Raw genomic sequence first — 56,916 nt, 5'->3', positions numbered from 1 at the left:
GCTGGCATGGACCCGCGTTGGTCACGTACGATGGCTACCGCACCCCACAGCGGGTGTGGAGCGGTTTTGAGCTGTTTTTAAATTAAACACAGCAACATGGGGATGATCGGTTTCGACAGCGGCTGTCGAAGCAGGGGAAGCGTGTCGAGGAAGCGGCAATGATCTCGTAAACCATATGTCGCAAAAAATAATCGCCAACACCAAGCGCGATTCCTCCTCGTTCGCCCTCGCTGCCTAATTAGCAGCTAGCGAACTCTCATAGGAGTGTCAGCCCGGGGCTGTTCCCGACCCGGATCCTGGCATCAGCTAGGGGACTAAACCTTGATCCCGGTCACGGGGTGAAGAGGGAAATCTAACAGTGACTGGGCCCGTCGGCGACTTGTTCGCGTGATCGCCGGGGCCGAGAAAATCACAGCGAACTGCACACGGAGAAGCCCTGATTCCGCACCGTTGGACGCGGGTTCGATTCCCGCCATCTCCACTCATCCCATGTGGCCGAGGCCCTGTCGCTCGCGAGCGGCGGGGCCTTTGTCGTGCACCGATCTTCGGAGGCGTCCAGACCTTGCGGCAGCAGCTCGGCCCCTACTACGAGAAGTACGACGCCGATTTCGGGCTCAGCGGCCTGACCGAGTCGTTCGCCCTCTCGACGCCGCCCGGGACGGAGGAGGCGGCACTCGCACTCGTCATGGAGAAGCTCGCCGAGTACGAGGGCGACACGCCCGTCGACATGTCGGGCTTCGAGCGGCTCAGCGAGGACGAACGCCACATCCTCGGGTACGACGTGTTCCACGACGACTTCGGGTACGCCGAGGAACTCCGCGCGGACCTGGGCAAGCTCCTGGACTCCCCGCTGTCCGACGAGGTGCTCGGCGCCGTGTGGCTCGCCGCCACGGGGGGCGTGTGGGATCCGGGGGCGCACGGAACCGGCGTGCGGGACTGGCTCGCGCGGATGGACGCGACCTGCGCGGCCCGTCCGCCCCGGAAGATGGTGGGCCGCGAGCCGGCCCCCACGTGGTCGTTCTGGCGCCTGCCGCCCGTCGCCACTGTCCGGGACGCGATCCTGGCGGAGATCCGGGCGTCCGCCGGCGAACTCCCCGGCCTGGCGCCGGCACTCGAGGAGGTCGCCACCCGCGCTGACCTCGATCTCGGGTTCCGGCTCTACCTGCGCGCGCTCAAGACGGCGGCCGTGCCGGTCCCGGAGGAGCGCTGCGAGAGGTTCGGCGACCTCAGTGCCCCGTTCGGGTATCACTTCCAGGTCGTCTACGAGGGGCTCACCGTCGTATGGCGGCCCCTGGAGGTCGCGCGGCGTCACTTCGACGGAGACTTCGGGTTCTCGGAACTCGCCCGGCGATGCGACCCGGGGTGGGAGGTGTGCGTCCCGGCGCCCGAACTCCTCCACCAGTCCGTCACCGCCGACGGCTATCACATCCCCGGCGTCCAGGCGCTCGTACTGTGGGAGGACACCGTCCGGCTGCTCCGTTCCCCGCTGTCCGACGACACCCTCACCACCCTCTGGGCCGCCGCGTCGAACACCGACCCCGACCGCTTCGGAACCGCCGGACGGGACTGGCCGCGCCGGATCGCCGAGGCTTGCCGGGCGCGGCTGACCGAGGTCGCCCCCGCACACATCCCCACCCTGCCCCCGGTCCGAGCCGATCTGGCGGACGCGGTCCTGCACGAACTCCGGGAAGCCGCACCGCTGCTGGAGCCCGAGCATGTGACCGCCCTGGAGCAGGTCGTCGTCCAGGTCGACCCCGACCTCGGCTTCCGGCTGCTGCTGAGGGTCCTGCACGTGGCGTTCAAGTCACTCACCAAGCGGCAGTACGCCCGCTGCCGGACCCTCGGCGAACGCTTCGGCTACGGCGAGGACCACGTGCCCTACGGGATCGAGCACCTCGCCCAGGATGACTGACCGAACGTAGCGGAATGAACGCTGACGGTAACGAAAGCGGCGCATGATCCGCTAACCTTGCCTTGTGACGCGCCCGATGGGTGCGTCCTCCCTTCACTCCGGGCCCCGTCCCCTCGGGGCCCGGCCCGACGAGAGCGGTCCCGGGACCGTGTGAGGCCGCCTCACGTCGAAGGGAGGGCGCCTCCAGATGAGGCGTCACCGTGAGCAAGAGCCGACTCTCGTCATGCGGCTGATCCGGCGCCTGCCGGAGCGGGCTGCGAAGCACGTGAGGAGGTGGCTGCTCTGGTGGCTCAGCAAGTAGCCGGATGTCCCCTTCCACGGTGGGGGCATCCGGCGAGCTCTTGCTGAGCTTGGGCCTCCGCGCGGATATCCGGTCCGATGCGGGGGCCCTCCTCACGTCCAAGTACAGCACACAGAGCGCCTCGACGGCATCAAGGACCGACGACTGTTCACCCGAGCGCCCGCGGCGCCGTGCTCGCCCGGTCGGTCATCCGGGGCGGTAGCAGTGTCGCCTCGGGTACGACGGTTCCGTCCAGCTTCTGCATCAGCAGCCGTACCGCCCGCTCGCCCACCTCGGCGGAGGGCAGGGCGACGGAGGTGACGGGGACGCGGACGGACTCGGCGAGTTCGTCGGGGCAGATGGCGGTGATGGAGAGGTCGCCGGGGACCCGGAGGCCGAGTTGCTCGAAGGCGTCGATCAGCGGCTCCAGGATCGGCTCGTTGTGGACGACGACTCCCGTCAACGCGGGCTGTTCGCGCAGCAGTTGCTCGGCGACCAGACGGGCCGCCGCAGGCGAGGCCTCGCAGGGGTGGACGGTGCTGGACAGCCCGCCGCGGTCGGCGGCGGCCGTGAAGCCCTGGACGACCCGCTGGGCGAACGCCGTCCCCCGCACGTACACCTCCGGCGGCGACCCCACCAACGCCACCACCCGGTGCCCGAGCCGCGCCAGATGCTCCACGCACGCCTCACCGGCCGCCTTGAAGTCGAGGTCGATGCAGGTCAGCCCGTCCGGCTCGGCGGGGAACCCGATCAGCACGGACGGCCGGTCCAGCGAGCGCAGCAACGGCAGCCGGGGGTCGTGAAGTTGAACGTCCATCACGATCAGCGCGTCGACCAGCGCCGTGTCCGCGACCCTGCGCAGCCCGTCCTCACCCTCCTCCTGGGTGAGGAGCAGGACGTCATGGTCGTGCCGGCGTGCCGTCGTCACCACGGACACCGCGAACTGCATGACCACCGGGACGTGGATGCCGGCCCGTAAGGGGATCACCAGCGCCAGGACGTTCGACCGGCTGCTGGCCAGGGCCCGGGCGCCCGCGTGCGGCCGGTAGCCCAGCTCGTCGATGGCCGCCTCGATCCGCTGCCGGGTCTCCTCGGAGATGGGGCGCTTGCCGCTGAGCGCGTAGGAGACGGTGCTGGGGGAGACCCCGGCACGCCGCGCCACATCGGTGATCTTCACCATCAGCCCAGCTCCAGCGTGAGAAACCCGGTACCGGCCCGCGCCCGGGCCGTGCGCTCCCCGGCCGCCAGCGCCCACGGTGTCACCGGGTCCCCGGACGAGGCTCGCAGCGTGTCCCCTTCGCGTACGACGGTGAAGGTCACGTCCCCGACCGGCACCGTCACCTGCGCGCCCCGCTCCAGCCCGTACACCCGCAGGGTCACCCCGTCCGCGTACGGATAGTCGGGCCGGTCCACCACCGCCCCCACCGGGATCACCGCCCCCGGCCGGACCAGCAGCGGCACGCTCGCGAACCCGTGCTGCTCGCGCACCCAGCGCGGCCCGGTCACCGTCCGCCCGCTCAGGAAGTGGGTCCAGGTGCCCTCGGGCACGTAGTAGCTCACGTCCCCCTCGTCGCTGAACACCGGCGCCACCAGCAGGTCCGGGCCGAGCATGTACTGCCGCTCCAGGTGCGCGCACCCCGGATCGTCCGGGAACTCCAGCACCATCGCCCGCATCACCGGCACCCCCTCGGCATGGGCGGTGCGGGCGGCCTCGTACAGGTAGGGCATCAGGCTCAGCTTCAGCCGGGTGAACAGCCGCAGCACGTCCACGGCTTCCTCGTCGAACAGCCACGGCACCCGGTAGGAGGAGGAGCCGTGCAGCCGGCTGTGCGAGGACAGCAGCCCGAAGGCCAGCCACCGCTTGAACAGCGCGGCCGTCGGCGTGCCCTCGAAGCCGCCGATGTCATGGCTCCAGTAGCCGAAGCCGGACAGCCCGAGCGACAGCCCGCCGCGCAGCGACTCGGCCATCGACGCGTACGTGGCCTCGCAGTCGCCGCCCCAGTGCACGGGGAACTGCTGACTGCCCACGGTCGCCGAGCGGGCGAAGACCACCGCCTCGCCCTCGCCGCGGTGCTTGCGCAGCACCTCGAAGACCGTGCGGTTGTAGAGGTAGGTGTAGTAGTTGTGCATCCGCTCCGGGTCGGAGCCGTCCGCCCAGGCCACGTCGACCGGGACGCGCTCCCCGAAGTCCGTCTTGAAGCAGTCGACGCCCTGTGCGAGAACCGCCTCCAGCTTCGCCGCGTACCAGTCGCGGGCGGCCGGGCTGGTGAAGTCGACCAGCGCCATGCCCGGCTGCCACAGGTCCCACTGCCACACGCTGCCGTCCGGCCGCCGCAGCAGATGCCCGAGCGCCTTGCCCTCGGCGAACAGCGGGGAGCGCTGGGCGATGTACGGGTTGATCCACACCGAGACGTGCAGTCCCTTGTCCTTCAGGCGGGCCAGCATGCCCTCCGGGTCCGGGAAGACCCGGGGATCCCACCGGAAGTCGCACCAGTTGAACTCGCGCATCCAGAAGCAGTCGAAGTGGAAGACGGAGAGCGGGAGTTCACGCGCCCGCATGCCGTCGATGAACGACGTCACCGTCTCCTCGTCGTACGACGTGGTGAACGACGTCGACAGCCACAGCCCGAAGGACCACGCGGGCGGCAGGGCCGGGCGCCCGGTGAGGGCGGTGTACTTGCGCAGGATGTCCTTCGGGGTCGGCCCGTGGATCACGTAGTACGTCAACTGCTGCGACTCGACGCTGAACTGGACCCGGGACACCGCCTCCGAGCCGACCTCGAAGGACACCTTGCCCGGGTGGTCGACGAAGACGCCGTAGCCCGCGTCCGTGAGGTAGAAGGGGACGTTCTTGTACGCCTGCTCGGTGGCCGTGCCGCCGTCGGCGTTCCAGATGTCGACGACCTGCCCGTTCTTCACCAGCGGCCCGAACCGCTCCCCGAGGCCGTACACGCTGGTGCCCACCCCGAGCCCCAGCTGCTCCCGCAGATAGTGGGCGCCGGTCCCGTCCCGCATGATGCCCATGCCCTTGGCGCCGCTGGAGGTGAGGACGCGGCCGTGGGCGAGGAAGTCGACGTGCCAGGGGCCGGTGCGGGCCACCCGGACCGACAGCGCGCCGGAGGTGAGGGTCGCGTGCTCCTCGTCGTACTCGGTGTGGGCGGCCACCTCCGTTCCGGTGAGCTCGAACTCGGGCCCGCGCGGCTGCTCCCCGTCGAAGTGGGTGAGGGTCACGCCGATGACGTCGGGCATCGGAGTGTGCGCGGTGATCGTCACGACCGGTCCCTTCAGCAGGTCGCCGCGGTGGCGGATGGGCTGGGTCGGCGCGTGGATCTCCAGTACGCCGTCCGGGGCGGTGACGTCGAGGACCTCGACCGGATGGGCCGCGGTGACACCCTCGCGCAGCAGCCAGTAGCCGTCGGTGAACTTCACGCGCACCCCTTTGCTTGATGGTTCACTTGACCGCGCCCACGGCGATGCCGCGGGTGAGCGTCCGCTGGAAGACGAGGAAGAAGACGACCGCGGGCAGCACGCCCAGCAGAGCGGCGGCATTGGTCATCGTGGCGTCCATCAGGCGCTGGCCCTGGAGCACGCCGAGCGCCACCGACACGGTCTGGTTGTCGTTGGAGATCAGCATCACCAGGGGGAGCAGGAACTCGTTCCAGGTCCAGATGAAGAAGAACACCAGCAGGACCCCGAGGGTGGGACGGCTGACCGGGACCACGATCCGCCACAGCACCTGCCACTTGTTCGCGCCGTCGATCCGGGCGGCTTCGATGATCTCGCGCGGGAACTGCCCGAGGACCGAGGAGAGCAGATACGTGCCGAAGGCCGCCTGGATCACCGTGAACACGATGATCACGCTGAGCCGGGTGTCGTACAGGCCCAGTTGCTTGCTCAGGTAGTACACCGGGTAGACCAGCGCCTCCTGCGGCAGCATGTTCGCCAGGACGAAGAAGGCCAGCACCCAAGTGCGGCCCCGGATCCGGCCGATGCCGATCGCGTAGGCGTTGAGCACCGACAGGACCGCGGCGAGTACGGCCACCGAACCACTGATCAGCACGGAGTTGACCAGCTTCTGGCCGTAGTCGACCCGCTGCCAGAAGTCCTTCAGGCCGTCCAGATACAGGCCCTTGGGCAGGCTGAGCGGGCCGTGCGCGGAGTACTCGGCCGGCGACTTGACCGCGTTCACGGCCACGATCACGAACGGCACCACCATGAACAGGGCGGCCAGGCTCAGGGCCACCAGCACCGGGTAGCGGCGTAGGGCGGCGGTCATGCGCGGGCCCCCTCCTCGGCGTCCTCGGCACGGGTCTGGAGTCTCAGGCCGATCAGGGAGAGCGCCAGGATGATCACGGTGAGGACGGTGGAGATCGCGGCGCCGTAGCCGACCTGGGTCTTCTCGAAGAAGGTGGAGAAGGAGAAGTAGGAGGGGACGTCGGTCGCCCCGCCCGGCCCGCCCTTGGTCAGCACGTACACCGCGCCGAACACCTTGAGCGCGGCGATCGTGCACCAGGTCAGCACGACATAGGTCTCCGGGCGGATCTGCGGCAGCGTGATGTGCCGGAAGCGGCGCCACCAGCCGGCCCCGTCCAGCTCGGCCGCCTCGTACAACTGCGGGTCCACGCGCTGGAGTCCGGCCATGAAGACGACCAGCGGGAAGCCGAGCTGGACCCACACCATCACGCCCATGACGCTGTAGAGCGCGATGTCGGGATCGCCGAGCCAGTCCTGCTGCCAGCCGCCCAGCCCCACCGCCTTCAGCAGCTCGTTGAGGGAGCCGTTGTCGGGGGCGAGGATCCAGCTCCAGACGATCCCGGCGACCGCGATGGGCAGCACCTGCGGGAGGTAGAAGCAGGCACGCAGGATCGCGGCGACCCTGCTGCCGAAGTGCTTGCCGACGTAGTCGAACAGGGCGGCGGCCAGGACGAGACCGAGCGCCGTCGGTACGGCCGCCATGGCGACGACCATGAACAGGCTGTGCCGGAAGGACGCCCAGAACTCCGAATCGTCCATCAGCTCCCGGTAGTTGGCGAGCCCGGCCCACTTCGGGCTGCCGACGCCCTGCCATTCGGTGAAGCTGACGCCCGTGTTCATCAGGAACGGCACGACGATGACCGCCAGGAACGCGAGGATCCCGGGGAGCAGGAAGAGGGCGTACGAGTCGCGGGTACGGGGGCGGCGCGGGCCGGTGTGGGTGTGCTTGCTCTTGCGCTTGCCCTTGCTCTTGCCGGCGGCGCGCGTGCCCCGTTCGACGGTGAACGTCATTGCTTCGGGGCACCCTTGTCGTACGCCTGCTGCAAGGCGTCGAGATAGCCGTCCGGCTTCTCGTTGCCCGTCATCAGCTTCTGCGTCTCGGAGACCAGGACGTCGTAGAAGCCGTTCACCGGCCAGTCCGGATAGAAGGCCAGCCCGTCCTTCTGGCTCAGCGTGTTGAAGTCGGTGATGAGCTCCTTGGACTTCGGGTCGGTGATGGCGGACGTGTCGGCCGCGACCGGGACACCGCCCTTGTTGCCGAGCAGGTTCTGGATCTTCTTCGACATGGTGATGTCGATGAAGTCGTAGGCGAGTTCCTTGTTCTTGGCGTTCTTGGGGACCACCCAGAGGTTGCCGCCGGAACCCAGGGTCAGGTTCGAACCGGGCCACAGGGTGCTGTCCCAGCCGAACTTGGCCTCCGTCTGGAAGCGGCCGTACCACCAGCTGCCGGAGAACAGGATCGGCGCCTTGCCCTGGATGAAGGAGACGCCCGCGTCCTCGGCCTTGGTGCTGGTGGACTTCTCGCTGATGTAGCCATTCTTCACCCAGCCGGCGAAGGTCTGCGCCGCGTACGTCCAGGCCGCGTCGTGGAAGTCCGTCTTGCCCTTGTACAGCTCGTACTTGTCGACCCACGAGCGGTCGGCCTTCGAGAGGGCGAGCTGGTAGAGGTACTGCTGCGCCATGTACTCGGCACCCGCGTTGGCGAGCGGGGTGACCCCCGTCTTGACGAAGGCGTCCATGGCGGCCGTGAGTTCGTCGAAGGTCTTCGGCTCGGCGATCCTGTATTTCTTGAAGAGATCCTTGTTGTAGTAGACCATCGTGTACTCGGCGTAGTTGGGCACGCCGTACCACTTGCCGGAGCCCATGACCCCGTCGGTGTCGTACATGCTGGTCGTGCGCACACCGGCGCTGAGCTTCTTGTCCCAGCCGCGCTTGGTGGCCTCGGCGGTCAGATCGGTCAGCAGGCCCTGCTTCGACAGCTGGCCGGCGGTCGCGTTGCCCTTGTTGTACTCCATGATGTCGGGCGCGTCCGAGGAGTTCAGGACCATCGGCGCCGTCTTCTGGATCTGCTCGAAGCCCTTCTCCTCGAACTTCACCTTCACGCCGGGGTGTGTGGCCTCGAACTCCTTGATGGCCTCGTTCCAGGCCGCGCCCATCGCGCTGTCGGGGCCCTCGTAGTGCCAGAGCCGTAGCGTCTTGCCGTCGGACGCACCGCTGTCCGAGTCGCCGCAGGAGGCCAGGAGCAGTGATCCGGAGAGGATCACGGCCGTGGCCGCCCATCGCCTTCGTGCCGTCAACATCCAGCGCCTCCAGGGGGGTCGGAGTCGGATGGTTCTCGGGGCGCCACGCAGCGTTCCGTTCGGCGAATCGTCGAATCGATTCGATGCGTGGCGTCGAAGCGCTTCGACGGAGGAAGGTATGTGCGTGCCGTGATCGCGTCAATGGGGCGGGCGGGAATTGCCGCAAGCGGTTCGACGGAGTGAGCGGGGTGAACGTGGTGAACGTGGTGAACGGAGCGAACAGAGTGAACGGAAGGCGTTCCCCGCCGTGTTGATCAGCAGCGCGGTGGCCGCCGCCGCGACCGGTGCCGCGAAGGCCGCCGCGGGCGCGGTGTGCTCGGCCGCCCAGCCCCCGGTCGCCGAGCCGCAGGCTATGCCGGTGAGCAGGGCGGTGACGACCAGGCTCATGCCCTCGTTGAGCCGGTCCCCCGGGGTACGGTCCTGGACCAGTGTCATCGCGGTCACCATCGTCGGGGCGGTCGCCATACCGGCCATCAGCAGGGCCACCGCCAGCGCCGGGAGCGTCCCGGCCGTGCGGGCGGCGAGCAGCGGCAGGGACATCAGCGCGGCCATCGCCAGCAGACACCACGGCAGCCGGCGCTCCGCGGGCCCGTCCGGCTTCCGCGCCCCGTACAGCAGGCCCGCCGCGCAGGAGCCCGCCGCCTGGAGCGCGAGCACGACCCCGGCCGCCGAGCGGTGGCCCTGGGCGTCGGCGTACGCGATCGTCACGACCTCCATCGAGCCGAACACCGCGCCGGTGGCGACGAAGCACGCCAGCAGCAGCGGTATGCCGGGGGTGCGCAGCGGCGACGGCGCCTTCGTACGCCCCCGCGGCGGCGGCTCGGTCGACCGCTGCGCCGTGAACACCAGCACCCCGGTCAGCAGCAGCCCCCCGCCCACGAGCGTGCCCGCCTCCGGGAAGAACGTGCCGGTCAGGAAGGACGCCAGGACCGGCCCCAGCATGAAGCACAACTCGTCGGCGGCCTGCTCGAAGGAGTTCGCGGTGTGCAGGGCCTCGGGGTCGTCCCGCAGCAGGTGGGCCCAGCGCGCCCGGGACATGCCGCCGATGTTGGGGACGGTGGCGGTCGCGGCGTACGCGGCGAACAGGGTCCAGTCCGGTGCGCCCAGCCGCACGCACAGCAGCAGGGCGAGGGCGCCGAGCACGGCGGTGACCGTGGCCGGCACGGCGACCCGGGCCTGCCCGTACCGGTCGACGAGCCGGGCGATCCAGGGCCCGGCCACCCCCGTCGCCGCGAGACCGGTCGCGGTGACGGCGCCGGCGAGCGCGTACGAGCCCCGCGACCCGGCGATCATGACGACCGCGCTCACACCGAACATGCCCATCGGCAGGCGGGCGATGAGGTTGCCGGTGGTGAAGGCGCGGGTGCCGGGGTGGATGAACAGGCGGCGGTAGGGGCCGGGGGATAGGGGAGGCATGACCTCACCATCACCTGGAGTGGATCAAGGGGTCCAACACCTTCTCCGTACCGATTCACACACCCCTGTTGTAAGTTCGCCCGGTGCCCGCTCCCGCCCACCTCGACCCCCGCCTCCTGCGTGCCTTCGTCACCGTCGCCGAGGAACTGCACTTCACCCGCGCCGCGTCCCGGCTGTACGTCGCCCAGCAGGCCCTCAGCCGTGATGTGCGGCGCCTCGAACGGGAGCTGGGCGCCGAGCTGTTCGTCCGCACCACCCGGCAGGTCGCACTGACCGGCGACGGCGAGCGCCTGCTGCCGCTCGCCCGCCGGGTCCTCGCCGCCCAGGACGACCTGCTCGCCGCCTTCGGACAGGCCCGCCCCCTCCTGGTCGACCTCAACTCCCCGAACCTGGACACCGGCCGCCGCGTACTGCACCGGGCGCGGGAACTCGCCCCCGACCACGAGCTCATGGCCCGCTACGAGAGCGGGCTCACGGGAGCGGTGGCCGAACTGCTCGCCGGGCGCCTGGACGTCTCGTTCGGCAGGTTCGCGGGCCTGGACCCGGCGCTGCGGGCCGGGCTGGACCACCAGCTCGTACGGTACGAGCCGATGGCGGTCGTGCTGCCCGAGGCGCACCGGCTGGCGCCGCTGACGGCCGTACCGCTGCACGCGCTGGCGGGCGAGACCGTGTACGCCGGGGCGGGCAACGCGCGCACGCCGGAGTGGACCGACCTGGCCCACCGCCTCTTCGCCGGACGCGGCATAGCCGTCGCGCCACCGGCGCCGCTGGCCGTGGGGGAGGAGGAGTTCGAGCGGCTCATGGCGAAGACCGGGAACCCGGTGCTCGCGGTGACCGGCTTCTCCGCCCTGCCGCGCACGGTGGTGCGGCCGCTCGTCGATCCCGTCCCGCTGTCACCCGTGTCGCTGGTGTGGCGCAGAGGGCTCGCGCATCCCGCGTTCGACGCGGTTCGACGGGCAGCGGCCGAACTCGCCGTGAAATGGGGATGGTTGGGGCGACCCGAAAGCGCATGGATTCCAGCCATCGATGAATCGATCAGTGAATCGGTCACTTCCGCTCACCATTGAAACTTCCGAAGTCTCCGTCCCATGCCGGCGCTACGTTCGGGACAGCCGAGCACCGTGAGACAAGGGGGGCGCTCGGACCGGTGGGGGCCGGGTCCGGCGGCGCGAGCTCGGAGTCGTATGCGCACCCGGAAACATTCCCGGAGACATTCCCGTGGGGGGATCGCAGGTGCGCGCGAAGAAGTGGCCGGAAAATGCCCGGCCGGAATGGCCCGATGCCGAACTCGGGGCCCAGGACCTGCCGGTGGCCGGGGACGACATCCAGAGCTTCCCGGAGACCGGAACGACGGACGTCCTTCCGGACGGGGAGGTGCCCGACGCGGGGCCGACCGAGGTGCTGGCCGCGGTACGAGCCCCCGGGCCGACGGCCCATGAACCGCACGCGCATGACCCGCTCGGGGTGACCGTCCAGCTCGACGCCGACCGGATCGCGGACGAACGTACACACCTCACCGAGCCCGGACGGGCGCCGCGCGGCGGGGGCCAGGACCCCTCCGGCAGGCCCGTCTTCGTGGACGCGTCGGGCCGCCGCAGGCGCACCTTCCGCCGCCTCGGCATGTTCGCCGGCATCGCCTGCGCGGTGTACGCCGTCGTCATCGTCGCCACACTCCTGTCCGGCAGCTCGAACGCGCCCTGGCTGCCCGTGCCCGGCCAGACCGAGGACAAGCCGGCCGGTCAGGTGGACATCTCCCCGGCGCCCGCCGACTCCGCCCGGCCCCCCGCCCGCACCGGCACCGCGCCCGGTACGGGCCCGAGGGTGCCCGCCGCAGCCCCGTCGCCGGGCGGCAGCGCGGCCGCATCCGGCGCCACGGGCACCGCCAGGCAGCCGGGCGCCTCCACCGCCCCGCAGCCGACGGCGACGAACCCCGCCTCCGGGGCGGGCAGTGCGGGCGGCTCCTCCCCGGACCCCGAGCCCACGGCGCCGACGCCCTCGACCGCCCCACCCACCCCCACCGGCCCCACCGGTGGCTCCGGCAGCCCCTCACCGTCCGCGGGCGGCGACGGCGGCACGGGGACCGGTGGACCGGGCGGCGGAACCGGCACCGGAAACGGACCGGGCACGGTGGCCGGCGGCCTGGTGCGACCCGCCCGAGCCGCCGCCCCGACCTCCGTGTGATCGGGGCGGCACCTCTGATGTCACATCGCGGCGAGACGGGCCCCTAGGTTGTGGCCGAACGGTGTGCATCGTGCGGGGGCTCGGCGAAGCCCCTGAAGCGGAGCGGAAGTTGGCCGGGGCGCCGTGGGAACCGGCTTGCGCCGGGCGGACGGGGTGGCGAAAGTTGGTGCGCCTGGGGCGGGGGATTCGGCTGGTCGCTGATGCCCGTGATCCGGTGCCCGCCCGCCGACCCGATCCGAGGAGTGACACCTCCAGATGACGCAGCCTCCCGGCTGGCCGCCGCCGCAGCAGCAGCAGCCGCCGCAGCAGCCGTACCCGGGGCCGTACTCGCCACAGCCCCCCGCCCAGGCCCCCGGCCAGGTCCCCAACCCGTACGCGACGCAGCCCGCGTACGGCGGACCATACGGAGCGGGCCAGTACGGCGGACCCGGCCAGTACGGCGCCTATCCGCCCCCACCGCCACCACCTCCCGGAGGCGGCGGCCGCGAAAAGAAGAAGCTGGCCCTCATAGTGTCCGGCGCCGCGGCGGCCGTACTCCTGATCGCCGGCGGCGTCTACTTCGCCACCAACGGCGACGACAAGCCCAACAAGCCCTTGGCCCAGGTGAGCGAGTCCGCCGAAGCGACCCCGACCCCGAGTGCGAGCGAGACGCCACCGGAGACGGACGCCCCCTCGGACCCCTCGGACGAGGACACCGCCACGGCCCCCGCCACCGGCTTCCAGGGTCAGTGGCAGGACGACGCCAACAAAACCCTCACCATCGGCGACAAGTACAACTCCGGCACCTACAAGGGCAAATACGCCCTCTCCTACATCGACCCCGGCGGCAAGGGCATCCTCACCGGCCTCGGCATGGACCGCAGCGACGGCACCTTCCGCATGGTCCTCAAGCCCATGAGCACCCAGAGCACCAAGGGCGACGACTACCTCGCGGCAACGCTGACCCGTTCGGGCGACAGCGTGAACATCAAGTGGGACGACGGCGGCAGCGACACGCTGGCATACGTGGGCGACTGAGAACTCCCAGCTGTTGCAATGTCACGAAAGGGCACCGGCCCCGGCCCACACCAACCCGCCCTGGTGCCCCAACTGACAGCCTCGATACCGTACCGACTGCTTCCCCCACCCCAACCGCCCCACCAGGAGCCCACCGTGACCCGCCGCCCCCACCTCATCCCGACAGCAGCCGCCGGCGCGCTCGCCGCGCTTCTCCTTGCCGGTTGCGGCGGGGGCGGGGACGGGGGCTCGAAGGGGAACGACAAGATCGCGGGGGCGGATACGGGGGGCAAGTCGTCGGCTTCGCCGAGTGCTTCGGCGTCCACGTCGGCCGATCATCCAAAGATCGAATTGCCGTCGGACGTGAAGTTGACCTTCACGCCGGAGCAGGCGGGTGACGCCGTCAAGGATGCGATTTTGAATGACAACGCGGAGTTCGTCCGTGCTCTCGACGCGGCCATTGTCGCGCAAAATCCTCGTCTCCCCGCTCTGGAGTACTACACGGAGGGCGAGGGAGCCGTAGCGGCTCAGCAGTGGGTCAAGTCCTTCAAAGACGCTGGCTGGACGGTTACCGGTACCGTGCGCTTCTTTGACCGACAAGTCAGTGTGGAGTCCAAGACCAAGGCGTCACTCACCTACTGCGGCGATGAGAGCAAGGGCTACAGCAAGGTCATCAAGACCAACGAGATCAAACGAACGAAGGTCTCCAAGGACAGCTACGTTGCCTACGGTGTGCAGGTACAGAAGAACGAGAAGGGGGTCTGGGAGCTTGTGAAGATCGCTTCCACTCGAGGGGCTGCCAAGTGCCAGCCATGACCCGACTCCTTCGTACCATCGCTGTGCTGTTCGTTGGCTCGACCTGCTTGGTCTTGGCTCCTTCGGCCTACGCCGACCAAGGACCCCCCGGCGGTGGAACCGTCGGCAGCGGTTCAGACCCGAACACCTCTGGCGACGCCTCCGGTGACGGCACTCTTTCCTCGACCGCCGGCGTCATCGTCTATGACCGCTCGAAGAACGGCTCCGGCGACTCGGTGGGGCCGGTCACCTCCACTACATCCTGGACCCCGCCGGCCTGCTGGTACGCGCCGAAGTACACCCCGGCGCAGCTCAAGGCCTACCTGGAGCCGATTTGGGAGGCAGATTCCACGGGGTACGAGTGGGACGCAACGCAGCGTGCCCGGTATGTCGACGGCCATCCGTACAAGGACTTCAACCAGGACAAGGCCGGCAAGGGCTACTGGTGGGACTCGTACGTCAACAAGGACTTCCCGCCGGGCTGGGACAAATGCAAGGAGCCCATCTTCTGGGTCGACAAGGGTGACCCCCCGCCGGCGAACGTCGAGAACGCCGTCACCCCGGAGATCCTCGCCGAGCTGGCCTACAACGAAATCCGCGTCCCCAGCACGAAGGTGACCCTGGCCCCCGCGAACACGACCAAGGTCAACCTCCCCACCTGGGCCTGGCTGGACGGCGCCAAGTTCAAGCCGGTCTCCGTCACCGCTTCGATCCCGGTGCTGGGTATCTCCGCGACGACGACAGCCGAACCGGTCTCCCTGAGGATCGACCCAGGGACGTCCGACGCGACGACCTACCCGGCATCCGGCGTCTGCCAGATCAAGGACGGCACCATCGGCGAGCCCTACGCCAAGGGCAAGTCCGACGAGACGCCACCCTGTGGAGTGAAATACCTGCGCTCCTCCGGCACTGGCTCCTACCCCCTCAAAGCCACCATCACCTGGAAGATCCACTGGACCGGCACGGGCAACACGGGTGACGACCTGCCTGACGGCACCTTCGGGGCGACCCAGGATGTGGTGGTGCAGGAGATCCAAGCCGTCAACCGGTGAACCACGCGCAAGAGGCTGGGAGAGGGAAGCATTGTGGGCGAGAAGACCAAGGTTGACGACCTCAATGTGATCAAAAGCGTCTCGACAGGGATCACGAAGATCGTCGACGAACTGGAACGACTCGATCACGACGACAAGTATGGGTGGAACCAAGAGGCCATCGGCCATGAGGAACTCACCGACAGGCTCAACGACTTCGCCACCAACTGGGACTACAAGCGTTCAAAACTCGAAGAGGAATTGAAGAAGCTTGCCAGCATCACCAAGGCTGCGGCTGATGCTTATGAGCAGATAGATACCGCTCTCGCCGATGCAGTCCGTAAGAGGGAAAAGAAGTCGAAGAGCTAGGGGAGACGATGTCCCGTCCGAAGGACTGGTCGCCTGTCGACCTCGACTCGGATCCAGTGGCTGGGGATCCCGCTGCGGTAGCGAAGTTGGGCAGGCGATTTCGCGCTGTTGCCGATGCGATCAGGAAACAGTCGGGCAACATCGAAGCTCTCTGCAGTGTCGACGGGTGGCAGAGCGACGCGGCGAGCGAGTTTCGTAAGACAGCGGAAGGAACCGTTGGTCGCCTGCAAAAAGTGCTGGATCGTTTCGAGACCGCTGCCGACCTCCTGGGTGAACAGACCGAGCAAGTAGATGAGAAGTACGCGTCCGTTCTAGCCTCTTCTCAGCGCGCGGCAGATAAGGCACGCAGCGATGCTGAACGGGATTGCGGGGAGCGGGGTCGGCTCGACAAGGGTATTGACGCGTTGGACAAGTCGGCGGATGACTATGATGAGAAGAAGCGGGACCTGACGCGGCAGCGAGATGAAGTCGACGATCGCATCACGGATGCGATAAAACGGGTCCATGCGGCGAAGAACGCCAGGAATCGGGCTGGCGAGAAGGCGGCTCGCGCTCTAGAGGAATTGATCGATCACGACAAGCTGAAGGACTCCACCTGGGAGAATATCAAGGGTGCTCTGAAGAGCATTGCTGATATCGCTGGCTGGGTAGCAACCTTCTGTGCCATCGCTTCGCTGCTGGTGGGTTGGATCCCCGTGATCGGCTGGGCATTGGCTGGAGTCTTGGACGCGATCGCCTTGCTTGCGACCGTGGTGTCCTTGGGCTGTCACTTGGTTCTTGTCTTCTCCGGAGATGCGAGTATTGCCGACCTTGTTCTGGACGGCGTGGCACTCCTCACCCTTGGCCTCGGGCGGGCGGCGCTGAGCGCGGGCAGGTCTGCCGCAGCGGGTGTGCGAGGGGTTCAGGCGGCCAGTCGGACGGCTCGGGCCGACTTTCTCGCCGCGAACTCCCTTGCCGGCAGGTCCGTGAAGGCGGCGAACACACTCAAAGGCAAGGCCACGAAACTCGCGAACCAAGCGGCCGAAGAAACTACTCAGCGATTGGCCAGAGACCTCCCCGGGTCTTTTGGGAAGTTGAACGAATTTCAGCACGTTTTGAATCCCAAGGTTATCTGGCAGGACTCGGTGGACGCCGTCAAGGGGCTAAAGGATTTCAAAGATGTAGGGAAACTCTTCGGTAGGGATGCCTGGAGAGGGGCTCGCCCCTTCGGTAACCCAGAATGGGTGGAGTCCAGTAAAGCGCTCACAGAAGTGCCCATTCTGGGTAAGTTCGAAGCCATGGGCGGCATGAAGTTCACGGACTACGTGCGATCGTCAGGGCGGCGTTGGCTTGGCTACACTGTCGCTGCGACGGTCGTCGACGGAAACGATAAGCTGCACGGCCTCACTGAATGGAACACCCCATACAACAAGTGGAAAGAAACTTGGACAGTGGGCCAATGATGCCGAGTGGGGTTGCGCGTGGGTGATGGAACGGTGTGGCAGTGCTTGATCTCTGAACCGCAAGGCTGTATCAGGCTGCCAGTGGAGGAAGGGGTGGACTTCAAGGAGTGGTCGAAGCAGGCTGCTCAGGCATACCTGGGCGCATCAGCACATCGGGCAGAAGTACGCGAGTTGTCATCCGCCCTGGCGCGTGTGGCGGCGACATCGGGGCTAGGTGACCCCACTTTCGCCTATGCCTACGTGGTGGACGCCGCCAAAGCGGTAATGGCGGTGTACGAAGTCCATGACTACGACGGAGAGGGTTACCAATCAGTCGACCGACTCCCCGACCTGCTGCAGGATGTTCTGCCATCGTCACCTGACCGCAGGAGCGTGGATCAGACGCACCTGCCAGTCGGTCCTGGCGTACGTGTCCAGGAGTTGCAGTCAGTGGAGACGTGGTCGCTCTTCAGGAAGAAGACGCTGATGGAGACCGTCACTTACGCGGTGCTTCCGCCGCAGGTCGACAATGTGTTGGTGCTCCGGATGTCCTGGACGAACCTGGTCTTCAGCGAGACGCTGCTGGAACTGGCCCAGACGCTGGCGGAATCGTTGGAGCTTGCCGAAGTCAAGGAAGGTGCTGACGGATGACGGGCTCGATTACCGCTGGCCTTTCGGAAGAAGAATCCGCTCCACCTCCCAGCGACTACGGTTTGATCGTCCCGGACGGTTGGTTCAGGGTCACACTCGAGCCCGACGAGTGGAAACGTTCCATCCGGGCCTTGGTCGAGAAGACATTCGAGGGTCAGGACGATGCTGTCACTCTCAAGCGGGAGCTGAAAAGGGCTCTTCGTGCACGCGCTGAAGAGGCGTACGGAAATGGCGGAGTAGAGTTCTATGTCTCAACAACCTCAATCGGCCCCCTGCCTCTTTCTTCTTCCCTTCTGGTGACCATAGTCCCAGCGGGACAGGATCTCGGATTGGCAGTCAGCGCACAAGTCCGGACCCAACAGGTCGATGAAATCATGCTGCCCTTCGTAGGCCCTGCCACAAGGCGACGCAGGCGCATGGTACCGCAATCCGATGACTCGTCAGGTAACCAACTTCCCGTAACGCTAGTCGACTACGCGGTCAGAGTGCCGCAGACCAATGCCTTTCTGCTGCTTACGTTTTCCACATCTCTCGATCCGTTTGCCGAAGCCATGGTCGAGCTTTTCGAAGCGGTGGCCAAGTCGCTGCACTGGAAGTGATCGATTCAAGACGCCACCCAGGAACACTTGGCGGTGCGCCTCGGTGAGCTGGTGCCGCCCAGCCCCAACTTCTCCCACGGCACCATGGCCAGCGGCATCCAGCTGAAGCCGACAGCGAATACGGCGACAAGGGTGGTGGCCCCTTTGGGCAGGATCCAGCCCAACTGGGACACAAGGATCGCTACGAGCAACAGATAGACATCGAATGCCAGCACAGCGAGCACCTTTCGCACCGCTGCGCCAGGACCGATCCTGGGTTTGTCCCCGCTTCCCCGCACCATGCCCAGCAGGATCACCGGCAGCATCAGGCCGGTGATGCCGCCGAGAGCGATGGCTCCCACCATCAGGGCGGTGTGCCCGTCGTCTGGCACAACGGTCGACAAGAGGGAAGCCTTCGCCAGGTCGCTGGTGAGCATGACGCCCGCGAAGGCTCCGAGCGTCATCGTCGCCAGAACCACGACCAATCCGGCCCCGAAAGCGACATTGCCCACGAAGGAGCGCCGAGAAGGCTGCGCCTTGGGCCCCTCGTGTGTCGAATCGGCGGACATGGGCATCTCTCATTCCTGTGTGGGCCTGCTAGGGGATGACGGGGCGTGTTTGGGTTGGTCTTCAAGCCATTTGGACGCTGAGGTGAGCTCAGGGCCGTAGCAGCTCAGGGTGGGTCTTCAATGTGCGTATGAGGGTGCCGAGGCGGGACTTCGTCGTGGTGAGGGTGATCATCGGTTCGTCGCTTTCATGTAGGTGAAGTGTGCCGGTGGGGGCAGCGGCGACGTAGAGGCAGTTTGCGGCCTCGGCGCTGTAGGTGGATTTCTGCCAGACGAGTTCGGGCATGGTGTGGGGCTCCTCAGAGGTCCTGGGCGATGCGGTGGATGAGATCTCGGGAGAGCGATTCGGGCAGTGCCCGTGCTTCCATGCGGTCGAGTACAGAGTGGTACCGATCCAATTGAGCCTCCGCGTCGAGGAACTCGCAGCCGTGGTCGGTGTCCAGGACGACGGTGTCGAGGCGGGGTACCGGGCCTGTGGCGTACGTGATGGGCTGGCCCGAGGCGGGGAAGCCGGCCTGGCCGAAGGGAAGCACCAGGACGGTGATCGGCGTCTCCTCGCTCATCTCCAAGAGGTGTGTCAGTTGGGCTCGGGCGGTCTCCTGGCCGCCGAAGCCCATGCGGAGGGCCGCTTCGTGGACGATCGCCGTGTAGGGAGTGGGCGTGTTCTCGAAGAGGACGGCCTGGCGCTTCACCCGGTACGAGACGCGGTGCTCGATCTCGTGCGGGCGCAGGGGTGGCACGGCCTCGCGCATAGTGGCCCGGGCGTGTTCCGGAGTTTGCAGCAGCCCCGGCATGTGGATCGTCACCGCCACGCGCAACGCCGTGGCGTGATGCTCGAGTTCAGCCAGATCGAGCAAGCCGGAAGGAAGGGTGTCCCGGTACTCCTCCCACCAGCCTCTCTTGCGGCCACCCGTCATCGCGGCCAGGGCGTCGACATACTCCTCGTCGGCGCAGCTGTAGTTGCACGCCAATGTGCGTACGCGGTCGGCGCTCACTGCGTATCGGCCGGCCTCGATGTTGCTGATCCGTGCCTGTGGCCCGCCGAGGAGCGCGGCTGCCGCGGTGGACGTGAGCCCGGCACGCTCACGGAGCCTCCGCAGTTCGGTGCCCAGGCGCTGTTGACGCAGGGTCGCGGTGGTGGCGGGTGGCATGGCGAGTCGCTCCTGTGCTTGGCGGGGACGTGCACGTCACCCACACGAGTGGCCATTGGTAGTTCTTCGCGGTTTCAATGGAAGACCTTCCAATTTTATCGCTACGTTGAGTTCCGCGAGCGGCCCAACGCGCTGCGCCCACATCTCTCCCGGAGGTCTTCGTGGTCACCGTAACTCTGCCCGATACCTGGGTGTACGCCCTCCGTCTGCCTCATGACCCTCGCGCTGCACGGGTCGCACGTATGACCGTGCGGGCCGCCCTTGGCGGTCACGGCATGGGTGATGTCGCCGATGTCGTTGAGCTGTTGACGTCCGAGCTCGTCACCAACACCTACCTGCACACCAAAGGACCTGCCTCGCTGCGGTTGACCGCTTTGGGTGGTGGTCGGTTGCGGGTCGGGGTTTGGGACAACCACTCGCACGTGCCTGCGCCCTTTGCCCAGGCTCCCAGGGACCGCGTTCCGATCGCCTCGGCGGACGCCGACGGCGGGCGCGGGCTGTGCCTCGTACAGCAGTACGCCGATTCGTGGGGTGGCTGGCCGCTCGGGGGTGATCCCCTCGGGCCGGGTGCGGGGAAACTGCTGTGGTTCGAAGTCGGTGGGAGCGGACGCCCAGGGTGACGGATCTCGACCCCACCAAGCCTCGGCCAAGTTCCCGTCAACCGCTCCGCTCGCGGTGCCTCACGCGCGGAGCCGCGTGGAAAACTGGCGGGGTTGCCTAAGTGAAGAGGGTGACGTGACCGTCGGGTGGGGGCAGACGCGGTGAGTAAGCGGCAGGTGCGGAAGATGCTGCGGTTGATGGCGAGCGGGGAGTCCGTCGAGCTCACCAGTGCGATGTCGTCCGTGAAGAGGCTGGCCCGGGTGGCGTTCTTCGCTCAGCAGTTCGGGTACGAGTACGCCGACGCGCGGTATGGCGGGTCGCGTAACAACGTGCTCAAGCTGGTCGTCGTCCCCGATCACAGCCCGCAGGCCCGTGCCCGTGCCGCGCAGAACTGGGCGCAGTATCCGAACGCCGCGGACGGGGTCTCGCTCCCGCCGGTCGTGCCTGATGCGCTCGAGCTGCTCAAGGCGCGGATCCAGTTCGACATCACCGGCAAGAACGCCGAGAAGCGCATGGCTTACGGGGGTCTGGGCATCACCGTCGGGCTTGTGCTCTATACGGTGCGGAAGGGCGGCGGCGCCTTCAGCTTTGCTGTCGCGGGTGGGGCTTGGGTCGTCTTCATGGGGATCATGGGCATCGGGTTCCTCGTCAATCGACGGCGCAACGCGAAGTTCGCCCGCCGGCTTGAGGCCGCCGGATTCATGCGGGTGACGGAGGACGGCGGGCGGGTGCGGTATCTGCCGCCTGGCGCGCAGCTTTCGCCCGGGGGATACCCGCCTCAGATGCCTCAGATGCCTCAGATGGGGCCGTACGGTGGTGGGCCTTACGGGGGTGGTCCGTACGGCGGTCCCGGGCCGGTTTCCGGGCCGTACGGCTATGGCCCGCAGCCGCAGCCGCAGCAGCCCTACAGCCAGCCCTCGTCCTACCCCGGCTGGCAGCCCCCGCAGCGTTGATCCCGCCGGCGAGGCGACGTCATCGAAGGCGCTCGCCGCGCGACCTCTCATCCCGGTCCCGGCCAGGGTGAGAGCAAAGTTCCTTTCCGGTCACCCACAGGCACAGACCGGAAACGCGTCCTTCCTACCTTCGGGTTGAGTCAGTCGAGTCGATGGCAGACCGAGCCCCGGAGCACCGTGGAGGCGTGATGACAGCCCCAGCCCCATCCCCCAGTACGGCCCCCGCCTCGCGCGGCAGGGGAGGCCGCTGGATCGAGCAGTGGGATCCGGAGGACGAGGTCTTCTGGAACGAGGGCGGGGAGAAGACCGCCCGGCGGAATCTCCTCTTCTCCGTTCTCTCCGAGCACATCGGGTTCTCGGTCTGGACCATGTGGTCCGTGCTGGTGCTGTTCATGGGGCCCGAGTACGGGCTGACCCCGGCCGACAAGTTCCTGCTCACGTCGGTGGTGACGCTGGTCGGTGCCGTCGTACGGGTGCCGTACACCTTCGCGGTCGCCGTCTTCGGCGGGCGGAACTGGACGATCATCTCGGCGAGCCTGCTGCTCATCCCGACGATCGCCGCGTTCGCCGTGATGAAGTCGGGGACGTCGTTCGGCACCTTCCTGCTGGTGGGGCTGCTCGCGGGTATCGGCGGCGGCAACTTCGCCTCGTCCATGACCAACATCAACGCCTTCTTCCCGTTGAAGAAGAAGGGATGGGCGCTGGGGCTGAACGCCGGCGGCGGGAACATCGGCGTGCCGGTCATCCAGCTGGTCGCCCTCGCGATCATCGGGGCGAGCGGCGGGCCGCGGGTACTGCTGGGGATCTACATCCCGCTGATCGTCGTCGCCGCCGTCCTCGCCGCGCTGTTCATGGACAACCTCGCCACCGTGAAGAACGACACGGGCGCGGCGAAGGACGCCGCCAAGGACGCGCACACCTGGATCATGTCGTTCCTCTACATCGGGACGTTCGGATCGTTCATCGGCTACAGCTTCGCCTTCGGGCAGGTGCTGACCAACCAGTTCGGGCGGACGCCGCTCCAGGCCGCGTACCTGACCTTCATCGGGCCGCTGCTGGGCTCGCTGATCCGGCCCGTCGGCGGCTGGCTGGCCGACCGGTACGGCGGGGCGAAGATCACGCTGTGGAACTACGTCGGCATGGCCGCCGCCACCGCCGTCCTGGTCGGGGCCAGCATCGAGAAGTCGCTGCCGTTGTTCGTGGCCGTGTTCGTGGTGCTGTTCGTGCTCAGCGGGCTCGGCAACGGGTCCACGTTCAAGATGATCCCCGGCATCTTCCAGGCGAAAGCCCTGGCCAAGGGGCTCGAGGGCGAGGCGGCGGCGGCCCACGGGCGGCGGTTGTCCGGGGCCTCCATGGGGCTCATCGGGGCGGTCGGCGCGCTCGGTGGAGTGGGGATCAACCTCGCCTTCCGGCAGTCCTTCCTCTCCTACGGTTCCGGCACCGGCGCGTTCGTCGTCTTCCTGGCCTACTACGGTGTCTGCTTCGCGGTGACCTGGGCCGTATACCTTCGCCGCCCGGCCGGCCAGGCCCGCGCCGCGGCCGCCACCGAGGCGAAACCGCAGCTCAGCTACGCCGAGGTGTGACGTAACACTGGCGACATCAACCCGAACCGAGCCTGTCACGCGCCGTTGACAGGCTCGTTCGGCATGCTGGTCAGCTAGGAGAGCCATGTACGACGAAACGCAGCGACCGGACCACGGCCGGTACGGGCCCCTCGCCGGGTTCACCGTGGGCGTGACCGCCGCGCGCCGGGCCGACGAGCTCGGGGCGCTGCTCCAGCGGCGCGGGGCGGTCGTGCTGCACGCGCCTGCCCTGCGCATCGTGCCGCTCGCCGACGACGGTGAACTGCTCGCCGCCACCAAGGAGATCATCGACCAGGTGCCGGACGTGGTGGTCGCCACCACCGCGATCGGTTTCCGGGGATGGGTCGAGGCCGCCGACGGGTGGGGGCTCGGCGAGCAGCTGCTCGGGCGGCTGCGCGGCGTGGAGCTGCTGGCGCGCGGGCCCAAGGTCAAGGGCGCGATACGGGCCGCCGGGCTCACCGAGGAGTGGTCGCCGTCGAGCGAGTCCATGGCCGAGGTGCTGGACCGGCTGCTGGAGGAGGGTGTCGACGGGCGCCGGATCGCCGTACAGCTGCATGGTGAGCCGCTGCCCGGCTTCGTGGAGGCGCTGCGGGAGGGGGGAGCCGAGGTGGTGCTCGTGCCGGTGTACCGGTGGATGCCGCCGGAGGACCTCTCTCCGCTCGACCGGCTGCTGGACGCCGCCGTCTCGCGCGGGCTGGACGCGCTGACCTTCACCAGCGCGCCCGCCGCCGCGTCGCTGCTGAACCGGGCCGAGGAGCGGGGGCTGCTGGACGAGCTGCTCGCCGCCCTCGGCGGCGATGTGCTGCCGGCCTGCGTCGGGCCGGTCACCGCGCTGCCGCTCCAGGCGCGCGGCGTCGAAACGGTCCAGCCGGAGCGGTTCCGGCTCGGGCCGCTCGTCCAGCTGCTCTGCCAGGAACTTCCGGGACGGGCGCGCGCGTTGCCGATCGCCGGGCACCGGGTGGAGATCCGGGGGCACGCGGTGCTGGTGGACGGCGACCTGAAGCCCGTACCGCCGGCCGGGATGTCCCTGCTGCGGGCGCTGTCGCGGCGGCCGGGCTGGGTGGTGGCCCGGGCGGAGCTGCTGCGGGCCCTGCCGGGGGCCGGGCGGGACGAGCACGCCGTGGAGACGGCGATGGCCCGGCTGCGTACGGCACTCGGGGCGCCGAAGCTGATCCAGACCGTGGTGAAGCGGGGCTACCGGCTCGCCCTCGATCCGGCGGCCGACGCGAAGTACGCCGACGCCTGACGGGCACCCGTGGGGGGACGGTAAAACGGGACGGCCGGCGTGTCCTCCGCCGGTACGAGGGGTTCCGGCACCGAGCGCGGGCAGGCACTGTGGGAGAGGGAACGGTTCCCCAGCCCAAGGCGGTGACAGGCACATGGCACTGGGTACGGCCACGGACCGGTACGAGCTGCGGTTCGACGCGGGGCGGATCTGCCTGGATCTCCTCTCCACCACCCACCCCGGCGAACGGCTCTGCTCCGTCGAGCCGTTGCGCGCCTGGATCACCGGCTCGGGACTCGTACCCCCCGGCACCCCGCTGGCGCACGCCGACGGCTCCTGGCTCGCGGACTTCCGTGAACTGCGGGGGTGCGTGGAGCTATTGATGCGGGCCGGCGCCAACTCCCGAACGCCCGGGCCCGGCACCAACTCCTCGACACCCGGCCCCGGACCCAACCGCGGCCCCGGCAGCCGGCCCTACGACCTCGCCCTCGCCCGCCTCAACGAGTTCGCCCGGCCCGCGCCCCCGGCCCCGCGCGCGATGCTCGCCGAGAGCGGCGCACTCGTACGGGAGTTGGACGGCCCGCCGTGCTGCGCGGCGCTGCTCGCGGCCGTCGCCCGGGACGCCGTGGAGCTGCTGACCGATCCGGTCGCATGGGCGGCCGTGCGGGAGTGCGAGGGGGACAACTGCCCCATCATGTACGTGGACACGTCCCGCGGGCGGCGCCGGCGGTGGTGTTCGAGCGAGGTCTGCGGGAACCGGGAACGGGTCGCGAGACACCGTCGGCGGGCGGCACTCGCGCGAGCCTGAGTGTCCGCTAGGTCTTTTCTGTACGTTAAGCACCGGTCTGGCGTCGAAGTGATTTCGACAACACCGCGTTTGCCTCCGGCGTGGCGCGGGCACCTCCCGCTGTCCCCCGTTCCCCTCGGCGATGTGCCGGAAATGTAAAGATCATGCGGTGGGAATGTGCCCGCATGTCCCCCTCGTCACGTCATCCCCGAGAAATTTCTCACTCGGGTTTGAACACGCCGCGGATCACTTCCGTACCTGTGGGCGAGCGACCGACTGGGGGAACCCCCGGACACCGGAGGTGGGCGTGCGCAAGGATGCGGCCGTGGCCAATGAACGTGGATCGAGGGCCCGACATCGCATGTCCCAGCCCTCGGAGCCAGATGAGGAGCTGATGCGTGCTCTGTACCGTGAGCACGCCGGACCACTCCTTGCGTATGTCCTTCGGCTGGTCGCCGGTGATCGGCAACGCGCCGAGGACGTCGTGCAAGAGACGCTCATCCGTGCCTGGAAGAACGCCGGTCAGCTCAATCGAGCGACCGGATCGGTACGCCCCTGGCTGGTGACGGTCGCACGTCGCATCGTCATCGACGGCCACCGCAGCCGGCAGGCCCGGCCGCAGGAGGTTGATCCGTCGCCGCTGGAGGTCATCCCCGCGGAGGACGAGATCGACAAGGCGCTGTGGCTGATGACGCTTTCGGACGCGCTCGACGACCTGACCCCTGCCCACCGGGAGGTCCTCGTCGAGACGTACTTCAAGGGGCGTACCGTCAACGAGGCGGCCGAGACGCTGGGTATACCCAGCGGAACCGTCCGCTCTCGGGTGTTCTATGCCCTGCGGTCGATGAAGCTCGCACTTGAGGAGCGGGGGGTGACGGCGTGATGAGTGTCTACGGGGGATTCGGAGCGGGAGGTCCGGGTATGTCTGGACCCATGAGCCCCAGGCAGGGTCCGGTGCCCAACGAGCACGAAACCGTCGGCGCCTATGCCCTCGGCATCCTCGACGACGCGGAAGCAACCGCTTTCGAAGCACATCTCGCGACCTGCGAGTGGTGCGCCCAGCAGCTCGACGAGCTCGCCGGGATGGAGCCGATGCTGGCCGCCCTCGCGGACCTGCCGGGCACCGGCGCCGGGACACCGGCGATCGGCGAAGCCCTGGCCGCCAAGCCCACCGTGCGGATGATGGACAAGCTCGTCGACGAGGTCGCCGAGCGCCATGCCCAGAAGCGCCGCAAGAGCTTCTTCATGCTGGCCGCGGCTGCCGCGCTGATCATCACCGGCCCGGTGGCCGTGATGGCGGTGAACGGCGGCGGCGACTCGGGCCAGAAGGCCACGACGCTGTCGGCCACCGCCAAGGACACGTTCAACACGATGTCCGACAGGGTCACGGCGACGGACGCGAGCACCAAGGTGACCGCGACCGTGGCGATGAAGGAGAAGCCCTGGGGCACCGCGGGCGTCGTCCAGATCAGCAACGTCAAGGGCCCGCTGAAGTGCTCGCTCATCGCCGTCGGCAAGAACGGTGAGCGCGAGACGATGACCTCCTGGTCGGTCCCGAACGAGGGCTACGGCATCCCGAACGCCAAGACGGAGATGGCCAAGCAGCCGCTCTACGCCCAGGGCGGCGCCGCCTTCAAGGTGAACGAGATCGATCACTTCGAGATCATGACCTTCGACGGCAAGAAGCTGGTGCAGGTCGACGCGTAGGCCTGTCCGGACGGCTTGCGTCCGGCGCGGGTGATCGGGGCCCGGTGTGCGGATCCGCGGGGTTGTCGCGGGTGTGCGTGCCGGGCCCGGGTGTTTCCGGGGCGGCCGGCCGGGCGGGCCCCTCGCGTCGAGGGGTCCTCTTCGCGTACGGTTGACGGCTGCGCAGCACGTCAGAAGGGGGCCCGGTGGCCGCTCAGGCTCAGCAGGAAACCGCGGTCGGCTCGGTTCAGGACCCGTCGCAGGACACCCTGCGCGACCGAGAGATCAGCGTGGAACAGGAACACCTGGACCGGGTGTACCGGCGCCTCGAGGAGAAGATCCACGAGGCCGAGTTCCTCATGAACGACGCGGCCAAGCGCGGCCAGGTCGGCACCCCCGGCGCGCTCGCCGAGCGCGACGCGCAGGTCTTCCGGGCGGGCGTCCACCTGAACCGGCTGAACAACGAGTTCGAGGACTTCCTGTTCGGCCGGATCGACCTGCTGCTCGGCAAGGACGGCAAGAAGGGCCCCGACGGCGCGTACACCGCGGTCGAGCCCGCCGAGGGAGCCGTCCGGGACGACGGTACGGCCGACATCGCCGAGACCCTGCACATCGGCCGCATCGGCGTCCTCGACCAGGACTACGCCCCCCTGGTGATCGACTGGCGGGCGCCCGCCGCGGCCCCCTTCTACCGCTCCACCCCTGTCGACCCCGGCCGGGTCGTCCGCCGGCGCGTCATCCGCTCCAAGGGACGCCGGGTCCTCGGCGTCGAGGACGACCTGATGCGCCCCGAGCTGAAGGCCCGCCTGGACGGCGGCGAGCTGCCGGTGATCGGCGACGGCGCCCTGATGGCCGCCCTCGGCCAGGCCCGTACGCACACCATGCGGGACATCGTCGCCTCCATCCAGGCCGAGCAGGACCTGGTGATCCGCGCCCCCGCCGCCTCCGTGACGTACGTCGAGGGCGGGCCGGGCACGGGCAAGACGGCCGTGGCCCTGCACCGGGCCGCGTACCTCCTCTACCAGGACCGGCGCCGGTACGCGGGCGGCATCCTGATCGTCTCGCCGACCCCGCTGCTCGTGGCGTACACCGAGGGCGTGCTGCCCTCGCTCGGCGAGGAGGGACAGGTCGCCATCCGCGCGATCGGCTCGCTGGTCGAGGGCGCCGAGGCCACCCTGTACGACTCCCCGTCCGTGGCCCGCGCCAAGGGCTCGTACCGGATGCTGAAGGTGCTCCGGAAGGCGGCCCGGGGGGCGCTGGAAATGGGACCGGCCGGCGGCTCGGGCGGCGCGAGCCCCGCCGCCGCTCAGGGGCAGCTCGCCTTCGGGGAAGAGGACACCCCCGCCGGTCCGCCCGACCGGCTCCGCGTGGTCGCCTTCGGGCGGCGGCTGGAGCTGGAGGCGGGCGCGCTGGAGCGGATCCGCCGTACGGCCCTGGGCGGCACCGCGCCCGTCAACCTGCTCCGCCCCCGCGCCCGCAAGCTGCTGCTGGACGCCCTGTGGTCCCAGTCCGGGGCGGGCACCCGGCACACGGACCCCGAACTGGCCGCCGAGCTGCGGTCCTCGTTCGACGAGGACGTCAGCACGGAGGACAGCTTCCTCGCATTCCTCGACGCGTGGTGGCCCGAGCTGACCCCGAAGGCGGTCCTCGCGGCCATGGCGGACGAGCGGCGGCTCGGCCGCTGGGCCCGGCGGATCCTGAACCCCGGCGAGGTCCGCAAGGTGGCCCGTTCCCTCAAGCGGGACGGTCTGTCCGTGCACGACATCGCGATGCTCGACGAACTCCAGGCCGTCCTCGGCGCACCCGCCCGCCCGAAGAAGAGACGCGACCTGGACCCGCTGGACCAGCTCACCGGCCTGGAGGAGCTGATGCCGGTCCGCGAGGAGTCCCAGCGCGAGCGGGCCGAGCGGCTGGCGCAGGAACGCACCGAGTACGCGCACGTCATCGTCGACGAGGCGCAGGACCTCACGCCGATGCAGTGGCGCATGGTCGGCCGCCGGGGCCGGCACGCCACCTGGACGGTCGTCGGCGACCCCGCCCAGTCCTCCTGGTCCGACCCGGACGAGGCGGCCGAGGCCCGAGACGAGGCCCTGGGCACCCGCCCGCGCCGCCGCTTCCAGCTGACCGTGAACTACCGCAACCCGGCGGAGATCGCCGAACTGGCCGCGAAGGTCCTCGCCCTCGCCATGCCCGGCTCCGAGTCCCCGTCGGCCGTACGGTCCACCGGGGTCGAGCCCCGCTTCAGCGTCGTCGACGAAGCGATGCCGTCAGGCACCCGCGGCTCACTGGAGAAGACCGTGCGCGCGGAGGCCGAACGGCTGCTGGGCCTGGTGGACGGCACGGTCGGCGTGGTCGTCGCCATGCAGCGGCGCGCGGAGGCCGCCCGCTGGCTGGCCGGGCTCGGCGACCGGGTGGTGGCGCTGGGCAGCCTGGAGGCCAAGGGCCTGGAGTACGACGCCACGGTGGTCGTCTCGCCCGCGGAGATCGCCGACGAGTCGCCGGCCGGGCTGCGGGTGCTGTACGTCGCGCTGACCCGGGCCACCCAGCAGTTGACGGTGGTCTCCGGGGAACGGGACCAGCCGGACGCGACCGGGGTGCCGGATCTGCTCCGGGACTGAGCGCTGGTGTCCCACTGGAGCCTGTGTCCCGGTTTCCTGTGAAGCGCTCGTACGGGAATGGCCTTACGGGATCCGTTTGTTAGCCTGGGTGTGGCACCGGCCCGATCCAAGCCCCCGGGCCCAACCATAGTCGCTGCGAGCGACCACTTGCCGCGAGGCGAGCATGGCGGGTCGGTGTCACCTCACTGCGTTCGAGAGGCCCACGTCCGATGTGACGTGGGCCTCTTTTGTCGTGGACTTTGTTGTGAACAAAACGTTCTCAATGCTGCCTGGCTAACGCCTACTCGACGGTAGGTGCGACGATCGGACGGCATTACCCAGAGACACGGTGAAAGCAGAGGAAGTCGGCCATGGCAACGGCGCCCAGCGTCTCCTACTCGATGACGGTCCGGCTGGAGGTGCCGGCGAGCGGGACCGCGGTCTCGCAGCTCACCACCGCCGTGGAGTCCTCCGGAGGCTCGGTGACCGGCCTCGACGTCACCGCGTCCGGCCACGAGAAGCTCCGTATCGACGTCACCATCGCGGCCTCGTCGACCGCGCACGCCGACGAGATCGTCGAGGAACTCCGCGGCATCGAGGGCGTCACGCTGGGCAAGGTCTCGGACCGTACCTTCCTCATGCACCTCGGCGGCAAGATCGAGATGGCGTCGAAGCACCCCATCCGCAACCGTGACGACCTCTCCATGGTCTACACGCCCGGCGTGGCCCGCGTGTGCATGGCGATCGCCGAGAACCCCGAGGACGCCCGCCGCCTCACCATCAAGCGCAACTCCGTTGCGGTCGTGACGGACGGCTCCGCCGTGCTGGGCCTCGGCAACATCGGCCCGAAGGCCGCGCTGCCCGTCATGGAGGGCAAGGCGGCCCTCTTCAAGCGCTTCGCCGGCATCGACGCCTGGCCGATCTGCCTGGACACCCAGGACTCCGACGCGATCGTCGAGATCGTCAAGGCGATCGCCCCCGGGTTCGCCGGCATCAACCTCGAGGACATCTCCGCGCCCCGCTGCTTCGAGATCGAGGCGCGGCTGCGCGAGGCCCTCGACATCCCCGTCTTCCACGACGACCAGCACGGTACGGCGATCGTCGTCCTCGCCGCCCTGAAGAACGCGCTTCGCTGCACCGGCAAGGCGATTGAGAACATCCGCGTCGTGATGTCCGGTGCCGGCGCGGCCGGTACGGCCATCCTCAAGCTGCTGATCGCCGCCGGTGTGAAGAACGCCGTCGTCGCCGACATCCAGGGTGTCGTGCATGCCGGCCGCGAGGACCTGGTGGACGCCCCGGTGGGCTCGGCGCTGCGCTGGATCGCCGACAACACCAACCCCGAGAACCTCACGGGCACCCTGAAGGAGGCCGTGCACGGCGCCGACGTCTTCATCGGCGTCTCCGCCCCGAACGTCCTCGACGGGGACGACGTGGCCGCCATGGCCGAGGGTGCGATCGTGTTCGCGCTCGCGAACCCGGACCCCGAGGTCGACCCGGCAATCGCCCGCCAGACGGCGGCGGTTGTGGCCACCGGCCGCTCGGACTTCCCCAACCAGATCAACAACGTGCTGGTCTTCCCGGGTGTCTTCCGCGGTCTGCTGGACGCGCAGTCCCGCACCGTCAACACCGACATGATGCTCGCCGCCGCGCAGGCGCTGGCCGACGTGGTGACCGAGGACGAGCTGAACCCGAACTACATCATCCCGAGCGTGTTCAACGACAAGGTCGCGGGTGCCGTGGCCGGCGCGGTGCGGGAGGCGGCCAAGGCGGTGGGCGCGGCGTCCTAGGGCGTTCCTGGGGCACTCCCCGGGCAGTCCCGGGCCAGTCCTGGCCAGTCCTGGGGCCTGTGTGGCCGTAGGGCGGGTATGCGTGGCCGTGGGTGATGTGCATAGCCTTGTGAGCATCCCCACGGCGGGGCGTCGTACCGGCGCGTCGTGGAACCCGGCGCGCGGAGCCGCCGTCTAGGGTGTCGGCCACGTTCGGGCACTCTTTTCGTGTGACTCCCTAGGGTGTTCTCACGACTCCTACGGGTGCCGGATTGGCTTTCCCGCCGCAGGTAGGGGCAGGATGCGTCCCTGGGCGCGAGGGTCTGACGACGGACCCGGGTCCGGGGACTCTCCGAGGACCCTGGCAGCATCGGCATGGCCGTGCCCGACATGCGGCTCTGCCGCGTGGCACGCCTCAACGGCAAGAAGAACACGGGAGTAACAACATGAACCGCAGTGAGCTGGTGGCCGCGCTGGCCGACCGTGCCGAGGTGACCCGCAAGGACGCCGACGCCGTGCTGGCCGCGTTCGCCGAGACCGTCGGCGAGATCGTCGCCAAGGGCGACGAGAAGGTCACCATCCCTGGCTTCCTGACCTTCGAGCGCACCCACCGTGCCGCTCGTACCGCTCGTAACCCGCAGACCGGTGAGCCCATCAACATCCCGGCCGGCTACAGCGTGAAGGTCTCCGCGGGCAGCAAGCTCAAGGAAGCGGCCAAGGGCCAGTGACCTCGCCGTCCGTATGCCACGGGACGGTGTACGGCCTGTAGAACGCCAATGGGGCGGCACCCGGACTCCGGGTGCCGCCCCATTCGTGCCCGCGGCCCCGCCGGCTGCCTTGAACCGGGGCGCGGGCTGCTCCGCGCGTTTACCCGGGGGCGGCCCTGGCCCCCACTGGGGTGGCTGCCCATGGCTGGGGGCCTCAGCCGAGAGCTTTGCCCGGGGGACGACCCCCGGACCCTCGGGCCGGGGCCGGCTGCGGGGTGGCTGACGTGGTTCAGTCGAGGGGTCGCCGTGGAGTTCTGCTTTCGCGCTGTGGCGGCCGAGCTTCTCCACGGCGTGTCGGCCCGGGCTGCCCGTGGCTGGGGATGCGGTCGGCCGGTTCAGCCAGAGCCTTGCCGGGGGACGACCCCGGACCCCCGGCCGGGAGTGGGCTGCTCGGGGCAGGCCGGGGGGTGGGGTCAGCCGAGGGCCTTGCCCGGGAGTTCGACCTTGGCGCCCAGTTCCACGAGTTTCTCCATGCTGTGTCTGCCCGGGGGGCGACCCCCGGACCCCCGGCCGGGAGTGGGCTGCTCGGGGCAGGCCGGGGGGGTGGGGTCAGCCGAGGGCCTTGCCCGGGAGTTCGACCTTGGCGCCCAGTTCCACGAGTTTCTCCATGAAGTTCTCGTAGCCGCGGTTGATCAGCTCGATGCCGTGGACGCGGGACGTGCCCTGGGCGGCCAGCGCCGCGATCAGGTAGGAGAAGCCGCCGCGCAGGTCCGGGATGACCAGGTCGGCGCCCTGGAGCTTGGTGGGGCCCGACACCACCGCGGAGTGCAGGAAGTTGCGCTGGCCGAAGCGGCAGTCGGAGCCGCCCAGGCACTCGCGGTAGAGCTGGATGTGGGCACCCATCTGGTTCAGCGCGGAGGTGAAGCCCAGACGGGACTCGTAGACCGTCTCGTGGATGATCGACAGGCCGGTCGCCTGCGTGAGGGCGACGACCAGCGGCTGCTGCCAGTCCGTCTGGAAGCCGGGGTGCACGTCCGTCTCCAGCGCGATGGACTTCAACTGGCCGCCGGGGTGCCAGAAGCGGATGCCCTCGTCGTCTATCTCGAACGCGCCGCCCACCTTGCGGTAGGTGTTGAGGAAGGTCATCATCGAGCGCTGCTGCGCGCCGCGGACATAGATGTTGCCTTCGGTGGCCAGCGCCGCCGACGCCCAGGACGCGGCCTCCAGGCGGTCCGAGAGGGCACGGTGGGTGTAACCGCCCAGCTTGTCCACACCGGTGATGCGGATCGTGCGGTCGGTGTCCATCGCGATGATCGCGCCCATCTTCTGCAGCACGCAGATGAGGTCCTCGATCTCCGGCTCGACGGCCGCGTTGGACAACTCGGTGACACCCTCGGCGAGTACGGCCGTCAGCAGCACCTGCTCGGTCGCGCCGACGGACGGATACGGCAGCCGGATCTTCGTACCGCGCAGCCGCTGCGGAGCCTCCAGGTACTGCCCGTCCGCCCGCTTCTCGATCGTCGCGCCGAACTGCCGCAGCACGTCGAAGTGGAAGTCGATGGGCCGGCCGCCGATGTCGCAGCCGCCCAGGCCCGGGATGAAGGCATGGCCGAGACGGTGCAGGAGGGGGCCGCAGAACAGGATCGGGATGCGGCTCGAACCGGCGTGGGCATCGATGTCAGCGACGTTCGCGCTCTCCACGTACGTCGGATCGAGGACCAGCTCGCCGGGCTCCTCACCCGGACGGACCGTCACCCCGTGCAGCTGGAGCAGGCCGCGTACGACGCGCACGTCACGGATGTCCGGAACGTTGCGCAGTCGGCTCGGCGCACTGCCCAGCAGGGCGGCGACCATGGCCTTGGGCACGAGGTTCTTCGCGCCGCGGACACGGATCTCGCCCTCCAGCGGGGTGCCGCCGTGGACAAGCAGGACATCGTCGTTGACGGTCATGTATCTCGCGTTCCGATGAGTCGGGCAGGGGCCGGCCGATCACTTTGCGCAGGGGCCGGAGAGACAGGGTAATCGCCGATTACCCCCCTCCCGTAAGCCCAAGGACCGCCCAGCTAGGTCATAGCTGTGTCACAACACGAACCGTTCCCCGTCGGCCACGTCCCGTCACCACCCGGGCCGTGCGCTCGGCCGCGCATCCTTGCGCCCTGAGCTGCATTCACTCCCGGGCACCGATTGGCTCCCCATGCGAAGGGAAGATGCGGGATCATGTCTGGCATGACCGAGGTGTCCTCGCTCACAGGGCGGCTGCTCGTGGCAACGCCCGCCCTGGCGGACCCGAACTTCGACCGTGCGGTGGTGCTCCTTCTCGACCACGACGAGGAGGGCTCGCTCGGCGTCGTCCTCAACCGCCCCACCCCGGTGGACGTGGGGGACATCCTGGAGGGCTGGGCCGATCTCACGGGCGAGCCCGGCGTGGTCTTCCAGGGCGGCCCGGTGTCACTGGACTCGGCGCTCGGCGTCGCGGTCATCCCCGGCGGCAGCAACGGCGACCGTGCCCCGCTCGGCTGGCGCCGGGTGCACGGCGCGATCGGGCTCGTCGACCTGGAGGCCCCGCCGGAACTGCTCGCCTCGGCCCTCGGCTCCCTGCGGATCTTCGCCGGATACGCCGGCTGGGGCCCCGGCCAGCTGGAGGACGAGCTGGTGGAGGGCGCCTGGTACGTCGTCGAGTCCGAGCCCGGCGACGTCTCGTCCCCGTCCCCGGAAAGACTCTGGCGCGAGGTGCTGCGCCGCCAGCGCAGCGAGCTCGCGATGGTGGCCACCTATCCGGACGACCCTACGCTCAACTGATGCGTGTGAGCTTCAGTACCCTGGGGCGTATGAGCACTCTCGAGCCCGAGCGCGGGACTGGTACGGGGACCCTCGTCGAGCCGACACCGCAGGTGTCCCACGGTGACGGCGACCATGAGCGCTTCGCCCACTACGTCCAGAAGGACAAGATCATGGCGAGCGCCCTCGACGGCACCCCCGTCGTGGCGCTGTGCGGCAAGGTGTGGGTGCCGGGCCGCGACCCGAAGAAGTACCCCGTGTGCCCGATGTGCAAGGAGATCTACGAGTCCATGGGCAGCGGCGGCGACGAGGGTGGCAAGGACAAGTAGCGGCAGCTAGCCGCCGACGAGGCCCCCGGGGTGTGTGTGGCACGCCCCGGGGGCTTTCGTGCGCCCGCCCGGGGAAGTGGTCGAGACCTCTTGTCGGCGTGTCGGCGCGCCCCTAGCCTTCCTGGTGTTGTGATGTGTGAAACGGTCGTTGCGCATGTTGCAACGCCCGTTCCGGCGACTGTCCGGCGACTCTGGGGGACGAGGGCTGACGTGAGCGAACTGATTCCGGCACCGCGCACCATCGACGGCCCGATGCGCTGCGCCGTCACGCTCGACCGGGACACCACCCTGTGGGCCGGCCCGGGTGCCGGCACCACCGAGCGCTGGCTGCGCGCCACGCTCGGCGCCGCCCTCGGCCTGCCCCTGCCGCCGGGACCGGAGGACGCGCGCGATTCCGTGCGCCTGTACCTGGACGACACGCTGGAGCCGGAGGCGTACCGGCTCAGCGCCGTCACCGGTTGGGGGGTCGAGATCCGCGGCGGCGACGCGGCCGGGGTCTTCTGGGGCGCCCAGACCCTGCGTCAACTGCTCGGCCCCGACGCCTTCCGGCGCGCCGCCGTGCGCCCGGGGGCCGTCCATGTGATCCCGCACCAGATCATCGAGGACTCACCACGCTTCCGCTGGCGCGGCCTCCTGCTCGACGTCGCACGGCACTTCATGCCCAAGGACGGCGTGCTGCGCTATCTGGATCTCCTGGCCGCACACAAACTCAACATCCTCCACCTCCATCTGACGGACGACCAGGGCTGGCGCATCGAGATCGAGCGGTATCCGGGACTGACCGAGACCGGATCCTGGCGGGCGCGGTCGAAATTCGGCCATCGGGCCTCACCGCTGTGGGACGAGAAGCCGCACGGCGGGCACTACACCCAGGACGACATCCGGGAGATCGTCGCCTACGCCGCCGAACGGCATATCACCGTGGTCCCGGAAATCGACGTACCGGGCCACTCGCAGGCCGCCATCGCCGCGTATCCCGAGCTCGGCAACACCGACGTCATCGACACCACCGCCCTTTCCGTCTGGGACACCTGGGGAATCAACCCCAACGTACTCGCCCCCACTGACAACACCCTCCGCTTCTACGAGGCGGTGTTCGAGGAGGTACTCGCGCTCTTCCCCTCGGAGTTCATCCACATCGGCGGCGACGAATGCCCCAAGGAGCAGTGGCGGCGATCGGCGACCGCCCAGGCCCGCATCAAGGAACTCGGTCTCGCCGACGAGGACGAACTCCAGTCCTGGTTCATCGGCCACTTCGCGAAATGGCTTTCCGCGCGCGGCCGCAGGCTCATCGGCTGGGACGAGATCCTGGAGGGCGGGCTCGCCGACGGCGCCGCCGTCTCGTCCTGGCGCGGGTACGGCGGCGGGATCGCGGCGGCACGGGCCGGCCACGACGTCGTGATGTGCCCCGAGCAGCACGTGTACCTGGACCACCGGCAGGACGCCGGCGCCGACGAACCCGTACCGATCGGCTTCGTGCGCACCCTGGAGGACGTCTACCGCTTTGAACCGGTTCCACCGCAGCTCACCGAGGAGGAGGCGCGCCGGGTGCTGGGCACCCAGGCCAACGTGTGGACGGAGGTGATGGAGGACTCCGCGCGCGTGGACTACCAGGCCTTCCCGCGGCTCGCCGCCTTCGCCGAGGTGGCCTGGAGCGCCCTGCCCGCCCCGGCGGAACGGGACTTCGCCGGCTTCGAGCACCGGATGGCCGCCCACTACCGCAGGCTCGACGCCCTGGGCGTCGGCTACCGGCCACCGACCGGGCCCCGGCCGTGGCAGCGGCGGCCCGGCGTGCTCGGCCGCCCGATCGAGGGCCCTCCCCCGAACGGGTAGACGAAAATGGACAAGTGGGTGAAGGTGGCGGAAAAACCCTCAATGCCTCCTAGCGGACCCCCGCGTTACGGCCCTGCGAAGATGTGCCAGAGTTGCCACGTCCGCCCTGTCAGCACGTACCGTACGGCAACACAGGTGGGACCAGGTGGGGCAGCGGGAAGGGGCAGCCGGTTTGACCACGCACGCACCGCAGGCGGCGCAGGCCGTCACGCTGCCCACGACACTGGACGAGGCCGTGGCGGCGCTCACCGCCATGCCCACGGCCGTGCCGGTGGCGGGCGGTACCGATCTGATGGCCGCCGTCAACTCAGGACAGCTCAGGCCCGCCGCCCTGGTGGGGCTCGGCCGGATCAGTGAGATCCGCGGCTGGCAGTACCTGGACGGCCACGCGCTGCTCGGCGCGGGCCTCACCCACGCGCGCATGGGCCGCCCCGACTTCGCGGCCCTGATCCCGGCGCTCGCCGCCGCCGCGCGCGCCGCGGGGCCGCCGCACATCCGCAACGCGGGCACCCTGGGCGGCAACATCGCCTCGGCCGCGCCCACCGGTGACGCGCTGCCGGTCCTGGCGGCCCTGGAGGCGACGCTGATCATCGCGAGCCAGGGCGGGGCCCGCCGGGAGATCCCGGTGTCGCACCTGCTGGCCGGGGTTGACATGCTCCGCGGCGGTGAACTCGTCGGCTACGTGCGCGTGCCGCTGCTGCACGCCCCGCAGGTCTTCCTGAAGGCCACCGGGCGGACCGGCCCCGGCCGCGCGCTCGCCTCCGTGGCGCTGGTCCTCGACCCGGCCCGGCGCGGAGTGCGCTGTGCGGTGGGCGCCATAGCGCCGATGCCGCTGCGCCCCCTGGAGGCCGAGCAGTGGGTCGCCCGGCTGATCGACTGGGACAACGACCGCGCGATCGTCCCGGAGGCGCTGAACGCCTTCGGCGAGTACGTCGCCGCGGCCTGCATCCCGGATCCGGCACCGGAACAGGACGGCTCCGTACCGCAGCTTCCGCCCGCCGTACTGCACCTGCGGCGCACTGTCGCCGCGCTGGCCCGACGAGCACTGGGGAGGGCGCTGTCGTGACCGACGACCAGCACGGAGAGGGCACGTCCCAGGGCGCTGGGCGCTGGGACCCGCTGCCCCAGGGCGACTACGACGACGGGGCCACCGCCTTCGTGAAGCTCCCCGAGGGCGGCATCGACGCCCTCCTGGCCGCGCCCGGTCACGGCTATGTGCCGCCGCGGATAACGGTGGCCCCCGGTGTGGACCCCGGCGCCGACCCGGCGGCCGGCGGCACCTGGGCGGTGCCGGACGCCGGCGGCCGGTGGCCCGACCCGAACGCCGTACCGCAGGGCGGGAACACCGGGGCGGACGACCGGTTCACGTACAACCCCCCCACCACGCAGCAGTGGACCTTCGACGGGCCCGCGCCCGCCGGGTCGGCCCCCGGGCACGATGTGACCGGGGAGTGGTCCATCCCCGTCGCAGGGGGCGACCTTCCGGACGAATCGGGCGAGTTCACCACGTCCTCCCTGGTCGAGCAGTGGAGCGGCAACGCGCCGGCCACCCTCCCGGGCGGCGCCCCCGCCCCCTGGGCGACGGAGACGACGGGTCAGCCCTGGGGGCGGCAGCAGGAGCCGGACGGCGAACAGCCGGCCGGTCACCCCGCCCACGAGGGCTACCGGCCCGGCACGCCGTACGCAGGGCCACCGGCCGGGCAGACGCCGGCCGGACAGGCACCGGAGACCGAAGCCGCCGAAACCGCTGAGTACGCCGAGCGCGTCGAGGCACCTCCGGCGGCACAGGAGACCGCAGAGGCCCCTGAGAGGCTCGCTGAGCCCCCAGCGGCCCCCGAGACGGACGCGGACACCGAGTCCGGGCCCAAGGCCGCGGACGAGGCCGCCACGGGCGACGACACCGCGCCCCCGCCCGACGCCGCGCAGGCGGACGAGGACGCGGCGCGGGAAGCCGAGGAGCCGCCCCCGCCCCCCTCGCACGACGAACACCCCCTCGCCTCCTACGTCCTGCGCGTCAACGGCGCCGACCGCCCCGTCACCGACGCCTGGATCGGCGAGTCGCTGCTGTACGTGCTGCGCGAGCGGCTCGGGCTCGCCGGGGCCAAGGACGGCTGCTCGCAGGGCGAGTGCGGGGCCTGCAACGTCCAGGTCGACGGACGGCTCGTCGCCTCCTGCCTGGTGCCCGCCGTCACCGCCGCCGGCAGCGAGGTGCGCACCGTCGAGGGACTCGCGGCCGACGGCCGGCCCTCCGACGTGCAGCAGGCCCTCGCCAACTGCGGTGCGGTGCAGTGCGGTTTCTGCGTCCCCGGCATGGCGATGACCGTGCACGACCTGCTGGAGGGCAACCCGGCCCCGACCGACCTGGAGGCCCGCCAGGCGCTGTGCGGCAACCTGTGCCGCTGCTCCGGCTACCGGGGTGTCCTGGACGCCGTCCAGGAGGTCGTCGCCGAACGCGAGGCGCAGGCCGCCGCCGAGACCGACACGGACGCGGACGGCGTACGCATTCCGCACCAGGCGGGCCCGGGAGCCGGCGGCGTCAACGCGTCGGCCTTCGACTCACCGGGGACCTTCGGTGGTGCCGGAGGGGTCTTCGGCGGTCCCGTACCGCACGACCAGCACTACGGCCAGGACGGAGGCCAGGCGTGAGCAACGAAGCCGCCACCGCGACCACCGCCGCGGAGCCCGCCCCCGCCGACGAAGCGCTGCCGCACGGCCTGGGCACCTCCCTGCCCGCCGCAGACGCCCGCGCCAAGACCGAGGGCACCTTCCCGTACGCGGCCGACCTGTGGGCCGAGGGCCTGCTCTGGGCGGCCGTACTGCGCTCCCCGCACGCGCACGCGCGCATCGTGTCGATCGACACCTCCCACGCGCGCGAGATGCCCGGCGTACGGGCCGTCGTCACCCACGAGGACGTCCCCGGCACCCCGCGCCACGGCCGGGGCACCCCCGACCGCCCGGTGTTCGCCTCCGAGGTCGTACGCCACCACGGCGAGCCCATCGCCGCCGTCGCCGCCGACCACCCGGACACCGCGCGGATGGCCGCGGCGGCCGTCATCGTCGAGTACGAGGTGCTCGACCCGGTGACCGACCCGGAGCACGCCTTCGAAGCCGAACCGCTGCACCCCGACGGCAACCTGATCAGACACATCCCCCTGCGGCACGGCGACCCGGACGCGCAGGGCGAGATCGTCGTCGAGGGCCTGTACCGCATCGGCCGCGCGGACCCCGCCCCCATCGGCGCGGAGGCCGGCCTCGCCGTGCCCCGCCCCGACGGCGGAGTGGAGCTGTACCTCGCCTCCACCGACCCGCACACCGACCGCAACACGGCCGCCGCCGTCTTCGGACTGAGCGCCGAGCGGGTGAAGATCGTCGTCACCGGCGTCCCCGGCGCCACCGCGGACCGCGAGGACCAGGGCTTCCAGCTCCCGCTCGGCCTGCTCGCCCTCAAGACCGGCTGCCCGGTGAAGCTGACGGCGACCCGCGAGGAGTCCTTCCTCGGCCACACCCACCGCCACCCCACCCTGCTCCGGTACCGGCACCATGCCGACGCCGAGGGCCAGCTGGTCAAGGTCGAGGCGCAGATCCTCCTCGACGCGGGCGCGTACGCCGACACCTCCGCCGATTCCCTGGCCGCCGCGGTCTCCTTCGCCTGCGGCCCGTACGTCGTTCCGAACGCCTTCATCGAGGGCTGGGCCGTCCGCACCAACAACCCGCCCTCCGGCCACGTGCGCGGCGAGGGAGCCATGCAGGTGTGCGCCGCCTACGAGGCGCAGATGGACAAGCTCGCCAAGAAGCTCGCCCTGGACCCGGCGGAACTGCGCCTGCGCAACGCGCTCGCGACCGGTGACGTCCTCCCGATCGGCCAGACGGTGACCTGCCCGGCCCCCGTCGCCGAACTCCTCCAGGCGGTACGCGACTTCCCGCTCCCCGCGCTGCCCAAGGACACGCCCGAGGACGAGTGGCTGCTGCCCGGCGGCCCCGAGGGCGCGGGCGAACCGGGCGCGGTGCGCCGGGGCGTCGGCTACGGCCTGGGCATGGTGCACATGCTCGGCGCGGAGGGCGCCGACGAGGTCTCCACAGCGACGGTGAAGGTCCACGACGGCATCGCCACGGTCCTGTGCGCGGCCGTGGAGACGGGGCAGGGCTTCACGACCCTGGCCCGGCAGATCGTCCAGGACACCCTCGGCATCGACGAGGTGCACGTGGCACCCGTCGACACCGACCAGCCCCCGGCCGGCCCGAGCTGCCACGGACGGCACACCTGGGTGTCCGGCGGCGCGGTGGAACGGGCGGCGAAGATGGTCCGCACCCAACTGCTGCAACCCCTGGCACACAAGTTCGGCATGTCCACCGAGCTGCTCCAGATCACCGACGGCAAGATCACCTCGTACGACGGTGTGCTGTCCACCACCGTCACCGAGGCGCTGGACGGCAAGGAACTCTGGGCGACGGCCCAGTGCCGCCCGCACCCCACCGAACCGCTGGACGCCGCCGGCCAGGGCGACGCCTTCGTGGGCCTGGCCTTCTGCGCGATCCGCGCGGTGGTGGACGTCGACATCGAACTCGGCTCGGTACGGGTCGTGGAGCTGGCCGTCGCCCAGGACGTGGGCCGCGTGCTCAACCCGGCGCAGCTCAACGCCCGCATCGAGGCCGGCGTCACCCAGGGCGTCGGCATCGCGCTCACCGAGAACCTGCGCACCCCGCGCGGCCTGATCCGCCACCCCGACCTCACCGGGTACGCGCTGCCCACGGCCCTGGACGCGCCCGACATCCAGATCGTCAAACTGGTCGAGGAACGCGACGTGATCGCCCCCTTCGGCGCCAAGGCCGCCAGCGCGGTACCGGTGGTCACCTCCCCGGCGGCCATCGCCTCCGCCGTCCGCGCGGCGACCGGCCGCCCGGTCAACCGCCTCCCGATCCGCCCCCAGGCCGCGGTGGTGACCGCCCAGTGAGCGATCAGGAGCCCCAGGAGCAGCCGCGCTACGAACCACCGCCCGCGGTCGGCAAGTTGCTGCTGTGGATCCTGCTGTTCGTGGTGGCGGCGGTCGTGGTGGTGCTGGGCGGGGTCTACCTCACCTGATGCACGGGTCGTGGTCGTCACCGGGGTGACGGCCTCGGAGAAGTCGACCGTGGCCCAGAACGCCGCCGGTCGGACTGTGGCCGGACACCTCCGCGCTGACGGTGAGCGAGACGGTGGACGCGATTCTCGGTGGGGCGGAACGGGCCCGGGTCGCCTGACGTCCTTTTCCCGGGGCGCGTTGTCAGTGGTGCGGCGTAGTGTGCTGAGCAGTGGGGGACGGCTGCTCGGGCCGCTCCGACGGGACGACGTACCAGGTACGACTGAAATCGCGTACGACTGAAATCGCGGGGGAGCGATGAGCACGACCGACGCCGGTGTCGCGGCGATCACCCTGACCGAGGACGACCTCGGTCCGTACGTCACCCACGCGCCGACGCGCCACTGGCTGACCGGCCCCGGACTGCCCGCCGACAGCGGCCTGTTGACGTTCGAGCCGCTGCGCACGGACGGGCTGCGCACGCTGGCGGAGGCGACCGACGGCCCGGCGGAGAGCCTGCGGGACCGGCTGGTGATAGGCGCACTGCTCAACCCCGCGGGCATGGACCCGGAATCGCTCCTGCTCGACGGCGGCACGGGCGAGATCACGACCACGTACCTCTTCGACGCGATGGACAGCCGCCCGTTCGCGCCCTCGCTCGAGGCGCTCGTGCGGTTCGCCTCCGTCATCGAGGAACTGGCCGGTCTGCGCGGGGAGTTCGCCGCCTACGCGGGCCGCTACGGCACCAAGGCGGCCACCGAGGCGTCCCGCCGCCTCCTCGCACTCTTCGAGGAGGGCACGGACGGCGAGATCCCGCCGTACTGGAAGGCCGCCGCGCTGATCCGCCCCCTCGCCCTGGTCGCGGGCCCCGGCACGGACTCCGGCCTCGCCCTAGACCTTCCCGGCCGCCTGTTGGACCAGGAGTTCGGTCAGGGCCGGGTGGCCCGCTTCGAAGAGGTCGACTTCCCCGTCACGCTCACCCACGAGCCGACGCGCCGCTTCCTGCGCGAGACCGGTCTGCCCGAGGACGCGGTTCTCTTCCACCTGGACACGGATGTCTCCCTCCCCACGCTGACCGAGTACTTCACCTCGGAACGCGCCGACGACTACCCCCTGGAGTACCTCCCCGCCCACGCCGACCGCCTCATACGCCTCGGCCACCTCGTCGAGGACAACAGCCTGGTGGTCGACGGCGCGACGGGCGCGGTGCTGAACTTCAGCGAGCCCGAGGCGACCCTGTACCCGCTGAACACGGACGTCTCCACCCTCGCCTTCACCCTCTGGCTCCTCCACCACGAGCGGACCATCGACGACCACCTGAACCACGAACTGACCACCGAGGCCTACGACCAGCTGGCCGCGGCCATGATCCACACCCTGGCATCCGTGGACCCCACCGGCACCGCGACCGACGCCGACTGGCACTACTGGACCGAGCTCTTCCAGGACGAAGCGGGCGGCGTGCTCTGACCGGAGCCGAAACATCGGTTGCGCGGCGTGAAGAGCAGGAGGAGCCTGGAGTTGCGGCGCCGCACGGAAGTACTCTCCAGAAAAGAGAGTGTTGCCATGACTTGGAATATGTGGCGGCGAATACCCAAATCCGGGGGCCTGTTCTGCGCAGCAATGGCGCTCGCCTTCTCGGCGACCTACCCTGCGGCCGGTGCGCAACTGCCCCAGAACTGGTGCGATACTCACCCCGGCCGTTGCGTCAACAACCACCCTAATTACAACACCGGCAACAACAACGGCCAGACGTGCATCACCCGAGAAACGTTCGACGTCAACGGGAACTACGTGAAGACCACAATCTGCCGGTAAATCACATGCGTAAAGAGGCCGTGGCGGGATTCGAACCCACGTAACTCGCTTTGCAGGTTTGTCCGCGCTGGTCAGTGCTTGATCCGGCGTCGTTCGCCAGAGTTCGCGCCAGTACGAACACGGTGATGGGCACGCCCGCGGGAACGGCCCTGAACGGTCGCGGACGGAGGCGAACGAGACGGGAACTGAGACGGTCGCGGCCGGCCGTCTGCGGTACACGGTCCGTAGGCGGTGCGGCTGGACCGGTGCCTGACCTGCGGTGCGCTGGTCGTGGAACCGAACTGGACGACACGACGTTTGAGGGGGCGAGGTTCAACACTCATGCGAGACAAGGGGCGGGTGTGCGCGAGCGCAGACTGACGGACTCGGCAGCGGTTCGAAGTGCCATCGCGGAGTTCGATGACATCGGGGGAGCGGAGTTCCGTGCGAAGTATGATTTCGGGGCATCAAGGAAGTTCTATCTGCAACACAAGAAAAGGTTGTATGACGCTAAATCGATTGTAGGGGCGGCCTACGGTTTCCAGTACCCGAGTGAGGGTCCGCTTACTAATCTTGACTTTGATGGAGGGGAAACCGGAGCGAACCCCCTTCTCAGGGGTCTCGGCTTCACAGTAGTAAGCAGTGAATCAACGTCGCGAGACGCGGAGTTGATTTGGCGAAATCGTGTTTGGGATAACCTTGTTTCTCGCATGGACAGTAGAGGACTTCTGTCGGCTGGTGCCGTTAGGGACGTGGGGGCATACGGGGGACAGCAAGGCGTGTGGGTAGACACTGCACGTACGAGCAAGGTACGACCCGGCGGTATAGCCGTGGGTCTGAAGCACACCGGTCAAGATTACCCAGACGAGTTCAACGAAGATAGTGCCCTTTACCACTACCCTGTGACCCGGCGAAAAGGGCACGACAAGGCTGAGGTTGATGCTGTCAAAGCTGCTGCCCGCCTTGAGTTGCCTGTTTTCGCCGTGAGTGAAGTCGGGGTCCTTCGTCTAGTCCGGCTTGGATGGGTTGCCGGCTGGGATGACCAGTTTCAGCGCTTCCTTGTTTCCTTCGAGGAAACGCCACCCAGCCGCATCATTGACGAGGATCAATCGGATGACATTCCTTTTCGGTTGGAGGGCAACCGAAGCCATCGGAAGAACCGGTCAGTCAAAGTTCGCCCTGATCAGCCGCGCTTCAAACTGGAAGTGATCAAACGCTATGGCGCTAGATGCCCCCTGACCGGTACTGACGTGCCGGAGATGATTGACGGGGCCCATCTCCGCGGTGACGCCGACGGTGGTAGTTCTCACCCCTTGAATGGTTTGCCAATGAATGTGGCGCTTCACCGCGCCTTTGACGCTCACTTGTTCGCCATCCATCCAGAGACTCGCGAGGTTCACACCTTGCCTGATGGTCCTAATGTTGAGCGGCTGGGAATCAAGAGATACCGACTAGAGCTTGATAAGATGCCGCATCCCGAAGCGCTCGCTTGGCGTTATAGCCAGTGGCTTCGACAAAACAAGATTAGCCCGAGCGATGCTGTGACTCCTCGCTAGATCTCGGATCATGAAGGATAATTCACGAATGTGGATTGAGAACTCAGGGATTCCAAAGGATCCCATTCTCTTATTTGAAGAGGATGGCGGCATGTGCATCATCCATGACCTGGCCCTGGTGAATGAGTTAATAGAAGATGCGAGTGACTTCTATGAAGCATTCGATGCGTTGGCGAGGCCCGTAAAGCCGGTGGGTCAACCGGGCGAGGTGACGTTCGTTCTCAAATCCGAGGAGCCAGACGAGAGCACACTTCGGAGGCGAGTCGACCGCTACTACAGAGTCTGGGCAGCACGCCATTCAAGTGGAATTCCTCCGCAGGTCGAAGATGTACAGGCGTTCGTGCTTGCGGTGGCCAACGACGAAGTCACTGAATGAGCTTCTTCTGTCGCTACTCTGCCGTGTCTCTGAGGGGGCTGCGTAGGGCGAGGCGTTGAAGATCGCGCATGGCCTCACGCGCTGCCTCCTAGACTGCGAACATGCGACCCTTGACGGCGACGACAGGTGAGCAGAGAGGGAGACGGGTGCCGCAGCAGGCCAGTCCTCGGGGAACCTTCCTGAAGATCGCGAACGCAGTGAAGGCGCGGGTTGATGCGGACCCGGACATGACGGTGCTTCCATCTGTTGCTGAGCTCATGAGTGACCACAACATTTCGCGTGGGGTCGTTCTCCGTGCGTTCGAGGTCCTCCAGCGAGAGGGCGTGGCCGCGCCAGTGCCGGGCGGGCGGTGGCGTGTGGTACGTCCGGGAGAGCGGGACGATCGGCGCCCGTTGGAGGAACGCATTGCGGACGTCATTGCGGATGAAGGCTTGGATGCTGGGGCAGCGTTCCCCAGTGCGTCTGTTCTGGCAGAGAGGTTCGGCGTCTCGCGCCCAACCGTGACCAAGGCACTCGACAAGTTGGAGGCCGCCGGCGTGCTGGCGAGTGGAGGGCAGGGCAGGGTGCGGACCGTCCGCGCTGTGCCGAACCGAGAGGAGCGTTCGTAGCTTGTCGAAGCTGACGGAGTGGGCCTACCCCCTGGCTGAGTCGCTGCTGGCTGAGCGGTTGCCGCGTCGCTGGAAGCATTGCCTCGGAGTCGCCGAGCGGGCGCGCACCATCGCGCCGTTCCTCGATGTGGACGCGGAGCTCCTGGAGGCGGCTGCGGTCCTGCATGACATCGGATACGCGCCGGACCTTGCCAAGACGGGCTTTCACCCGCTGGACGGAGCCCGCTACCTTCGCGACGTCGCCCGAGCCGATGCACGGGTCGTGAATTTGGTGGCGCACCACTCCTGCTCATGGATGGAAGCTGAGGCCCGAGGGTTGCGCGAGGAACTTGAGGCCGAGTTCCCGCGCGAGGACGCGCACCTCAATGACGCACTGTGCTACTGCGACATGAACACGACCCCGGACGGGACGCCCACGAATCCTGTGGACCGGGTGAACGAGATCACCGGCCGCTACGGGCCGGACAGCCTGATCGGTACGTTCATCCGTCGGGCCGAACGGGAGATCCTGGCGAGCACCTCGCGTGTGCTCGAACGGGTCGCCGCCGCCAAGCCTCAGCCGATGTAGGGAGTCGGGCGGGTCCGGTCCATCGCGTGCTCGATCCTGAGACGCATGGTGGGGTGGACGTCCAACTGAGACAGGTCCGATGGGGCAACCCATCGGACCTGTGTCGTTTCATCGCTCGTACGCACCTCACCGCCGACCGGCCGGGCCCGGAAGCAGATACTGAACTGCTGCCGAACCTCGCCGTCGTCGTACTTCATCACGTGCCCGGGGTCGGTGTAGATCCCGGACATGTCGACGACTTCCGCCTTGATGCCGGTCTCTTCCCAGACCTCGCGCACCACGGTGTCACTGATCGACTCGCCTACGTCGTGCCCCCCGCCGGGCAGTGCCCAGCGTCCGTTGTCGGACCGCTGGATCATGAGCACTTGACCCGCATCGTTCTGCACGAACGCCACGACGGACGGCACGACCGAGTTGGCCGGCGGAGCGTCAGGGTCGTGCAGGTAGTCAATGCGTCCCATGATCAAGCTCCCGTGATGTCTTGTTCCGTGACCTGGCGAGCGCTTCCCCAGGTCTGTTCGATGCTATTCGCATACGTGTCGAACAGGCCGCCGCCCGGTAGCCGCCGCAGGTGGAAGACCGGAGCCATGTAGGCGCCGATGCCGTACACGTGGGGGTTCACGAGCATCTCGTCATCGGATCGGTAGATCGAGTTGTAGAGGGTCGTTGCGTGGAGGCGGAAGCCAATCTCCGGATGGCTCTTGAGTAGCGGCCGGTAGTTCACCAGCGCGTTCCGGATTTTGCCGTCCATGATGCGGTGACCTTCGTCTATGCCGCGTTGCCGGACGGCTTCACAGTCCGGATCCCCGAGCAGGATGCGCGCTTGAGTGGTCCCCTTCACCTTCTCCTTCAAGAGATCCAGGAACACGGGATCCTCGGACAGGAAGAGTCCCGAGTAGACGAGGACATCGAGGTTGTTCTCAGCCTGTGCGTAAATCTCGCGCCACAGGTTCGGCGGCACCGTGTGCCGGTGGGGGTAGACGTTGACGATCTCGGCTTTCGTCAGGTCTGCCGCGCTCTCTACGGCTCGATCGTCATCCCACAGCGTCGTCACGTCGACCTTGAGCGCTGTCGCCGTCGCGTACTGGTGTCGGCGATACGGCACCTTTCCCTTGGTGATCCAACGTTCGATCGTCTTCGGGTTGACGTCGATCTCTTCGGCGAGCCTCTGAATCGTCATGCCGGCGGCCAACAGAGCAGACCGCAAACGTTCGTTGGACATCTGCACCCCCGGTGGGACGTCTCGGGACCTCTTGAAGGTACCGAGACGTCCTTGAGGTGTCCACGCAGGGGGTGACCAAGTCCCCTGACCTGGGTCGATTCTGATGGTGCGCCAAGAAGTCCCGGCGCAAAGTCAAGAGGTTCCGTTGATGCACTTGACGGACCCCTGTGCAGTACCTGTAAAACAGGTACTGCAACGCAGTGCCCGGAGGAAAGCCCGAGGGGGTGAGTACGAAGGCAGCGCTCGTTCCTTGAGAACTCAACAGAGTGCTTTGAGAACGACGGGGCGTGACCCCGTCCCCGTGACGGCCGGGTGACGACCGTCGGCCCCGGTATCCAGCCGTGAGGGCGCGGAATCGACTTCCGCCCGGGGTTACTTGGCCCGTCGCGACGTGCGGCGTTGGCCCTCATCTCCGGACGCGGCGGCACTCCCGGACAGGACGGCCCGCCGCGCCGGAGCTCCCACCCGATGCGAGAGGACGCTTCCATGCGCCAGAGGATCACGAACCCCAAGCACCCGAACGTCGACCAGGTCGGAACGGACGTCGAGTACGAGGGCGAGCAGCACCGGATCACGGACGTCGGCGGTAGCTACTTCACGCTCGTTCGCCTCCGCGACGGATACGGCAAGAACGTCAAGATCCGCGACGTCAACGAGCGCTAGCGCCACCTGCGGCTGATGGTCGCTGCACTGATCGTCACCACTGCCTGACCCCCGCTTCGCGGGGCGGTCGCACTCCCGGACAGGACAGCCGACCGCCCCGCCCTTCCCGACGTACCTGAAGAGGAGAGATCCACCATGCGTATGCGCACCTTCGTCGCCGGCCAGGAAGCCCACGGCGATATGGAGTTCGCGGAACTGGCGCTCGGTATCGACGTCGACCTGTTCCGGGGCCCGCTGGAGTTCGAGACGGACGGCGAGCGTGCCGCCCGTGAGGACGCGGCCCGTGACGTCCTTGCCGACCTGCGGGCGGAGGCGGAGGCCGGTGACGAGATCGCCGGTTGGGACGCCCTGTACGCCGACGCGCTGACCCGTACGGTGCCGTTCCTGCGCGCCGCTCGCGGCTACCGGCCGGGGGCGGGGGAAGCGGCATGAGCGAGACCGGTAAGCCGCTGACAAAGATTCAGCTCGGTGTCCTGGCGGCAGCGTTCGTGCCGATGCTCGCCACGGGCGTGGTCGGTGGAATCGGCACGTACAGCAACATCGGGCACGCCTACGGCACGGGGACCGCGCTCGGTGCCCTCGGTGCCGGTGAGGGCGCCACGGCCGTGCTCGCCCTGGTCCTGCTGGGGCTGACCCTGCTGGGACAGTCCTCGCCGCGCGTCGTACGGATCGGGCTGTGGGCGCTGCCGGCCGCCGCCGCCGTCATGGGCGCCATGGCCGCGCCGGACCCGGGCCGGACCGTGATCTACGCGCTGACCCCGTTGGGCATGTCGGTGTCGGCGGAGGGTATGGCGTTCCTGGCCCGGCGGATCGTCGTCCACACCGACGGCCGCGACGCGGAACACGAGCAGCGCACCGCTGACATCGTGCAGGCGCTCGCCTATCACCGCGCCCGCGCCACCCATCACCCGAGTAACCGGGTCAAGTGGTGGTCGGAGCGCAAGTCGTGGCGCCTGGCCCGCAAGGTCGGGGTGGGGGACGCTGCGCTCGGATCGAGGCTGCTGGACGTACAGCGCGACCGGATCACCGACGGCGCGGACGCGGCCCTCGCCTCGATGTTCGGCGCGGCGGCCCTCGACTCTTCCTCGGTCACAAATGCGGAGGAACCGACCGTAAATAGTCGAGAACGGTCTACCTCTGACCTGCGGGGATCGACCCCGGCCACGGTCGTGCTGACGCGGCTTGCGGTGCCCGACCCGGCGCCGGTCGATCTCGGCAAGTCGGGCACCGGCATGAAGCCGATGCCCGCCGTTGTCCCGGCGGTGAAGCCGGTCCCGATCGCCCCGGTGCCCGCCCGTTCGGTCCCGGCCGCGTCGACCGCGCCGCGTCGGGCGACGGGCCGTGTCCCGGTCGCTGCGAAATCGACCCGCACCCGCCGCACTCCCGATCAGCTCATGGCCGAAGCGCGCAAGGCGACGGCCGGTCTGACGAACGCTGAGGTGACCGGGGAGGGCATCCGCCGGGCCCTGCGCACGTCGCCCGCGAACGCCCGCATGCTGCGTGACGCCCTGCTCGCCGAACGCGCCACCGGGGCGGTGGCGCCGTGAGCACCCTCGCCGCGCTCTTAACGGCCGTGCCGCCCGTCATCGGGTGGGCGGTGCACGCCCGGTGGCTGCACGGACGGCTGACCACCGCCCGCCGTGACCCGCTCACCGGGTTGTGGACGCGGGACGCGTTCACCCGGCGGGCCCGCTGTCTGCTGCGCGACCCGCGCGCCGTGGTCGTGCTGGCGGACGTCGACCACTTCAAGCAGATCAACGACACCCACGGCCACGCGGCCGGTGACGCGCTGCTCGCCACGGTCGCCGCCCGCCTCGCCCACGGCACCACCCCCGGCGGGGTGGTCGGGCGGCTCGGTGGGGACGAATTCGCCGCGGTCGTCGTCGACCGCGACGGCACGGCCGCCGACCGGTTGCACACCCTCGCCCGCGTCCTGGCCCGGCCGGTCGACACCGCCCCCGACGTGCACACCACGGTGTCGCTGGGGTGGGTGCGGGCCGCCGACCACCCGGGCGAGGACCTGTCAGCGCTGCTGCGCCGCGCCGATGAGGCCATGTACGCGGTCAAGCGGTCCGGCCGGTCCGGTCCTCGCCGGGCCCGTCTTGGGCGGCTGCTCGGGTCGGTGGCCGGTCGCCGTTCCGGACGGCGCGGGGCGGCATGAGCACGCTGCCCGTCTTCCGGTGGCACCTCGCCCCGGACGGCTACGCCACCCGCCGGCAACTCCGGGCCCGCGACCTGCGGCCCGGCGGTCAGGACGTCGCCGCCCAACTCGAACGCCCCCGGCGGCGGGGCCGCCCGCCCTTGATCGCCTACCTGTACCGCGTCGACCTCGCCAAACCGGTCCGGCCGATGACCCCGGGCCGGTGGCGGTCCCACGAAGCGATGATGCGCGCCCGCCGCACCTGCCCCGAGTGCCACCGGGACGCCGGATACGTCATCCCGCCCACGCTCGGAACCTGCGTGACCTGCGCCTATCTCGAAGAACAGTGCGCCGCCTGAACCACCCCACAATCCCGGGTCCGGCCGCCCGACCTTCCACAGCAAGCCGGCCGGACCCGTCGACTCCCGAAGGAGTACGTACATCGTGACGGAAACCACCGCCTTCACGCCCCCGGACGGTCCGGAGGGCACCGAGCAGCCGACGGCTGACGTACTGCCGTTCCCGCTGAAGAAAAACACCGCCCCCGCCCCGGTCGCCCCGGGCGAGGGCGAGGCCAAGCCGGGGGAGTGGCAGGCCGAACTCCCCGACACCGACGACCCGGAAGCCGACGGCCTGAGCGACGGAGCTCCGGTCGACCCGCCGCGCGAGGTCTACCCGCCCTCGGTCGCGGAATGGATGGAAGCCAAGGACAAGGCCCGCATGCCGGTGCTGCCGGACTGGGTGAAGCTCCCTGACCAGCGCACGGCTGTGCGCAAGTGGGCGATCCGGCACTACTCGGCCGTGGCCGGCTATCACGCGATCCGGCTGCCGCTGGTGTACACGCCGAAGATCTGCATGTACTCGCCGCGCGGCGCGTGGCGGTGGTCGACCGCGATCGGCCGGTGGGTGTTCGATGCCGAGGGCAAGACGCTTCGGCTTGCCTCCGTGGCCAACGAGGATGCGGCGGAGTACCTGAAGCTGTCGCGGCAGCGCAACGACCGCGTAAGGCTGCGGGGGATCGTCGCCACCGTGGCCGGGTTCGTCGGCCTCGCCGCCGCGCTCACCCTGTACGTCATGGCGCCGTCGTGGCTGCTCATGCTGGTCATGGCGGCACTGACCACCACCCTCGGTGTGGTCGGGGCGCCGGCCGACCGGCCGCTGATCGACATGGCCAAGGTGACGTTCCGCAAGCGCAAGCTGTCCTCGGACATCGTCATCCGCGCGCACGAGGTGGCCGGGCTGACCAGCAAGGATCAGACGATCGCCTTCCCGCGACCGATCGGCCGGGACGGCGACGGCTGGCGGGTCGTGGTGGATCTGCCGTACGGCAAGACGTTCGAGGACGCGATGAAGGCGCATGCGCGCCTGTCGTCCGGCATGGACATCGCTCCCACTCAGCTCTTCCTCGACAAGGACGAGACGAGTGGGCGGCGGGTGTCGTACTGGATCGCCGACCGTGACCCGCTCGCCGTGCCGTCGGGCAAGTCGCCGCTGTTGGGGGCGACGCGGGTGGACTTCTGGAAGCCGTTCCCGTGGGGTGTCGACGAGCGCGGCAACCCGGTCATGGCCACGATGCTGTGGCTGTCGCTGCTGGTGGGCGCCGTGCCGCGTCAGGGCAAGACGTTCTCGGCCCGCACGATCGCGCTCGCCGCCGCGTTGGACCCGTACGTGAGGCTGTACGTGTTCGACGGCAAGGCGTCGCCGGACTGGCGCACGTTCACCAAGGTCGCCCACCGCATCGGGTTCGGCATCGTGCCGAAGAACGGGTTCGATCCGGTTCAGCATCTGCTGACCGCGCTGCGGGAGCTGAAGGCGGACGTCGAAGACCGCTATCACCGGCTGTCTGAACTGCCGCTGCACGTCTGCCCGGAGGGCAAGCTCACCCCGGAGATCAGCCGGGACAAGAAGCTGAACATGCCGCTCACGCTGTTCGTGGTGGATGAGGTGCAGGAGTACCTGACCCACCCCGAGCACGGCAAGGAGATCCTGTCTCTGCTGGTCTACCTCGCCCGGGTCGCCCCCGCGGTCGGTGTCTCGGTGATGACGGCGACGCAGAAGCCGGACGACAAGGCGTGCCCGTCGGAGTTGCGTGACCAGCATCAGGCCCGGTTCGCGCTGCGGGTCGGCGCCTACCAGGTGTCGGACACCATCCTCGGTGCCGGGTCCTACTCGGAGGGCTTGGATGCCTCCAAGCTGCTGAAGTCGCACAAGGGTGTGGGTCTGCTCAAGGGCATGTCCGACGACTCCGGGATCGTGCGCACCTACCTCGCCGACGGCCGCGACGCCGACCGCATCCTGACCCGCGCCGCAGCGCTGCGCGATGCGGAGGGGACCCTGTCCGGCGACGCGGTGGGCGAGGCCCCGGCGGCGGAGACTTCCGCGACGATCCTTGACGACGTCGCGGCCGTGCTCGGCAAGGGCGAGGCCAAGGTGTGGTCCGAAACGGTCGTGGACCGGCTTGCCGACCTGCGCCCCGACGTCTACGGCCCGTGGGCGGAGCTGGAGGCCAAGCCCAAGGCGGAAGCGCTCACTGCAGCGCTCAAGCCGTACGGGGTGGCCACCGAGCAGATCAGCCGCCGCGTCGACGGCAAGGTGGTCAACAAGCGCGGTATCAAGCGCGACGACATCGCCACCGCGATTACGGAGCGCAACAACAAGCGGGACGCCGGATAGGTCCCCGGGGTCGCTTGCGCAAGCACCGGCCGTCGCTTGCGCAAGCGACCCTGCTAGCGACCAAAACCACCACTGATCAGGTCGCTAGCGTCTAGCGGCCGACCTGCGGAAACCCCTCGAACCCCCTCGGAGAGGCCCCTCATGAGCCTTGCTCTGCTTGCTTTCGCTTGCCTGCTGCTCGTCACCCTCGGTTACGTCGTCAAGTGTTGGCTGAGCCCGTTCGGGGACTGCCGCAAGTGCGACGGCATGGGCCACGAGCTCAAGACCGACCGCAAGGGCAAGACCCGGCGCGGCAAGGACTGCCGACGCTGCGACGCGACCGGCAAGCGCATACGCGTCGGCCGCTGGATCTACAACCGCGCCGCGCGCACCTACCGCGCCGGCACCCGCTGAGACCCGCCGGGAGGCGCCATGACCCTCACCATCCCGCTCGTTCTGCTGCTCGCCGTCGGCGTGGCGCTGCTGCTGCGGTTCAAGGCCGTCGGCGCCGGTGCGGCCGTCGCTGTCGCGCTCTTCGGCTTCTCCCTCGCCCACACCGGCGCGGCCGACACCGTCAACCAGCTCGTCACCGCCGTCACCGACGCCGTGCCCGGCGTCGGCCGCTGACCCGAAGGGAGAGACGCACCGTGAACGAACCCACCGCGTACGGCCGTCCGGCCGGATACGAGACGGCGGCCGTGGAAGTCCACACCCCCACCCCGCTCGCCCCCGCGCACACCGCCCCGCTCGTGCCCGTGCAGCCGGGCACCGTCCCGGCCGTGGCGAGCGTCGTCCTTCCCGACGGCCGCGTCGTCACCGGCTACGCCATCGAGCCCGCCAAGCCCGAACCGGTCGCGCACAAGTCGGCCGTCTCGCGGACGGCGGTGAACATCGCGCTCGGGGGCGTGGGGTTCGGCGCGGTGTGCGGCGGCTTGGTCCTGTTGACCACGTTCATTGCCGCGCTCGCCGCGCTCATCCACCAGCTCGTCATCCTCGCCGCCGTCATCTTCGGCGGCTGGATCGCCGTGCAGGTGTTCAGCGCGAGCGGCCACCGGGGCGGGACGACGGTCAACATCCGCAAGGCCGTCATCAAGCGGAACAAGTTCTACGGCTGACAGACAGGGACCCCATGACTTACCGCGGCAACGACCCCATCTCTGACGGCCCGCTCAACAGCCCCCCGTTCGGCTATTCGCCCGAGTCCTTGCAGCGCGAAGCGCTATACGCCGAACTCGACAACGCGGGCGTCGAACTGGGCACGCACGACCGGCTGATCGTCGACTGGATCGCCCGGTGGGACTACCCCACCGTGGCCACCATCGCGAGCCTGATCCGCCGCGCCGCCCACACCCCGAAATAGCTACGCCCGTGGGCGGTGGCACTCCCGGACAGGACAGCCCGCCGCCCACGGTCTCCAATCCCGACGTAGCAGAACAGGAGACCTACAGCATGACACCTGACTGCAAGGCCCGGCGTCCCGTCGACGGGAATCACTCGGACGGGAGTCACCTGCACACCGCGCTGCGCCTCGCGGCGGCCGGCGTCCCGGTCCTGCCGCTGCGGCAGGGCAAGGTCCCGTTCGGTAACTGCCGCACCTGCAAGGACGGCGCCTGCGGCGGCCGACCCAACATGAAGAGCGCGGGCCCCTGCCAGTGCGCCGCTCCGTGCCACGCCTGGGCCGCTGCGACCACCGACCCACACGTCCTCACCTCGCCCGTGTGGGCGCCGACATGGCGTGAGGCGGTGGCGGTCGCCTACCACCCCGGCGGGGCCCGGCTGACCGTGGTCGACCTGGACGACACGGCGGCCGTCGCATGGGCCCGCAGGACCCTGCCCGCCACCCGCACCGTTGTGACGACGCGGGGCGAGCACTGGATCTACCGGGGCACCATGCCGTCATCGAACGCCGTGCGGCCGGGCGTGGACATCAAATCCCTTATGGCGTACGCCCGTTGGTTGGATGTCGGCGTGGGTATGACGGCTTCTCTCCCGGACTTTGTGCGCGCGCTGGCAGTAAAGGACCCGAATCCGGCCCGCAGGGCGCCACAGGCGCTCACAGTGCCCCTGCGGGGCCATGGAGGCGAGTGCCGACACCGTACGCCCGCCTACCTGGACCGTGGGATCACCATGGCCGTGCAGCGCATCACCGCGGCCCGCAGCGCGGTACACGCGACCGTGTATCGGACGTTCCTCGCGGTGCTGTCGACGCACGGTCGGTGCGGCTGCCTCACGGACGCCCATGTCGCGCGGCTGTTCACCGCAGCGCAGGCCAAGGGTGAGTCCCCGAGGCACTGCACGGACGCGTGGACCAACGCCCTGATCAGGTTGGGACTGTGACCATGTCTGAAGACGACAAGAACCCGGCTCGCGAGGTCATCACCGACTACGCGCAGGCGCACTTCCGGTACTTCCGCACCGCCGACGGGACCGTGTACGCGCAGCGCAACGGCCATCCCGTCGCCCGCCCGATCCGCTCCCAGGGCACCACAGGCAGCCACCGCCAGGAACTCATGGTCGGGCTGTTCAAGGACGGATTGGGCGTGTTCAACGGGACTGCACTCAAGGAGGCGTTGGACTTGATCGAAGCCCTCGCGCTGACGGAGGACGTACAGGCCGTGCACATCCGCGTCGCCCCGGGGTTCGACGGGGCGACGTGGCTGGACCTGGGCCGCGCCGACGGACAGTCGGTCCGTATCCACCCCACCGGATGGGACATCACCGTTCCCGACCCGCGTGAGGTGTGCTGGCGGCGCACCCAGCTCACCGGCGAACTCCCTTTGCCCGCCAAGGACACGAACGGCAAGGGCATCGACCTTCTGCTGAGGCTGTGCAACTTCGCCACCGCCGAGACCGAGTGCCTGGCCATCGCGTGGCTGGTCGGGTGTCTCGGGCCGTCCGTGCCCGTCCCTGCCCCGTTCCTCACGGGCCCGCAGGGCGCCGGCAAGTCGACGGGCGGCCGGATGCTCGTGCGGATCATCGAGGGCATGACCGGTGACCTGCGCCGCGCTCCGAAGGACGAGGAGAACCTGATTGCGGCCGTGGCCGCCGGGTGGGTGACCGCCCTGGACAACCTCTCGCACATGACTCCGGACCTGTCCGACGCGATGTGCTGCATCGTGACCGGTGCCGAGAACGTCAAGCGCGCGCTGTTCACCGACGGGGACGTGTTCCGCGCCCGCTACCGCCGCCCCCTGCTCCTGACCGGCATTGATGTCGGAGTCATCCGTCCCGACCTCGCCGAACGGCTTCTGCCGTTGCGTCTGGAGCGGCCCCGGGTGCGGCGCACCGAGGCGGAACTGTGGGCGGAGTACGCGGAGGTGCTGCCCGTCGTCCTCGGCTCGCTCCTGGATCTGACGGTCAAGGTCCGGGGGGTTGAGGCGGAGACTCCCACGGACTTGCGGATGGCGGACTTCGCGCACCTGTGCGCGCAGCTCGACGCGGCGACCGGCCTGGGAGCGCTCACCGCCTACCGGGCCAGTCTGGACGACCTCAACGACGACGTGATCGAGGGCGACCTGTTGGCGCAGACCGT

The 56,916-nt window shown here is 69.2% G+C and carries 57 protein-coding genes and 1 other RNA gene (1 of these 58 cut by a window edge); 46 read left to right on the top strand and 12 right to left on the bottom strand.

Translation table 11 applies throughout. From position 1 onward, the window contains the following. Positions 1–98: 98 nt before the first annotated feature. Positions 99–484, top strand: a transfer-messenger RNA (tmRNA) gene (gene ssrA, locus ACH45E_RS29470). Between the two features lie 78 nt (positions 485–562). Beyond that, positions 563–1,912: a hypothetical protein gene (locus ACH45E_RS29465; protein ID WP_361452806.1), complete on the top strand. Its 1,350-nt coding sequence runs from the start codon at positions 563–565 to the stop codon at positions 1,910–1,912. Between the two features lie 449 nt (positions 1,913–2,361). Here ACH45E_RS29465 and ACH45E_RS29460 read toward each other — a convergent pair whose 3' ends face one another. From ACH45E_RS29460 to ACH45E_RS29435, 6 genes are all read right to left on the bottom strand, one after another. Next, entirely contained in the window at positions 2,362–3,372 is a 1,011-nt protein-coding gene (locus ACH45E_RS29460) for a LacI family DNA-binding transcriptional regulator (RefSeq protein ID WP_361452809.1), read from the bottom strand. Further along, on the bottom strand, positions 3,372–5,621 hold the full coding sequence (gene yicI, locus ACH45E_RS29455) for an alpha-xylosidase (RefSeq protein WP_361452812.1): 2,250 nt from the start codon (positions 5,619–5,621) through the stop codon (positions 3,372–3,374). Before yicI ends, ACH45E_RS29460 begins: the two co-directional genes overlap by 1 nt. Positions 5,622–5,643: 22 nt before the next feature. Beyond that, positions 5,644–6,468, bottom strand: a complete 825-nt coding sequence (locus ACH45E_RS29450) for a carbohydrate ABC transporter permease (protein ID WP_361452815.1) — start codon at positions 6,466–6,468, stop codon at positions 5,644–5,646. Continuing rightward, positions 6,465–7,457 (bottom strand): sugar ABC transporter permease, encoded by a 993-nt coding sequence (locus ACH45E_RS29445; protein ID WP_361452818.1) that lies wholly within the window; start codon positions 7,455–7,457, stop codon positions 6,465–6,467. The genes ACH45E_RS29450 and ACH45E_RS29445 overlap by 4 nt, the downstream gene beginning before the upstream one ends. Beyond that, on the bottom strand, positions 7,454–8,746 hold the full coding sequence (locus tag ACH45E_RS29440; protein ID WP_361452821.1) for an extracellular solute-binding protein: 1,293 nt from the start codon (positions 8,744–8,746) through the stop codon (positions 7,454–7,456). Before ACH45E_RS29440 ends, ACH45E_RS29445 begins: the two co-directional genes overlap by 4 nt. 138 nt (positions 8,747–8,884) lie before the next feature. Beyond that, positions 8,885–10,162: an MFS transporter gene (locus tag ACH45E_RS29435; RefSeq protein ID WP_361452824.1), complete on the bottom strand. Its 1,278-nt coding sequence runs from the start codon at positions 10,160–10,162 to the stop codon at positions 8,885–8,887. Positions 10,163–10,245: 83 nt separating this feature from the next. Between ACH45E_RS29435 and ACH45E_RS29430 the strand changes: the two genes are divergently transcribed. From ACH45E_RS29430 to ACH45E_RS29390, 9 genes are all read left to right on the top strand, one after another. Next, positions 10,246–11,229, top strand: a complete 984-nt coding sequence (locus ACH45E_RS29430) for a LysR family transcriptional regulator (RefSeq protein WP_361452827.1) — start codon at positions 10,246–10,248, stop codon at positions 11,227–11,229. Positions 11,230–11,380: 151 nt separating this feature from the next. Beyond that, a complete protein-coding gene (locus tag ACH45E_RS29425; protein WP_361452830.1) occupies positions 11,381–12,343 on the top strand; it encodes a hypothetical protein in 963 nt (320 codons plus the stop codon). 255 nt (positions 12,344–12,598) lie between these two features. Continuing rightward, positions 12,599–13,360 (top strand): hypothetical protein, encoded by a 762-nt coding sequence (locus ACH45E_RS29420; RefSeq protein ID WP_361452833.1) that lies wholly within the window; start codon positions 12,599–12,601, stop codon positions 13,358–13,360. A 135-nt stretch (positions 13,361–13,495) separates the two neighbouring features. After that, a complete protein-coding gene (locus ACH45E_RS29415; protein WP_361452835.1) occupies positions 13,496–14,155 on the top strand; it encodes a hypothetical protein in 660 nt (219 codons plus the stop codon). Continuing rightward, on the top strand, positions 14,143–15,186 hold the full coding sequence (locus ACH45E_RS29410) for a hypothetical protein (RefSeq protein ID WP_361452838.1): 1,044 nt from the start codon (positions 14,143–14,145) through the stop codon (positions 15,184–15,186). The genes ACH45E_RS29415 and ACH45E_RS29410 overlap by 13 nt, the downstream gene beginning before the upstream one ends. 33 nt (positions 15,187–15,219) lie before the next feature. After that, positions 15,220–15,534, top strand: coding sequence for a hypothetical protein (locus tag ACH45E_RS29405; protein ID WP_361452841.1), 315 nt, complete (start codon positions 15,220–15,222; stop codon positions 15,532–15,534). 56 nt (positions 15,535–15,590) lie between these two features. Next, on the top strand, positions 15,591–16,976 hold the full coding sequence (locus tag ACH45E_RS29400) for a hypothetical protein (RefSeq protein WP_361452844.1): 1,386 nt from the start codon (positions 15,591–15,593) through the stop codon (positions 16,974–16,976). Between the two features lie 93 nt (positions 16,977–17,069). Continuing rightward, positions 17,070–17,606 carry a hypothetical protein gene (locus ACH45E_RS29395; protein WP_361452847.1) on the top strand — a complete coding sequence of 179 codons (537 nt, stop codon included), beginning with the start codon at positions 17,070–17,072 and terminating at the stop codon, positions 17,604–17,606. Next, complete coding sequence (locus ACH45E_RS29390) at positions 17,603–18,205, top strand: hypothetical protein (protein WP_361452850.1); 603 nt, start codon at positions 17,603–17,605, stop codon at positions 18,203–18,205. The genes ACH45E_RS29395 and ACH45E_RS29390 overlap by 4 nt, the downstream gene beginning before the upstream one ends. Positions 18,206–18,210: 5 nt before the next feature. Here ACH45E_RS29390 and ACH45E_RS29385 read toward each other — a convergent pair whose 3' ends face one another. From ACH45E_RS29385 to ACH45E_RS29375, 3 genes are all read right to left on the bottom strand, one after another. After that, positions 18,211–18,753, bottom strand: a complete 543-nt coding sequence (locus ACH45E_RS29385; RefSeq protein ID WP_361452853.1) for a hypothetical protein — start codon at positions 18,751–18,753, stop codon at positions 18,211–18,213. Positions 18,754–18,841: 88 nt separating this feature from the next. Continuing rightward, positions 18,842–19,036 (bottom strand): DUF397 domain-containing protein, encoded by a 195-nt coding sequence (locus ACH45E_RS29380; RefSeq protein ID WP_361452856.1) that lies wholly within the window; start codon positions 19,034–19,036, stop codon positions 18,842–18,844. A 13-nt stretch (positions 19,037–19,049) separates the two neighbouring features. After that, complete coding sequence (locus ACH45E_RS29375) at positions 19,050–19,901, bottom strand: helix-turn-helix transcriptional regulator (protein ID WP_361452859.1); 852 nt, start codon at positions 19,899–19,901, stop codon at positions 19,050–19,052. A 161-nt stretch (positions 19,902–20,062) separates the two neighbouring features. On the opposite strand from ACH45E_RS29375, the gene ACH45E_RS29370 reads away from it, so the two are divergent. The 10 genes from ACH45E_RS29370 to ACH45E_RS29325 all read left to right on the top strand — a co-directional run bounded on the left by ACH45E_RS29370 (position 20,063) and on the right by ACH45E_RS29325 (position 31,826). Further along, on the top strand, positions 20,063–20,521 hold the full coding sequence (locus ACH45E_RS29370; protein WP_361452862.1) for an ATP-binding protein: 459 nt from the start codon (positions 20,063–20,065) through the stop codon (positions 20,519–20,521). Positions 20,522–20,686: 165 nt separating this feature from the next. Then, positions 20,687–21,454 carry a hypothetical protein gene (locus ACH45E_RS29365; protein WP_361452865.1) on the top strand — a complete coding sequence of 256 codons (768 nt, stop codon included), beginning with the start codon at positions 20,687–20,689 and terminating at the stop codon, positions 21,452–21,454. Positions 21,455–21,642: 188 nt separating this feature from the next. After that, entirely contained in the window at positions 21,643–23,037 is a 1,395-nt protein-coding gene (locus tag ACH45E_RS29360; protein ID WP_361452868.1) for a nitrate/nitrite transporter, read from the top strand. An 85-nt stretch (positions 23,038–23,122) separates the two neighbouring features. Next, positions 23,123–24,283 carry a uroporphyrinogen-III synthase gene (locus ACH45E_RS29355; RefSeq protein WP_361452871.1) on the top strand — a complete coding sequence of 387 codons (1,161 nt, stop codon included), beginning with the start codon at positions 23,123–23,125 and terminating at the stop codon, positions 24,281–24,283. Between the two features lie 133 nt (positions 24,284–24,416). Beyond that, a complete protein-coding gene (locus tag ACH45E_RS29350) occupies positions 24,417–25,070 on the top strand; it encodes a CGNR zinc finger domain-containing protein (RefSeq protein ID WP_361452874.1) in 654 nt (217 codons plus the stop codon). A 340-nt stretch (positions 25,071–25,410) separates the two neighbouring features. Beyond that, positions 25,411–25,932: a sigma-70 family RNA polymerase sigma factor gene (locus ACH45E_RS29345; RefSeq protein WP_010039908.1), complete on the top strand. Its 522-nt coding sequence runs from the start codon at positions 25,411–25,413 to the stop codon at positions 25,930–25,932. 50 nt (positions 25,933–25,982) lie between these two features. Then, positions 25,983–26,756 (top strand): zf-HC2 domain-containing protein, encoded by a 774-nt coding sequence (locus ACH45E_RS29340; RefSeq protein ID WP_361452876.1) that lies wholly within the window; start codon positions 25,983–25,985, stop codon positions 26,754–26,756. A gap of 185 nt (positions 26,757–26,941) precedes the next feature. Next, a complete protein-coding gene (locus ACH45E_RS29335; protein ID WP_361452879.1) occupies positions 26,942–29,353 on the top strand; it encodes a UvrD-helicase domain-containing protein in 2,412 nt (803 codons plus the stop codon). Between the two features lie 350 nt (positions 29,354–29,703). After that, complete coding sequence (locus ACH45E_RS29330; protein ID WP_361452882.1) at positions 29,704–31,119, top strand: NAD-dependent malic enzyme; 1,416 nt, start codon at positions 29,704–29,706, stop codon at positions 31,117–31,119. A gap of 425 nt (positions 31,120–31,544) precedes the next feature. Beyond that, on the top strand, positions 31,545–31,826 hold the full coding sequence (locus ACH45E_RS29325; RefSeq protein ID WP_361452885.1) for an HU family DNA-binding protein: 282 nt from the start codon (positions 31,545–31,547) through the stop codon (positions 31,824–31,826). 588 nt (positions 31,827–32,414) lie between these two features. Here ACH45E_RS29325 and murA read toward each other — a convergent pair. Next, entirely contained in the window at positions 32,415–33,755 is a 1,341-nt protein-coding gene (murA, locus tag ACH45E_RS29320; protein WP_361452888.1) for a UDP-N-acetylglucosamine 1-carboxyvinyltransferase, read from the bottom strand. A 276-nt stretch (positions 33,756–34,031) separates the two neighbouring features. On the opposite strand from murA, the gene ACH45E_RS29315 reads away from it, so the two are divergent. The 13 genes from ACH45E_RS29315 (at position 34,032) to ACH45E_RS29255 (ending at position 46,707) form a co-directional block, all read left to right on the top strand. After that, positions 34,032–34,604, top strand: coding sequence for a YqgE/AlgH family protein (locus tag ACH45E_RS29315; RefSeq protein ID WP_361452891.1), 573 nt, complete (start codon positions 34,032–34,034; stop codon positions 34,602–34,604). Between the two features lie 29 nt (positions 34,605–34,633). Continuing rightward, a complete protein-coding gene (locus ACH45E_RS29310; RefSeq protein ID WP_361452894.1) occupies positions 34,634–34,912 on the top strand; it encodes a DUF3039 domain-containing protein in 279 nt (92 codons plus the stop codon). A gap of 210 nt (positions 34,913–35,122) precedes the next feature. Continuing rightward, the gene (locus ACH45E_RS29305; RefSeq protein WP_361452897.1) at positions 35,123–36,745 is read left to right on the top strand and encodes a beta-N-acetylhexosaminidase; all 1,623 of its coding nucleotides are present in this window, start codon (positions 35,123–35,125) and stop codon (positions 36,743–36,745) included. 172 nt (positions 36,746–36,917) lie between these two features. After that, entirely contained in the window at positions 36,918–37,811 is an 894-nt protein-coding gene (locus tag ACH45E_RS29300; protein WP_361452900.1) for an FAD binding domain-containing protein, read from the top strand. Continuing rightward, positions 37,808–39,391 (top strand): 2Fe-2S iron-sulfur cluster-binding protein, encoded by a 1,584-nt coding sequence (locus tag ACH45E_RS29295; RefSeq protein WP_361452903.1) that lies wholly within the window; start codon positions 37,808–37,810, stop codon positions 39,389–39,391. The genes ACH45E_RS29300 and ACH45E_RS29295 overlap by 4 nt, the downstream gene beginning before the upstream one ends. Next, positions 39,388–41,697 carry a molybdopterin cofactor-binding domain-containing protein gene (locus ACH45E_RS29290; protein WP_361452906.1) on the top strand — a complete coding sequence of 770 codons (2,310 nt, stop codon included), beginning with the start codon at positions 39,388–39,390 and terminating at the stop codon, positions 41,695–41,697. The genes ACH45E_RS29295 and ACH45E_RS29290 overlap by 4 nt, the downstream gene beginning before the upstream one ends. Beyond that, the gene (locus ACH45E_RS29285; RefSeq protein ID WP_361452909.1) at positions 41,694–41,825 is read left to right on the top strand and encodes a hypothetical protein; all 132 of its coding nucleotides are present in this window, start codon (positions 41,694–41,696) and stop codon (positions 41,823–41,825) included. Before ACH45E_RS29290 ends, ACH45E_RS29285 begins: the two co-directional genes overlap by 4 nt. A 295-nt stretch (positions 41,826–42,120) precedes the next feature. Further along, positions 42,121–43,272, top strand: a complete 1,152-nt coding sequence (locus ACH45E_RS29280; RefSeq protein ID WP_361452912.1) for an SUKH-4 family immunity protein — start codon at positions 42,121–42,123, stop codon at positions 43,270–43,272. Positions 43,273–43,368: 96 nt separating this feature from the next. After that, positions 43,369–43,620, top strand: a complete 252-nt coding sequence (locus ACH45E_RS29275; protein ID WP_361452915.1) for a hypothetical protein — start codon at positions 43,369–43,371, stop codon at positions 43,618–43,620. 809 nt (positions 43,621–44,429) lie between these two features. Further along, positions 44,430–45,155, top strand: coding sequence for an HNH endonuclease (locus ACH45E_RS29270; protein WP_361452918.1), 726 nt, complete (start codon positions 44,430–44,432; stop codon positions 45,153–45,155). Between the two features lie 28 nt (positions 45,156–45,183). Then, a complete protein-coding gene (locus tag ACH45E_RS29265; protein WP_361452921.1) occupies positions 45,184–45,531 on the top strand; it encodes a hypothetical protein in 348 nt (115 codons plus the stop codon). Between the two features lie 101 nt (positions 45,532–45,632). Continuing rightward, positions 45,633–46,139, top strand: coding sequence for a GntR family transcriptional regulator (locus ACH45E_RS29260; RefSeq protein WP_399041763.1), 507 nt, complete (start codon positions 45,633–45,635; stop codon positions 46,137–46,139). Between the two features lies 1 nt (position 46,140). Beyond that, complete coding sequence (locus tag ACH45E_RS29255) at positions 46,141–46,707, top strand: HD domain-containing protein (RefSeq protein WP_361452924.1); 567 nt, start codon at positions 46,141–46,143, stop codon at positions 46,705–46,707. On the opposite strand, the gene ACH45E_RS29250 is transcribed toward ACH45E_RS29255, so the two are convergent. Further along, positions 46,695–47,168 (bottom strand): NUDIX domain-containing protein, encoded by a 474-nt coding sequence (locus ACH45E_RS29250; RefSeq protein WP_361452927.1) that lies wholly within the window; start codon positions 47,166–47,168, stop codon positions 46,695–46,697. The genes ACH45E_RS29255 and ACH45E_RS29250 overlap by 13 nt on opposite strands. A gap of 2 nt (positions 47,169–47,170) precedes the next feature. Further along, positions 47,171–47,929 carry a helix-turn-helix transcriptional regulator gene (locus ACH45E_RS29245; RefSeq protein WP_361452930.1) on the bottom strand — a complete coding sequence of 253 codons (759 nt, stop codon included), beginning with the start codon at positions 47,927–47,929 and terminating at the stop codon, positions 47,171–47,173. A gap of 486 nt (positions 47,930–48,415) precedes the next feature. Here ACH45E_RS29245 and ACH45E_RS29240 point away from each other — a divergent pair, with 486 nt between their 5' ends. The 12 genes from ACH45E_RS29240 to ACH45E_RS29185 all read left to right on the top strand — a co-directional run. Continuing rightward, positions 48,416–48,592 carry a hypothetical protein gene (locus ACH45E_RS29240; protein WP_361452933.1) on the top strand — a complete coding sequence of 59 codons (177 nt, stop codon included), beginning with the start codon at positions 48,416–48,418 and terminating at the stop codon, positions 48,590–48,592. Between the two features lie 141 nt (positions 48,593–48,733). Beyond that, the gene (locus ACH45E_RS29235) at positions 48,734–49,024 is read left to right on the top strand and encodes a hypothetical protein (protein ID WP_361453035.1); all 291 of its coding nucleotides are present in this window, start codon (positions 48,734–48,736) and stop codon (positions 49,022–49,024) included. Then, entirely contained in the window at positions 49,021–50,139 is a 1,119-nt protein-coding gene (locus ACH45E_RS29230) for a conjugal transfer protein (protein WP_361452936.1), read from the top strand. The genes ACH45E_RS29235 and ACH45E_RS29230 overlap by 4 nt, the downstream gene beginning before the upstream one ends. Further along, the gene (locus ACH45E_RS29225; protein ID WP_361452939.1) at positions 50,136–50,753 is read left to right on the top strand and encodes a GGDEF domain-containing protein; all 618 of its coding nucleotides are present in this window, start codon (positions 50,136–50,138) and stop codon (positions 50,751–50,753) included. The genes ACH45E_RS29230 and ACH45E_RS29225 overlap by 4 nt, the downstream gene beginning before the upstream one ends. Then, positions 50,750–51,091, top strand: coding sequence for an RRQRL motif-containing zinc-binding protein (locus ACH45E_RS29220; protein WP_361452942.1), 342 nt, complete (start codon positions 50,750–50,752; stop codon positions 51,089–51,091). Before ACH45E_RS29225 ends, ACH45E_RS29220 begins: the two co-directional genes overlap by 4 nt. Positions 51,092–51,176: 85 nt before the next feature. After that, positions 51,177–53,405, top strand: a complete 2,229-nt coding sequence (locus tag ACH45E_RS29215; RefSeq protein WP_361452945.1) for a cell division protein FtsK — start codon at positions 51,177–51,179, stop codon at positions 53,403–53,405. 141 nt (positions 53,406–53,546) lie between these two features. Then, positions 53,547–53,798 (top strand): hypothetical protein, encoded by a 252-nt coding sequence (locus ACH45E_RS29210; RefSeq protein WP_361452948.1) that lies wholly within the window; start codon positions 53,547–53,549, stop codon positions 53,796–53,798. A gap of 18 nt (positions 53,799–53,816) precedes the next feature. After that, positions 53,817–54,011, top strand: coding sequence for a hypothetical protein (locus tag ACH45E_RS29205; RefSeq protein WP_361452951.1), 195 nt, complete (start codon positions 53,817–53,819; stop codon positions 54,009–54,011). 20 nt (positions 54,012–54,031) lie between these two features. Beyond that, on the top strand, positions 54,032–54,499 hold the full coding sequence (locus ACH45E_RS29200; protein WP_361452954.1) for a hypothetical protein: 468 nt from the start codon (positions 54,032–54,034) through the stop codon (positions 54,497–54,499). Between the two features lie 14 nt (positions 54,500–54,513). Then, entirely contained in the window at positions 54,514–54,744 is a 231-nt protein-coding gene (locus ACH45E_RS29195; protein WP_361452957.1) for a hypothetical protein, read from the top strand. Positions 54,745–54,833: 89 nt separating this feature from the next. Beyond that, positions 54,834–55,721: a bifunctional DNA primase/polymerase gene (locus ACH45E_RS29190; RefSeq protein ID WP_361452960.1), complete on the top strand. Its 888-nt coding sequence runs from the start codon at positions 54,834–54,836 to the stop codon at positions 55,719–55,721. A gap of 2 nt (positions 55,722–55,723) precedes the next feature. After that, positions 55,724–56,916, top strand: partial view of an ATP-binding protein gene (locus ACH45E_RS29185; protein WP_361452963.1) — the 5' portion only. It continues 283 nt past the right edge of the window; only the first 1,193 of its 1,476 coding nucleotides appear in the window; the start codon lies at positions 55,724–55,726; the stop codon falls past the right edge of the window.

The sequence above is a fragment of the Streptomyces sp. NPDC020299 genome, from assembly GCF_044387825.1.
Lineage (GTDB): Bacteria > Actinomycetota > Actinomycetes > Streptomycetales > Streptomycetaceae > Streptomyces.
This window is presented reverse-complemented; position numbering and strand designations above follow the sequence as displayed.

Bases quoted from the DNA above. Each gene is read 5' to 3' on its own strand.
- ACH45E_RS29460 (WP_361452809.1), bottom strand. From the start codon at position 3,372: ATGGTGAAGATCACCGATGTGGCGCGGCGTGCCGGGGTCTCCCCCAGC.
- ACH45E_RS29450 (WP_361452815.1), bottom strand. From the start codon at position 6,468: ATGACCGCCGCCCTACGCCGCTACCCGGTGCTGGTGGCCCTGAGCCTG.
- ACH45E_RS29445 (WP_361452818.1), bottom strand. From the start codon at position 7,457: ATGACGTTCACCGTCGAACGGGGCACGCGCGCCGCCGGCAAGAGCAAG.
- ACH45E_RS29440 (WP_361452821.1), bottom strand. From the start codon at position 8,746: ATGTTGACGGCACGAAGGCGATGGGCGGCCACGGCCGTGATCCTCTCC.
- ACH45E_RS29435 (WP_361452824.1), bottom strand. From the start codon at position 10,162: ATGCCTCCCCTATCCCCCGGCCCCTACCGCCGCCTGTTCATCCACCCC.
- ACH45E_RS29420 (WP_361452833.1), top strand. From the start codon at position 12,599: ATGACGCAGCCTCCCGGCTGGCCGCCGCCGCAGCAGCAGCAGCCGCCG.
- ACH45E_RS29390 (WP_361452850.1), top strand. From the start codon at position 17,603: ATGACGGGCTCGATTACCGCTGGCCTTTCGGAAGAAGAATCCGCTCCA.
- ACH45E_RS29385 (WP_361452853.1), bottom strand. From the start codon at position 18,753: ATGTCCGCCGATTCGACACACGAGGGGCCCAAGGCGCAGCCTTCTCGG.
- ACH45E_RS29380 (WP_361452856.1), bottom strand. From the start codon at position 19,036: ATGCCCGAACTCGTCTGGCAGAAATCCACCTACAGCGCCGAGGCCGCA.
- ACH45E_RS29375 (WP_361452859.1), bottom strand. From the start codon at position 19,901: ATGCCACCCGCCACCACCGCGACCCTGCGTCAACAGCGCCTGGGCACC.
- ACH45E_RS29365 (WP_361452865.1), top strand. From the start codon at position 20,687: ATGCTGCGGTTGATGGCGAGCGGGGAGTCCGTCGAGCTCACCAGTGCG.
- ACH45E_RS29360 (WP_361452868.1), top strand. From the start codon at position 21,643: ATGACAGCCCCAGCCCCATCCCCCAGTACGGCCCCCGCCTCGCGCGGC.
- ACH45E_RS29355 (WP_361452871.1), top strand. From the start codon at position 23,123: ATGTACGACGAAACGCAGCGACCGGACCACGGCCGGTACGGGCCCCTC.
- ACH45E_RS29350 (WP_361452874.1), top strand. From the start codon at position 24,417: ATGGCACTGGGTACGGCCACGGACCGGTACGAGCTGCGGTTCGACGCG.
- ACH45E_RS29345 (WP_010039908.1), top strand. From the start codon at position 25,411: ATGTCCCAGCCCTCGGAGCCAGATGAGGAGCTGATGCGTGCTCTGTAC.
- ACH45E_RS29340 (WP_361452876.1), top strand. From the start codon at position 25,983: ATGAGCCCCAGGCAGGGTCCGGTGCCCAACGAGCACGAAACCGTCGGC.
- ACH45E_RS29330 (WP_361452882.1), top strand. From the start codon at position 29,704: ATGGCAACGGCGCCCAGCGTCTCCTACTCGATGACGGTCCGGCTGGAG.
- ACH45E_RS29325 (WP_361452885.1), top strand. From the start codon at position 31,545: ATGAACCGCAGTGAGCTGGTGGCCGCGCTGGCCGACCGTGCCGAGGTG.
- murA (WP_361452888.1), bottom strand. From the start codon at position 33,755: ATGACCGTCAACGACGATGTCCTGCTTGTCCACGGCGGCACCCCGCTG.
- ACH45E_RS29315 (WP_361452891.1), top strand. From the start codon at position 34,032: ATGACCGAGGTGTCCTCGCTCACAGGGCGGCTGCTCGTGGCAACGCCC.
- ACH45E_RS29310 (WP_361452894.1), top strand. From the start codon at position 34,634: ATGAGCACTCTCGAGCCCGAGCGCGGGACTGGTACGGGGACCCTCGTC.
- ACH45E_RS29280 (WP_361452912.1), top strand. From the start codon at position 42,121: ATGAGCACGACCGACGCCGGTGTCGCGGCGATCACCCTGACCGAGGAC.
- ACH45E_RS29275 (WP_361452915.1), top strand. From the start codon at position 43,369: ATGACTTGGAATATGTGGCGGCGAATACCCAAATCCGGGGGCCTGTTC.
- ACH45E_RS29265 (WP_361452921.1), top strand. From the start codon at position 45,184: ATGTGGATTGAGAACTCAGGGATTCCAAAGGATCCCATTCTCTTATTT.
- ACH45E_RS29260 (WP_399041763.1), top strand. From the start codon at position 45,633: ATGCGACCCTTGACGGCGACGACAGGTGAGCAGAGAGGGAGACGGGTG.
- ACH45E_RS29250 (WP_361452927.1), bottom strand. From the start codon at position 47,168: ATGGGACGCATTGACTACCTGCACGACCCTGACGCTCCGCCGGCCAAC.
- ACH45E_RS29245 (WP_361452930.1), bottom strand. From the start codon at position 47,929: ATGTCCAACGAACGTTTGCGGTCTGCTCTGTTGGCCGCCGGCATGACG.
- ACH45E_RS29240 (WP_361452933.1), top strand. From the start codon at position 48,416: ATGCGCCAGAGGATCACGAACCCCAAGCACCCGAACGTCGACCAGGTC.
- ACH45E_RS29235 (WP_361453035.1), top strand. From the start codon at position 48,734: ATGCGCACCTTCGTCGCCGGCCAGGAAGCCCACGGCGATATGGAGTTC.
- ACH45E_RS29230 (WP_361452936.1), top strand. From the start codon at position 49,021: ATGAGCGAGACCGGTAAGCCGCTGACAAAGATTCAGCTCGGTGTCCTG.
- ACH45E_RS29220 (WP_361452942.1), top strand. From the start codon at position 50,750: ATGAGCACGCTGCCCGTCTTCCGGTGGCACCTCGCCCCGGACGGCTAC.
- ACH45E_RS29210 (WP_361452948.1), top strand. From the start codon at position 53,547: ATGAGCCTTGCTCTGCTTGCTTTCGCTTGCCTGCTGCTCGTCACCCTC.
- ACH45E_RS29205 (WP_361452951.1), top strand. From the start codon at position 53,817: ATGACCCTCACCATCCCGCTCGTTCTGCTGCTCGCCGTCGGCGTGGCG.
- ACH45E_RS29195 (WP_361452957.1), top strand. From the start codon at position 54,514: ATGACTTACCGCGGCAACGACCCCATCTCTGACGGCCCGCTCAACAGC.
- ACH45E_RS29190 (WP_361452960.1), top strand. From the start codon at position 54,834: ATGACACCTGACTGCAAGGCCCGGCGTCCCGTCGACGGGAATCACTCG.